This is a genomic window from Pseudomonas sp. RGM2987, from assembly GCF_022952855.1.
Taxonomy (GTDB): Bacteria; Pseudomonadota; Gammaproteobacteria; order Pseudomonadales; family Pseudomonadaceae; genus Aquipseudomonas.
In genome coordinates this window covers 1-44,412 of the sequence record NZ_JALJDX010000180.1, presented here as the reverse complement: position 1 = coordinate 44,412, position 44,412 = coordinate 1, and the positions used below count along the sequence as shown (strand labels likewise).

Below are 44,412 nucleotides of genomic sequence, written 5' to 3'. Positions count from 1 at the left end.
GACGCGGGATGATTGATCGCTCCCATAATGTAACTGTGTGAACAAAAAATTCGCAAACAACCGATAACCTGTGGGAGCGGGCTTGCCCGCGATGGCGGTGTATCAGGCAACCTCGATGTTGAGTGTGACGCCGTCTTCGCGAGCAAGCCCGCTCCCACAATAAGGTTGCGCTCAGTTCTCTGACAGAACTTATCCCTCTTTCCTACAGCCCAAAGCGAACAAGCCCTCTTGCGCGATTGAAGCTGAACCTAACCTGTCACGCAAAAGCCCGAAACACTCTGCCGCTAGCCAGCAACAGTTCAGCTGTGCAACATGGCGCGCGTGCTATCCACAAATGGGAATGCCTTTATATGAAACGTTTTCTTAGCATCGCCATGGCGTTGTGCATCGGCCTGACGATGGCCATCGACGCCAATGCCGCCAAGCGTTTTGGCGGTGGTAAAAGCTCGGGCGCAGCCCCGACTCACCAGACCAGCCAGATGGCGCCGTCCTCTGCCGCCGGTTCCACGGCTGCCACCGCAGGCGCGGCGGGTGCCGCAGGCGCCGCTACCAAGGCCAGCGGTGCTTCGCGCTGGCTCGGCCCCCTGGCCGGCATCGCCGCCGGTGGCCTGCTCGCCTCCATGTTCATGGGCGACGGCTTCCAGGGCATGCAGATCTTCGACATCCTGATCATGGCGGTCATCGCCTTCCTGGTCTTCCGCTTCATCGCCGCTCGCCGCCGCAAGCAGCAGGAGCAGTTCGCTCCGGCCGGCCACGCGCCGATGCAACGTGAAGTGTTCAACCAGCAGCCAGCCAGTGGTTCGATTTTCGGCGGCTCTGCAGCCCCTGTTGCCGCCCGGCCAGTGATCAACGCTCCCGCCTGGTTCAACGAACAGCGCTTCATCGAAGCGGCCCGCAGCCACTTCATGGCCCTGCAGCAACATTGGGACGCGAACGAAATGGACAAGATCACCGAGTTCGTCACCCCACAACTGCTGGAGTTCCTCAAGCGCGAACGGGCCGACCTGGGTGACGGTTTCCAGTCCACCTACATCGACAACCTGCATGTGCAACTGGACGGCGTCGACGATCGTGCCGACAAGACCATCGCCACCCTGACCTTCAGCGGTGTGTCCAAAGACTCTCGCTTCGACAAGGGCGAGGCGTTCAGCGAAAGCTGGAACATGGAGCGCGCCCAAGGCGATGACCAGCCTTGGCTGGTAGCCGGTATCCGTCAGAACGGTTGAACCTTCGCCGGTTTTGCATGTTGAAATAAAAGAACCCCGGCCCAGGCCGGGGTTTTCTATTTCACGGTTGCATCTATAGCGAGCTACTGTATAAACCGCTCCATGTGAAACCGCGCCATCGAGAAAAAAGGATCCCCGGACGTGGAAGAAATCATCGAACAATTACGTGAAGCCAACGAGCCCGTACCGGTTCCGCTGGAATTGCCCGACGAAGACTTGCTGGTAGAGATCGAAGAGCAGCTGTTCATCGACATCCCGTTTGTCTTCAGGGAGTTTTTGCTGACCGTCAGTGATGTGGTCTATGGCAGCCTGGAACCTGTGACCGTCACTGATCCCCAGTCCCACACTTACCTGCCGGAAGTGGCCGCCAACGCCTGGGATGCCGGTGTCGACCGCAGCCTGATTCCAATCTGCCAGGACGGCGACGATTACTATTGCGTCGAAGAAGACGGCACCGTGGTGCTGTGGCAGGCCGAAGAGGAATTGATTGCCGAAGAAACCTGGGAGTCGGTCTGGCACTGGGCACGGGACGTCTGGCTGGAAAGCTGATCCGCCGGCGCCCGCCCCGGTCAATGCCCGGACGACTCCTTGTGGTTGTCCAGGGTTTCGAGCAAGGCCACTTGCATCCGCGTATGCAGGCGCACGAGCCAGCGCCAGAGCAGCGCCGCTACGCCAGCCGCTACCACGGCAATCAACACCAGCAACTTGTTGGTCGGCAAAATGCTGGCCGACAAGGCTGCCAGCAGCAGGAAAATCACCAACAGCGAGAGAATCGGGATCACTTCGGCGATGACCCGACGCACGCGTTCGGTGTGACGGCCCGCCATTTCCGGCGTCACGCCCATTTCCGCCAGTAGCATCGACAGCGCCTTGAGCTTGCGGTACGCGGCGATCAGGAACGGTAGGGACAGCAGCAGCGCCCCGCCCCAGATCAATGCTTTCTGCCAGCTCGGGTCGCTGATCCACCCGCTTAGATAGGCGGATATGCCCTCGGCAAAATAGCCGCCCGAGACAAAAATCGCGATCACCAGCGCCAGGTTGACCCCGACCTGCAACAGGATCCGCCTGATCATCGAGGCCAGCATCGCGCCCTCGCCTTGCGGCTGGATGCTGCGCAGCCATTCGCCATACATCCCCAGTACCCGCGCCAGGCGTTGCGGCATGACCGACGCCAACCGGACGGACAACGGATCGGCGGCCCGGATCAAGTAAGGCGTCAGCAAGGTGGTCAACACCGAGACGGCGACGGCGACGGGATAAAGAAAATCGCTGGTGACCTGCAGCGTCATCCCCAGCGACGCGATGATGAAGGAAAATTCGCCGATCTGTGACAGCCCCATCCCTACCCGGAGTGAGGTCCGTCCGTCATTACCGGCGATGAAGGCACCGAGGCCGCAGGACAACACTTTGCCGAGCACCACTGCGCCGGTGATCACCGCGATCGGCCAGGCGTATTGCAGCAAGATGGCCGGATCGAGCATCAGTCCGATGGCGACGAAGAATATCGCGCTGAACAGGTCACGGACCGGCTCCACCAATCGTTCGATCTTCAACAGTTGCCGGGACTCGGCCATGATCGCACCGATCAGGAACGCCCCGAGCACCATGCTGTATTCCAGCTTCACCACCAGCAGGCAGAAGCCGAAACACAGGCCCAGTACGGTAATCAGCAGCATTTCGTTGCTGTCGAACTTCGCCACGTAGGCCAGCAGCCTGGGCACCAGCAGAATGCCAATGACCAGCGCCACGATCATGAACAGCGACAGCTTGCCAACAGTGGAAAACACCTCGCCCGAGCTCACCGTGCCACTGACCGCGATGCTCGACAGCAAGGCGATGATGCCGATGCCCAGGATGTCCTCGACGATCAGTACGCCGAAAATCAGTTGGGCGAAGCGCTCGTTCTTCATCTTCAGGTCGTTGAGGGCCTTGACGATGATGGTGGTCGAGGAGATCGCCAGGATAGCGCCGAGGAACAGCGAGTCCATGGTGCTCCATCCAAACCAGCGACCAATTTCGTAGCCGATCCAGATCATCAGCACGATCTCCAGGAACGCCGCGATGAACGCCGTGGCCCCTACCCGGAACAGCTTGCGCAGGCTGAACTCCAGGCCCAGGCAGAACATCAGGAAAATCACCCCCAGCTCGGCCAGTGTCTTGATCGTGTCTTCGTCGTGGATGAAACCGAACGGTGGGGTGTGCGGGCCGATGATGAAGCCGGCGACGATATAGCCCAACACCACCGGTTGCTTGAAGCGATGAAACAGAACGGTCACCAGCCCCGCGGCCATCATGATGATTGCCAGGTCTTGAATGAAGCTGATGGCATGCATGTAGGAAGCTCCCTGTTCGATGGCGTAGCGCCGACTTGAAAAGTCCGTTTCCTTCGTAGGAAATGCCCTCAAGATGGGCTTTTGCAGGGTAACACCACGACTTCCGACAAAAAGTCGGTGCAATATATGGAAACAGATCCACCGAGGCGTGACGGCAACCACAAGCGCAGCGTCCCGATATCAGTGGTTTATAAAACCCAGCGCTCGCAGAGGCGCCCTTCCCGAAATTGCTGCCTTGAACCGTGAGAACGTTATGGAACCTGGAAACGCCCAGCTGTCGATGACGGTGTTGATGACCCCTGATATGGCCAACTTCTCTGGCAATGTCCATGGCGGCACCTTGCTCAAATACCTCGACGAAGTCGCCTACGCCTGCGCCAGCCGCTACGCCGGGCGCTACGTGGTGACCTTGTCGGTTGACCAGGTGATTTTCCGTGAGCCGATCCATGTCGGCGAGCTGGTGACCTTCCTGGCGTCGGTTAACTACACCGGCAACACATCGATGGAAGTGGGCATCAAAGTCGTCACCGAAAACATCCGCGAGCGCTCGGTACGCCATACCAACAGTTGCTTCTTCACCATGGTCGCGGTGGATGACCTGCGCAAACCTGCCCCCGTCCCGCCCTTGCAGCCGCAGAACAGCGAAGAGAAGCGCCGCTACAAACAGGCACAGCAGCGCCGGCAGATTCGCCAGGAACTGGAAAAGCGTTATCAGGAAATCAAGGACGATGGGGTTTAGCAGACATTCGAGTCGCGCCCTTCGCGAGCAAGCCCGCTCCCACAGTCGACCGAGTACTTTCTGAAGAAACCCGGTTAGTGGTGGGAGCGGGCTTGCTCGCGAAGGGGCAGCGCACTCACTGCTGATATAGGCTGTTACACCGTTATCGCGGGCAGGCTCGCTCCCACCGGGTGCGCTGCCGATCAGAGACTGATCGGCAGCGCCTCGAACCGGACCCGTGGATGAGCGATCCGGTCCTGGGCACGCACCAGCTCCAGCTCGTAACTGGCGCAAGCCTGGGTCTCGAGCAGCACTTCGTGCACCGCTGCGGCGGTGAATTCAAATGCCGCCACCAGGCTGTCTCCCAACAGTATCCGCGCCAGGAACAGCCCCGACGTCAGGTCACCCACGCCCACCGGCTGACGAGGGAAAGCCAGCAGCGGACGGCGCAGATGCCAGCTGCCATCAGCCGTCACCAGGAGCATTTCGAAACTGTCCTCGGGCTTGCCGGGATAAGCCAGATGCTTGACCAGCACCGCCTTCGGTCCGCGCTGCAACAGGGCCCGGGCCATCGCCAGGCAGTCCAGCAGCGACTGCGCCTTGCGTCCTGAGAAACTGTCCAGCTCCAGTTGGTTCGGGCACATGAGGTCCGCCACCGCTGCGGCTTCGTCCAATAGAAAGTCACTGACCTCAGGCGCCACGATGCAGCCCTTCTCCGGGTGTCCCATGACCGGATCACACAGGTACAGCGCCTTGGGATTGACCGCCTTGATCCGCGCAACGCCCGTCAGGATCGCCCGCCCTTGGGCGGCGCTCCCAAGGTAGCCGGACAACACCGCATCACAGTGACCCAGCTCGCCAATCGCGGCGATGCCCTCAATCAACGCAGGGATCTGCTCTGGGGCAAATACCTCACCGGCCCACTGGCCGTACTGCGTATGGTTGGAAAACTGCACGGTATTAAGCGGCCAGACGTTCACCCCGAGCCGCTGCATCGGAAACACGGCAGCGCTGTTGCCAGCGTGACCGAATACCACATGGGACTGGATGGCAAGCAGATGAGGTGTACGTTTCATGCGGGACATTTCCGTAAAACGATTGAAATTCAAGCCGCGCAGTATGCGACTAAACGCAGCCTGTACGACAGACCGGCGAGACAGTTAAGCTGACAGCAACTTGTTGGAGCACTTCGTTCATGCTGACCCTTGGAAATATTTTTGTGCTGATGCTGCTGGCTACCGGCGGCGCCTGGCTGTGGCACAACCATGGCTTGCGCGAACGGGCATTGGCGCGGGTCATGCAGCATTGCGCCAATCTCAAGATCGAATTGCTCGATGGCAACGTGGCGCTGAAGAAGATCGGCTTCGTAAAGGACGCCCATGGGCGACGACGCCTGGCACGGGTTTACAATTTCGAATTCACCGTCACCGGTGAAACCCGCCATACGGGCACCATCACCCAGTTCGGCGCCCACAGTGCACAAATTGAACTTGCCCCCTACCCCATGCCCTTCGAAGAGACCCCACCAACACCGATTGAACCGGTCCAGACCCGGCCCCGGGCTGAAGTCATCGAGTTGAGCCAGTGGCGTCAGGAACACAATAAGTGGAAACCCTGAGACTCAGGGACAGCGACAATCGACAAGACCGCCGTGCAGGGCAATAACGTCCTGGGGCTCGTCGAAAATCAATTCAATCCGTGAATCTTCCCGCCACTCGCTGAGTATCCATTGCAACGGCGCACTGTCCAGAGCGTTGGCCGAAACCCAACCGTCGGCACTGCAGATCACCAGCTTCGCGCGTTTGCAGTGCTTGCCTCCTAACCAATGAGTCAGCGCCGCGACGTCGAATCGTTGGCTCGAATGCCAGCGCCATCCGATGCTCCAACCTGCGTCCTGATGTCGATGCAGGCAAATCGGAGTGGTCGGGTCGTTCCAGATCGCCGGCAGCTCTCCCACGCCTTGGGGCAGGTTCAAGTTATCCGCAACGCCGTGCCCTTGCGCGGCATGGCCCGGCAATCGGTCGATGGGCAGCACGGCCTGTTGGGTCCAGTACAACGCAAGCTGTGGCAGTTCGGCGGTCAGCCGTTCGCGATCGGTTTGGGTCAGGGTCTCGGACTTGTTCAGCACCAGCAGTCCGGCATGGGGCAAGGCTTGGCGCTGTGCATCGGCCAGGGGCTTACCGTCCACCATCGCGCGGGCATCCAGTACCAGTACGCAAGGCTGGACCGCCAACACACCGAGCCAGGGCGCTTGGTTCAGTTGCCGCATCAACTGCGCCGGGTGACCCAGGCCAGAGGGCTCGATGAACAGCCGGTCCGGGCGGGCCTTGCGCAGCAAACGCCCCAGACCGATCTGAAACGGCGCGCCGTTGACGCAACACAAACACCCCCCGGCCACTTCGCCCAGTGCGATACCATCGGCGGACTGGGTCAATAGCGCAGCGTCCAGGCCAATCTGGCCGAATTCGTTGATCAACACGGCCCAGCGTTCGTTGGCCGGGCGCTGGGCCAACAGATGCCGGATCAGCGTGGTCTTGCCGGCACCCAAGGGCCCGGCGATGACATGGGTAGGAATGTGCTGCAACATAATCGACGGCTTTCGACGGAGGTGAAGATGCGGATGATCGGCTGGTTGTTGCTGGCCCTGACGTCAGACCAGGTGCTGGCCCAGGCGTGTGTGGTGCACAGCCAGGCGGAACGGCTCGACGTGCAAGTCTGCCAGCAGAACCGCAACATTCCACAGAAACTTTTCGCCGACGGCTTCTGCCAGCCAAGCCTTGCCGGCCAGAAGGTCGAGGTGCAATACGTCGACCAGTGCCCTGGCGGCGCGTTCGGTATCTGCAGCAACGCCCAGGTCGCCAATATGCCTTACCGCCAGGATATTCACTATTACGGGGTAGCAACCGACGCCGCCTATCTGCGGCCGTTTTGCGAAGGGCAGAGCCAGGGTAACTGGATCAAACCGTAGTGCAAGCAGCGTGGATTTCACGCCGCCGCTTCGTCATGCCACGGGCCGAACGGATCCGGCAACTGGCGCCAGCCGTCTACGCCGAGGGCCATCTCCGCGTCGGTGAGCAGACAAGCGTCCAACTCGGCGGCGAGCTGACTGAAGTCGATACCCTGGCCGATGAACACCAGCTCCTGGCGGCAATCTCCGGTGCCAGCGAGCCAGTTCTTCATGATGAAGGCGGTGCTTTCCTCATCCTGCGGCCATTGGCTCTTCGGCACGAACCGCCACCAGCGCCCGGCAAACCCATGGCGCATCAGTCCTCCGGCCTGAGACCAGCTGCCCGCTTCCTCGGGCTTGCTGGCGAGCCAGAAAAAACCCTTGGAACGCAGCAGCTTGCCGTTTTCCCATGGGCGATCAATGAAGTTGTAGAACCGCTGTGGATGAAACGGTGCCCGCGCCCGGTAGGCGGTCGAGGCGATGCCATATTCCTCGGTTTCGGGCAGGTGCTCGCCACGCAGCTCCCGCAGCCAACCGGGCGACTGGGCGGCGCGTTCAAAGTTGAACAGCCCCGTGTCGAGGATTCTTCCCAACGGCACCTGCCCCATGACCATGGGTAGGATCTGCGCCTGGGTGTTGAGACGCTTGAGGATCTCAATCAGCTCCTCGCGCTCCTGCCGGCTGATCAAGTCGATCTTGCTGATCAGGATCACGTCGGCAAATTCGATCTGTTCGATCAGCAGGTCGGTGATCGAGCGCTCATCCTCTTCCCCCAGGGTTTCACCGCGTGTCGCCAGGCTTTCGGCGGCTTGGTAGTCCAGCAGGAAATTCGCCCCATCGACCACTGTCACCATGGTGTCCAGTCGGGCGACATCGTCCAGGCTGCGGCCTTCTTCATCCCGGAAGGTGAAGGTTTCCGCCACGGGCAACGGTTCGGAAATGCCAGTGGATTCGATCAACAGATAATCGAAGCGCCCTTCCCGTGCGAGTTGGCTGACTTCCTCCAACAGGTCTTCACGCAACGTGCAGCAGATGCAGCCGTTGCTCATCTCCACCAACTTCTCTTCGGAACGACTCAGGGCGACATCGCGCTGCACTTCGCTGCCATCGATGTTGATCTCGCTCATATCGTTGACGATTACGGCGACTCGCAGATTGTCGCGATTACGCAGGACATGGTTGAGCAAGGTGCTTTTACCGGCACCGAGAAACCCGGAAAGTACGGTTACGGGGAGGCGATTGGGCATCGGGATATTCTCAGTTGGCCGCGCTGGTGTCACGGATAGCAATCAGCGCGTAAGTCAGGTTCGGTTCAGCCAGAGCTTAAATTCATTGTTATAGTATAACAACACAAATATTATGACTCCGGAACCGCCTAGAGGATTTCAATGCGTACTCCATCCAGACTGCTATTGGCGATACCGCTACTGCTGTTGGCCCAGGTTGCCTTGGCCCAAGACCCTCTGATGGCGAACTGCACGCGCAGCGCAAACCTCTTGGCTTGTAGCGATAGCCAGGGCAATTACTACAGTGTCGCCACGGCGGGAAATCTCGTCTATCTGCGAGGATTTGAAGCGACCAGTCGCCGCTTCTGGGCGCAAACCAACAACCGTTACGGCCAACTTACGTTCTTCACGGGCTTGGCTTCCGATGGTGAAAGTTGGGTCGGCTACAGCCGCCGGGTGGGCTGGACCACGATCAATCGCTTTTCAAGTTCAGGGGGAAGCGCAGCCAGGTTTACCTGCGCACGGATCGGTGGGTGCCAGGGCACATCCCGCTGATGTTTCACGTGGAACGATGGGGTCATGAAACTCTTTTCACGAAAAAAGCTCCACCGAATTATAGTTATACTATAACATCCAGACGAACCCACGATGGATGTTAACCATGAACGCAATAAGTCTGCAGGATGTTGCCGCGCAGGTGTCGGGCCAGGCGTTGCCTCTCGCCTGGGTCGGCATGCAGGGCATTGCCGTTCCCGTGCTTATCGACGGCCAGTGCCTGAGTGCCAGGGCGGACGCAGGGGTGAGCCTCGACGACGGAGCGGCTCGTGGCATCCATATGTCTCGCTTGTACCTGGCACTGGAGGCGTTGGAGAGCACACCACTTTCCATCGGCCTGTTGCGCGCAACCCTGGAGCAGTTTCTCTCGACTCATCGCAGGCTGTCCCGTTCTGCTTCCTTGAACCTTCACACTGAACTGCTGATTAAACGCTCAGCCCTCGTCAGCCCTTTATCCGGCTGGAAAGGTTATCCAGTCAGCATCAAGGCTCATCTGGAAAGCGACATGTTCCACGTGGAACTCAAGATTGAGATTCCCTACTCATCCACCTGCCCGTGCTCAGCGGCGCTCGCACGACAATTGATCCAACAGCAATTCGTTGATGACTTCGCCAATAAGACGCTTGAACATTCAGAGGTCCTGGCGTGGCTGGGTTCGTCGAAAGGCATTGTCGCTACGCCCCATAGCCAACGCAGCACCGCCATCCTGAATCTACGGTTAAACACTGGAGCAAGTGAATTGCCGTGGGTAACGCTCATCAACGAAGCCGAAGCAGCCTTGGGCACCGCCGTGCAAACCGCCGTCAAGCGTGCCGATGAGCAAGCATTCGCGCTCGCCAATGGACAGAACCTGATGTTCTGCGAAGACGCCGCCCGGCGTTTGAGCAAGGCCTTGAGGCAGTCTTCCCACGTGAGTGCTTTCGATGTGCGGGTAGTTCACGCCGAAAGCCTGCATGCCCACGACGCCGTCGCACAAAGCCGCTGGAACTGGGAGCGCCCATGATCGACTGCCAAGCGCTGCGCTGGGGGGCGCCCGGCCAACCCCTGACACCACCGTTGAATTTGCAACGACCCGCCGGAAGCCTCACCGCAATAATCGGCGCCAACGGGACGGGCAAGAGCAGTTTGTTGAAAGTGCTCGCGGGATTGCAAAAACCCCTCTCTGGAAAGGTCATGCTTGATGTTCCACGTCGCGGCGGGGTCTCGTTCGTACCGCAGCAACAACATCTGGACCGGCAGTTTCCCATCAACCTTCAAGAACTCGTCGCTGCGGGCTCATGGGGCACCCGGCACACGCCTGCCATGAGGCGTCTGAAGCTGAAAACCGTGCTGGACGACTGGGCGCTGGACGGCCTTGAGCAGCGACCGTTGATGGCGCTGTCGGGCGGCGAATTGCAACGCGCCCTGCTCGCCCGCCTGAGCCTTGCCGAAGCACCGTTGCTGTTGCTTGATGAACCTCATGCCGCGCTCGATGAACAAGGCCAAGCGTTGTTATGGAAGCACATCCACCGTTGGCATGCCGAGGGCCGCACTCTGGTCGTGGTGTGCCATGACCTGGCTGCGGTACGCCAGCATATTGCGCAAACACTGCGGATCGGCCCATCCGGCTGCGTCCTGGGTGCCAGTGCCGAGCTGATTGCCCAGCCCCCTCACACGCAGGTGGCCTGATGCTCGCGGCCACTCATTTCTGGCAGCCGTTCCAGGAATTCGTTTTCATGCGCAGGGCATTGATGGGCGGGCTGGTGTTGGCCTGCAGCACCGCGCCGCTAGGGGTTTTCCTGATTCTTCGACGCATGAGCCTGATCGGTGACGCCGTGGCTCACGGCATTCTGCCCGGTGCGGCCTTGGGTTTCTGGTTCGCCGGATTGAGTCTGCCGGCCCTGACACTGGGTGGCCTGGGCGCAGGTCTGGGTATGGCCGGACTCGCCGCCTGGATTACCCGCCGAACCGGCTTGCGCGAAGACGCCAGCCTCGCGGCGATCTATCCCATCTCCCTGGCGGGCGGCGTACTGATCCTCGGCATGGCCGGCAAACGCCTGGATTTGCTTCACCTGTTATTCGGCTCAGCCCTGGCGGTCGACGGCCCGACACTCACCGGCATGCTCTGGGTGTCGGCCGTCAGTCTGGTCGCCATGGCGCTGATCTATCGCCCGCTATTGCTCGACACCCTCGATCCATTGTTCCTGCAAACCGTGAGTCGCCTTGGCCCTTTGGCCCACGGCGTGTTCCTGACTTTGGTGGTCCTGAACCTGGTGATCGGCTTCCAGGCGATCGGCGCGCTCATGGTGGTCGGCTTGATGATGCTACCGGCAGCCGCATCGCGATTCTGGAGCCGCCGCCTGCCGATCCTGATGCTGGTCGCCGCCCTGCTGGGATCTCTCTCGGTGTGGTTTGGCTTGTTGCTGTCGTTCTTTTTCTCGCTGCCCAGCGGACCCTCCATCGTGTTGGTGGCGGGTGCGTTGTATTTGCTCTCCGTGGTATCCGGTCCGGTGCACGGCTTGCTGCGCCGCCCGCCTCTGCTCACATCCCAATGAGGTTTGCGTCCATGCGTGTTCTGCTCGTGCTGCTCAGTTTGTTGCTTTCCATGTCTTTGTCCGCCGCCGAAAAACTTCAGGTGGTGACCAGTTTCAGCATTCTCGCCGACATGACCCGACAGGTCGGCGGTGACCATATCCAGATCACCAACATGGTCGGCCCGGATGCCGATGCGCACACCTACGAACCCACGCCGGACGACGCCAAAGCGTTGCTCAGCGCAAAACTGATCATCAAGAATGGGCTGGGTTTCGAGCCATGGTTGGATCGCCTGGTCACCAGCACCGAAACGGCAGCACCGGTGATCAGCGCCAGCCGCGGGGTCATTCCACGCTCGCTGGATGAGGATGGCGAGACCGTTCCCGATCCGCACGCCTGGCACAATCTGGCGAATGCCGAGCTTTACGTGCGCAACATCACCAAGGCCCTGGAAGCAGCGGACCCGGCAAACAAGGCTGACTACGAACGCAACAGCCAGGCGTACTTCAAGAAGATCTATGGCCTGCTCGCCGAAGCGAAGGCCAAGCTTGGCGCACTGCCTGCGGGCAACCGCAAGATCGTGACCTCCCACGACGCCTTCGGCTATCTGGGCCAGGCCTATGGCATCGACTTCATGGCGCCGCAAGGCTTATCCACGGAGCGTGAGCCATCGGCGGCCGAGGTTGCGGCACTGATTACCCAGATCCGTCAGGCGAAAGTCAAAGCGGTGTTCATGGAAAACATCAAGGATGCCAGGCTGCTCAAGCAGATCGCCGACGAGAGCGGAGCGCGCATCGGCGGCACGCTGTATTCGGATGCCCTGGCAGCGAGTGGGCCGGCCAGTACGTTCACTGGCCTGTTTGAATACAACCTCGACACGTTGTATGAGGCTTTGAGCCGGCCTTGATTTAGCAACTGTGGGAGCAAGCTTTGCTCCCACAGACTGTCCCTACTCTCACTTCAAATGAAGTTCAGGCCCGCGGCTTGACCGTTCCGCAATCCTGCCCAAGCCACACGGCACGGGTATCGAGGCTGCCGTTCTGCTGGATGCCGGTGGCGTTGAACGTGCCGTTGACCTTGGTGGTGAATTCACGATCGCTCTGGAACATCGCGATCCCACTGCCCTGAGCTTTCGGGCAGCTGAAGCGAAACTTCCACTGGTTACCGGTGCGCTCGGTGATCTGCTGCTTGCACCCCGATTGTGGGTCTTGCAGCGGGATGTCATTGGTCTGCACCTGTGCCGGGGTCAGGCACACGCGGATGCCTTTACCGCCCATGGTGATGCCCTGCTTCTCCAGCATGGCCCGCTGTTCCGGGGTCATCTGGGTTTGCAACTGGCCGAGGATCAGTTGCAGGTCCGGCAGGTTCTGGTTGTCGACTTTCATATTGCTGGTCGTCAATTCCCACAGCCCCGGTTGAAGCATCTGCGCCTGAGCCGCCACAGGAACCGACAAACCCACCGCCAAGGCCAAACCCAGCAGACGAACATTCATTGCAAGAACTCCAGAGGACAAGTGGCCGTTAGACGCCGCCTGCGGGCTTCGGTTCAGGTGAAGCCACAGCGATTTAAATAGCGACATTCGCCGTGGAACATGGTCTGTTAAGCATTGAAACCTCAGGAGCAACGCTGCCCCATGGATTATTTCGGCCCGCATGTTTTCGGATACCTGATCGCGCTGCTGCATACCCTGGGTTCCATCGCCGCCGTGCATGCGGTACTGACGGTGCGCACCGCTCAAGGCTCGATCGCCTGGGCCTTGTCGTTGGTGTTCATCCCCTACCTGACGCTGATTCCTTACCTGGTCTTCGGCCGCAGTACCTTCGATGGCTACATCAAGGCCCGTCGCCAGGCCAACGAGCAGATGCGCCAAGCCATCTCGGAATTGAACTGGCGACCCTGGGTCGAGGAAGCCCTGGCAGCCCGAGCGTCCCAGGCCTACGCCTCACTACGGGCCATGCCGAAACTGGGGCGAGCACCGTGCCTGGCAAATAATCAGGTGCGCTTGCTGGTGGACGGCCAAGCGACCTTCGAGGCGATTTTCCAAGCCATCGACGCCGCGCGGGAGGCGGTGTTGATTCAGTTTTTCATCATCCATGACGACCGGCTCGGTCAGCGCCTGCAGGCGCTGCTCTTGAAGAAAGCTGCAGAAGGCGTGGCGGTGTATCTGCTTTATGACCGGATCGGCAGCCACGCGCTGCCCCACCACTATGTGCAGGCACTGCGTGATGGCGGCGTGCAGGTCAAAGCGTTCGCCACGCGCAGCGGCTGGCTCAACCGGTTCCAGGTCAATTTCCGCAACCACCGCAAGATCGTTGCAGTGGACGGCGTGCTGGGGTTCGTCGGCGGGCACAACGTGGGCGACGAATACCTTGGGGAAATGCCGCCATTGGCGCCATGGCGCGACACCCACGTCCAAGTCCGCGGGCCGGTGGTGGCGAGCATGCAAGAGTCGTTCGCCGAGGATTGGTTCTGGGCGGCCCGTTCGCTACCACCGCTGATCCTGCCGGACACTTATCCGGACGATGGTGTGCTATGCCAGTTGCTCACAAGCGGCCCGGCCGACCCCTATGAAACCTGCTCACTGTTCTTCGTCGAAGCGATTCACGCGGCCACCGAACGGGTCTGGATCACCACGCCGTATTTCATTCCTGACGAGGCGGTGTTCGCGGCGTTACGCCTGGCGGTATTGCGCGGGGTGGATGTGCGCATTCTGCTGCCTTCACGGCCCGACCATAAGGTGGTCTATGCGGCCTCGAGCCTCTACGCATTCGAAGCAGTGCGAGCCGGCGTACGGGTGTTCCGCTACGGGCCGGGTTTCCTGCACCAGAAAGTGGTGCTGATCGACCAGGAAATCAGCGCCATCGGTAGCGCCAACCTCGACAATCGGTCGTTCCGCTTGAATTTCGAAGTGATGCTACTCACCGTGGATATTCCGTTCGCCACCGAGGTCGAGCAGATGCTCGAAAAGGATTTCGCCCAGGCGCTGGAAATCGACAAGCAGGAAAGCCGGGAGACCCACCGCCTACAGAAAATCGGCATGCGGATCGCCCGGCTTATCTCACCGATCCTCTAAGGCGTATAGATGTCGTCACGGGTCCAGGGCAGTTCGTGGCTGCCATCGGCATGCGCCTTCACCGCCAGGATCTGATGCAAGTTGATCCAGCCCTTGGCAAACGCGTAGGCACAACCCGCCAGGTACAACCGCCAGATCCGCAGCGCCTGCTCCGGCACTTCTTTCGCTGCGGCCTCGAGGTTGTCTTCCAGGCGCTCGCTCCAATGATCGAGCGTGCGCGCGTAGTGCAGGCGCAGGCTTTCGACATCGACAATCTCCAGCCCGGCTTCACTGATGTGTGCGGAAATCATCGACAGGTGCGGCAATTCGCCGTTGGGGAACACATACTTTTCGATGAACTCACCCGCACCGCGTCCGACCGGACGGCCATCGGTGTGCTTGGCGGTGATGCCATGGTTCATGACCAGCCCACCCTCGCGCACGGCGCCGAACAATGTCTTGCAGTACTGCGCCAGATTGGCGTGCCCCACATGTTCAAACATGCCGACACTGACCACCTTGTCGAAGCGGCCATCTTGCGGCAGGTCTCGGTAGTCGAGCAATTGCAGTTCGACCTGGCCCTCCAGGCCTTCGGCCTTGACCCGCTCGCGGCCCAACGTCAGTTGCGCCTTGCTCAGGGTGATGCCAAAGACCCTCGCGCCGAACTCCCGCGCTGCATAACGCGCAAGACCACCCCAGCCACAGCCCACGTCCAGCAGATAGTCACCCGGCTGCAACCGCAGTTTGCGGCACAGGTGACGGAATTTCGCCTGTTGCGCCTGTTCGAGCGTTTCGCTGCCCGTCTCGAAATAGGCACAGGAATAGGCCATGTCGCTGTCGAGCCACAGCTGATAAAACGCGTTGGAAAGGTCGTAGTGGTAGGAGATGGCCTTGGCGTCGGTTTCCTTGTCATGGACCGACCGCACCGGGTAACTGTCGGTGTCGTCTTCCAGCAGGGCCTGGCTCCACTCATCGCAGACCCGGATGACCTCGTGGATCGAACCTTCAAGTTCAAGCTTGCCTTCGACAAACGCCGCCCCCAGCGCATCCAGGCTGGGATGGGTCAATTGCGCGACCATCTGTGGGTCCTTGACCACGATCGTAACGCTGGGATCGGCACCCAGGGCGAATTCATGGCCGTCCCAGAGCCGCAGCCGAAGCGGTAAATGCAGATTCTGTAAGGCCGGTGGAAGTTGCGCGAGCATGGGATATCCCCCCTGGTTCCAGACATCTGAAATGAGGGTAGTCCATGTTAGAAAAATAGCAGGCTATCGAATTTATAGCCTTTCTCTATCGCCGTCCGAATCTACTGGATGCCAGTAATTGCCTGATATGGCGAGCCCCCTCTCCGTTGCTGACTGCAAGTCTAGTCCACAGTTCGACCCGATGCCTCCAACGGCCTGTCCTGCTGGATTTTCGGCAACGGCTCGTGGAACCGTAGCAGACGCCCGGCATTGCCCAATACCAGCAACGTACTCAGGTTGTGCAGCAGCGCAGCGATCATCGCCCCCGCCGCTCCCAGCCAGCCAAACGCGGCAAACGCGACGATCGCGAGCGTCCAGCCCAGGCCGATGATCACGTTGACCTGCAGCGTGTGCCGACACTGGCGACTGAGCCGCACGCAGGTGCCGAGACGGCGCAGGTCACTGCCGATCAGCACGATATCTGCCGAGGCCAGCGCGATGTCCGCGCCGCCCGCGCCCATCGCGACGCCCACCACCCCGGCCTTGAGCGCCAGGGAATCGTTGATACCGTCCCCCACCACCATCGGGCGATAGCCATGGTCGATCTCGCCCATGACCCGTTTGAGTTTGTCCTCGGGCAAGGCCTGGGCTTGCACATCGCCAATGCCGACATCCTTTGCCAAGGTGTTGGCTACGCTCTGGCGGTCGCCGGTCAGCAGCAGTTGCCGCCCCAGGCCCAGCTCCCGCAGCTCTGCCATCGCGACCCGGGCCTCCGGTTTGACGCTGTCGGCCAACAGCAGCCAGGCGAGAAATTGCCCGCCCAGGGCCAGGCCGGCAATCGGACCGTCGTGATCCGGCACGGCTGGCGTCTCGATAGCCAGTTGGGCGAACAATTCTGGCCGGCCAAGCGCCGCTTCCCCTTGGGCGGTCATCGCGACCACGCCCAGCCCCTGGCGCTCATGAATCTGCGTCAGCGGCACGCCGCTCTCCTGTTCCACCAACCCGGCCAACGCACGGCTGACCGGGTGGCTGCTGGCCGAACCCAGGCTGGCGGCCAGCGGGAGCAGTAAAGACGTGTGTTCGTCGCGAGCACTTTCCACCGATTGCAGGCGCAAGGCGCCGTAGGTCAGGGTCCCGGTCTTGTCGACCACCAGTGAGGTGAGGTCCGCCAGTTCTTCGAGAAATGCCGAGCTGCGGATCAGGATTCCGTGGCGCGCCGCTACCGCGATACCGGCGATGGCTGTTGCAGGCGCCGACAACACCAACGCGCAGGGGCACGCAGCGACCAGCACGGCGAGCATCGCCTGGGCATCGTTTGTCACGAACCAGGTCACCGCTGCCAGCAGCAACACCAGCACCAGGTAGCTGCCGGCGTAGCGCTCCAATAACCGGGTGATCGGCGGCTTCGAGCGTTCGGCGTTTTGCATCAGGGCGATGACCTTACCGAGTGTCGATTCATCACCGGTACGGGTCACTTCCAGGCGCAACAGGCCATCCAGGTTAATTGCGCCGCCAAAAACCTCAGTGCCCACCACTGCTTCCAGTGGTACCGATTCGCCAGTGATTGGCGCAGTGTCGAGGCTGGCTTGGCCGAACAGCACCCGACCGTCCGCAGGCACCCGATCGCCGGCGCGCACTTCCACCACATCGCCGGGCCGTAGCGTGCCGTTGTCCACATCAATGATTGTGCCGTCGGCTTGCACCTTACGACCTTGGCTGCGCGTCAGCTGGCCAAGGGCGTGGATCGCCTCTTGGGAGCCGATGACGCTGCGCTCTTCCAGTACGTGGCCGAAGATCATGATGATTGGCAGCAGCGCCGCCGTCAGCAGGTCGCCCGTCGCCCAGGCACCCAGCATCGCCAAAGCGATCAATTGATCGGTGATCCCATGAAGGCTGGGGTAGCGCAAGCTGTACCAGGCCGAACGCATCACCGGAACCGCCACCAGCAACGAGGCAAAACCCAACAGCAGCTGGCTGACGCCGCTCTGCTCCGGCGACCAGCCGCGCCACACTAGCCCCAGCGCGAGCAACCCGAGGGCGAGCATCGCCAAGGTCAACTGCCGCGCGGCGACGCGTTGTTCGGCGGAGGACAGCATAGGCATGGCAGGGGTTTGAGTGGTCATTGTTCGGCTCCCTGAATGATCAGGCGGGAATCGTCTTTCGGATCAACCGTGGTCACTGAGCCGGCCTGGCGGAGAATGCCAGGCACGCGTTCCCGATACAGGCGCAGTAGCAGTTGCGGATCGCTGCCTTGGGTTTTCGCCAGACCCAATACTGTGGCGGTGTCGGCCGAAGCCTTGGCGAGCCGCTCGCTGGCCTGGGCATGGGCGACTTGCACGGCGCGGTCAGCATCCTGTCGAGCGGTCTGGGTCAGTTTCTCGGCTTCGGTCCGGGCATTGGCGACGGCCTTGTCCGCCTGTTGGCTGGCCGTCAGTACTGCGTTGAATGCGCCGACAGCCGGCCCCGGCAGACTCGATTGCACATCGACCCGCACCACTTCCAGACCCAACCCCTGCCCTGTCGCGGCCAACTCGGCCAGACGACGGTTGATGCCTTGCACCAGATCGCCGCGCAAGCGTTCACGGCGTTCGGCAGCCTGATTGTCACTGCCCATCAGCTCAGGGCGAGCCACCAGAATGGTGTCCAGGTCCCGTGCGGCGGTCAGTGCCAAGGCGCTGCGTGTGGCTACCCGATCCAGCGCGGGCAGCACATGCGCGCCCTGCAACACGAAAGCAAACGGGTCGATGACTTTGTAGAACAGCCGCACATCCAGTTGCACCACGCCGGCGTCACCGGTCAATAAATAACCAGACCCTGCCAACGCATCGCTCACCGGTGTCGCGAAACTGGCAACGCGATCAGCCTGCAACGCTTCATCCGAACGCAGCAAACTGTCCACGCGTCGTTCAAGCACCCGATCTGCTGCCGGCAGCAGCACCACTTGTTCCACAGGACGTGGCCAAGCCAACAATAGGCCCGCGTTCTGGATTCGATCCAAAGCGCCAAAGCGCAGCACCACGGCCCGGTCTTGCGGGTCGACCTGGCGGACATTGGAAAACGCCCAAGCCAACGCCGCGATGACCGTTACTGCATACAGGGCCAGAAATGCCAGGCGTCCAGCCTGGATCCACGGACTGGATAACTCATTTGTTCCACGTGGAACCAAATTCATGGTTGTGTTCCACCTTTGAGTTCCACGGAAGGTGGACCGTCTACCAGCACGCGGAACGGCGCGGCGTCCGTGCGCAGGATGAGTTTGGTTCCCGGGCTGACGATGGTGCCCAACGTGTCTAGCGAGCGCAGCAGGTTGTAGAGCTTGGGTGAACCGGCGTAAGCCTTGCCATAGATTGCCGCCGCTTCTACCCGTGATTGCGCCTCGATCTCGGCGGCTTTTACCGTGGCATCAGCCTGCACGATCCGCGCATCGCGCTCAGCAGCCGAACGGATCTGCGCCGCCTCGCGCTTGCCAATAGCGGTACGTTCGGTGGCGATGGTTTCACGCTCGGCACGCATGCGATCTACCGTTGCGGTCAGCGTGACCGAAGGCAGGGTCAGGCGCTCGACACCGACCTGCAACACTCGCACGCCATACGTGGTGAGCAACTGCTGGTCGATCTGCTGACGCAATTGCGCTTCGAAATCGGCGATGCGCACTTGGCTGGCATCGGTATTCACCAGATTCGCCAGGTCAAAGCTGGCCGCCGTGGTTTCCAGCGCCGAACCGACAAAGGTGCGGATCTGCCGCGCCGCTTCGTCCGGTTGATTCTGCACCGCGCGCATGAAGCGCCGCACATTATCCGGATCGCCCTGGACCTGCCACGCCACGTAGGCCTGGATGATGATCCGCAGCCCGTCGCGCGTCCCGACATCTTGCAAGCCACTGGAGGTGGTCCGCAGTCGCAGGTCCACCGGAATCGCCGCTTCGAACGGTGCCGGCCAGCGCCAACCCAGGCCCGGTTGCAGCAACACCCGGGCCGGATTGCCGAAACGGGTAATCACGGTGGCCTCCCCTGAGCGCACTTGCACCAGGCTGGCGGCCGCTATGGCAAATGCCACCAACAGCGCCGCCCAGCCCATCCGCCGCCAGGGGAACGGACCGGCCTGCTGCGGATCGCCATGATGGTGGTGATGATGCCCATGGTGATGACCGGCATGCGCGTGATCGTGACCGGCGTGGTCGTGATGATCGTGTGAAGAGGACTGGCTCAATGGGCAGCTCCTGGCTGGACAGGGTTGCGCGGCGACGCGGGGTCGGCCGGCAGCGTGAAAGTACGCAAGTCGATAGTCGGCGCGTTGCCGCTGGCGCCCAGGCGATGATCAAGAATCAACAGCTTGGCATTGCCGAGGCCCCGGCTCAGCTGGCTGAGGTATTGCTCCAGCACGAAGGCGTGACCAGCGCTCGCATAGGCTTTTTGGTCGGCGCGAAAGCGCAGGTCGGTGGCCTGGGCGGTCGCGTTGATTTCCTGGGCGCTGGCTTGGGCCTGGTCATGGGCAACGCTGGCTTGCAACTGCGCCTGGTTGGTCTGCTCCGCCGCCGCGCCGCGCTCTCGGGCAATCAATGCCTGTGCACCGATTTGCGCCGCTTGCACGCCGTGGTAGGCATTGGCCGCGCCTGCCGGTGGGTGAATCGCCTCCACCACGGTTGCGAGGATCTCCACGCCGCTGTCGAGCGATTGCAAATCTGCCTGCACCGCGCGGCCGATTTCATCGGCCAGGCTAAGACGGTCCGCACCGAGCAAACCGTCCAGCGTGCGCGACGCGAACTCGTGCACCAGTACACGGCTGGCGGTACTGCGAATCAGCGTCGGCACGTCGGCGCTGTTGTAGGTCGCGGCCAATGCCGCTGCGTCAGTCAGGCCGATGCGGTAGACGAAGCGCACATCCATGTTGACGATCTGGAAGCTCTGCTGGTCGGCACGACGGCTGGCAATCACCTGGGACTTGTCGTTCACATGGCTGGCGTCCCACAGTCGGTTGGCAATCACGGGCGCCGGCCCGTCCGCCGGTTCCGCTTGCGTGGGCATGGGTTTCTCGCTGGCACTGGTCGCCAGCTCATGGACCACCCCGTACTCAACGTTGAGCACCCTGCCCCACGGCCAAGGCAGTCCGGCATGCAGGCCCGGGCCGAAGACTTCTACCGGCTTGCCGAAACGCTCATAGATGCCACGTTCCTTCAGCGCTACTTCATGCACGCCCGTGAGTAACCAACCCAGCAATGACACCAGCGCCAGGACCGGCAGAAACGCTCGGCGCATGTAACCGAACGCCCAGATCTGGCGCAGGTCGATGCCGAAACGGTTATGCAGCTCATGCTGCAACGCCAGCAGCGGCTGCGGCGGCCAGCGCAACAGATCGGCAACGACACTGCGGCCCAGCAATGCCGGTTCCAAGGTATCCCGGCGCGCAACGAACAGCGAGAGCAGCGCGCGCACAAGCAGCTCCAACGCCACCAACCCAGGCAAAATCCCCATCAACACCGCCAGGCGCACAGGCCACACCGACGTTTGCGAGGCGAACAGCAAGCACAACGCGCCGAGCACCAGCACGACGATCGGCACCCGGACCAATTGCGCCAATTGCTGGGCTTCCGGCCATTCCAAAGGGGATTGTTGCGCTAATTGACGCTCGAACACCAAGAGCCCGAACGCCAACAGCAAGCCCAGCACCGCCCCCACGCTGGCCGACATGCCGAGCGCGGCTGCGGGCAATTTCAAGTCCCAGGTCTGTTCCAGGCTCAACAGCACCAGCGCTGCCCAACCGGCCAGCCATAAGGTGGGCGCACCGATCTGCTTGAGCAGTTGAACCGAGCGGGCACCGATTCGATCAAGCAATCGCTCATACCAACCGAGGTTATCCACAGCCTCGTTTTCTGCGACCGAGCCGTTTTCGGTGACTGGTAATAACGCGTTGCTGCGCCACCAGGTGATCCACCAAGCGGACTGCACGCCAGCCACCAGCACCAGCAACCCGGCACTTTGCCCGACCAGCAGAACCGGCCACAGCGATTGCGGCGAAAAGAGCCCGATGAAAAAAGCCAGGAGCAGGCCCAGGCCGGCGATGCTTGCCAGCGCGAAACCTATTCGTTTCAGGCGCCGCGCTTGAAACATCGCTCGCTGAAAGCGCGGCCATTCGGCCACGTGGGCCCCCTCGATATCCAGATCGACTTGCATACCACCCCAGCGCTTGTGGCGATCAAAATCCGGGCTCGTGGCCAGACGCCACCGCCGTTTCGTTATTGCGTTACCTTATAACGACTGCTGTGAAATTTCCGTTTTGAATTCTTCATGACGAAAGCCATGCCGGCCCCTTGACTTGAGCCTTGACCAAAATCTTCGAAAACGCTCATATTACAGACATAATTTTTTCCAGTCCGAGCGGGAGTACAGCGATGAGCAACTACGACGTGGTCATTCTGGGCGGCGGCCCCGGTGGATATAACGCGGCGATCCGTGCCGGGCAACTGGGGCTCAAGGCAGCCTGCGTCGAAGGCCGGGCGACCCTGGGCGGCACTTGTCTGAACGTCGGCTGCATGCCTTCCAAAGCGCTGCTCCATGCCTCGGAGCTGTACGAGGCGGCCACTGGCAAAGAGTTCGCCAACCTGGGCATCGACGTCACCCCGACGCTCAATCTCGCACGAATGATGAAACAGAAAGATGAAAGCGTGGCGGGCCTGACCAAAGGCATCGAGTTTCTGTTTCGCAAGAACAAGGTCGACTGGATCAAAGGCTGGGGCCATATCGACGGGCCGGGCAAGGTCACCGTCACCCACGCTGACGCCAGCAGGACCGAGCTCAGCGCCAAGGACATCGTCATCGCCACCGGCTCCGAGCCCACGCCACTGCCCGGCGTGACCATCGATAACCAGCGCATCCTCGACTCCACCGGCGCGCTATCCCTGAGCGAAGTGCCGGGCCATCTGGTGGTGATCGGCGCCGGGGTCATTGGCCTGGAATTGGGCTCGGTCTGGCGCCGGTTGGGAGCCCAGGTCACCGTGATCGAATACCTGGATCGCATCTGCCCGGGCGTGGACGGTGAAGCCGGCAAGACCCTGCAACGCGCCCTGGCCAAACAGGGCATTGCCTTCAAGCTGAGCACTAAAGTCACCGGCGCGGTGCCCTCGGCCAGCGGCGTGCAGCTGCAGATTGAACCGGCGGCAGGCGGCGAGGCCCAGGCCCTGGACGCCGATTACGTGCTGGTCGCCATTGGCCGCAGGCCTTATACCCAAGGGCTGGGGCTGGAGAATGTCGGGCTCGCCACTGACAAACGCGGCATGCTTGCCCACCAGCAGCACCGCACCGAAGCACCCGGCGTGTGGGTGATTGGCGACGTAACCTCCGGGCCGATGCTCGCCCACAAGGCCGAAGACGAAGCCATGGCCTGCATCGAGCGGATCGCCGGCAAGGCCGCCGAGGTCAACTATGAACTGATTCCCAGCGTCATCTACACCCGTCCGGAACTGGCGAGCGTCGGCAGGACCGAGGAACAGCTCAAGGCCGAAGGCCGCGCCTACAAGGTCGGGAAGTTTCCGTTCACGGCCAACAGCCGGGCCAAAATCAACCACGAGACTGAAGGCTTCGCCAAGGTGCTGGCCGATGAGCGCACCGACGAGATTCTAGGGGTGCACCTGATAGGCCCGAGCGTCAGTGAAATGATTGGCGAGTACTGCGTGGCGATGGAGTTCAGCGCCTCGGCCGAGGACATCGCCCTGACCTGTCACCCGCACCCTACCCGTTCAGAGGCATTGCGTCAGGCGGCGATGGATGTCGAGGGAATGGCCACGCAGATGTAGCACGTCGCCAAACTCCGGTGAACATTGTGGCGAGGGGATTTATCCCCGCTGGGGCGCGTAGCGGCCCCCCTCAGGTGACGTCGAAAATTGCAGGGGCTGCTTCGCTGCCCAACGGGGATAAATCCCCTCACCACAGGGACTAGCCCCCACTACATTTTCAGCCTGCCGACATCCGGGCTTTACGCCGGCGTCGGCTGATCAGCCCCAGCGCCACCGCGACCACCAGCACCACGCCAGCAAATTGCAGCCAGACCTTGTAGGGCCGCAGCGCTGAGCGAATCGGTTGCAGCGCCTGGGTGACGTAGCGTTTGTCGGCTTTCTGGAAGTCCGGCTCCTGGCATTGGTGACCGAAGTCCCCGGCCCAGGTCACGTAGGGACCTTCGTCGACATAGCGCTGATACAACGCGCTTTGCTCTTCAAGACTGGAGTTGTAGCCCACCGCTTTGCACAACACCGCTGCAAACGCCTGGCTGGTGTGGGGCAGATAGTCGGCCGCCTTGCCCGCCAGCGCGGTGGCGACAAACCGATAGTGGTAGCGCACGTCCGGTTGCGCGGCGCTGGCTTGCTGGCGTTGCACTTCGCCCTCGGCCACCAGCGGCCCGACCTGCAGTTCGACCGGTTCAAAGCTGTAGCTTCCGCCCAGGCTGGCGTAGTCCGGCGCCATCTCGTAGCCAAGCAGTTCCATGCCCCACTTGCGCGCCATCCACGACGCTTGGTAATAGGCCTCGGCCCGCCGGGTCGGCCACCATTTCGACTCGGCGTCCTGACGCAACTGCCCGTAGTACCGCGCCTTATTCTGCAGATCCGGATTATCGAAATAGGCCGGCGCCTCCTCGTAGCGCCCTTCCCTCAACAGCCGCCGTCCCAGCAGATTGCGCAGGCTCGCGGCCACCGGCAGCGGTACATAGTTGTCGCGGTCCTGTTGGCTCAACGCCGGCGGCGCCGGGACCTGGGCATCGACGTACTGTTTGAGTTCATCGACGGTCAGTACGCGCTCGGCGACTGCGGCGGCGTCGTACCAGTAATTGCTCTGGCCGCGATAGAGCTGATCGAAGGCTTGCAGGTAATCGCCGCGCTGCAAGGCAAGGATCGCGCTTTCCCCTTCGACCCGGCACTTGGGTTGCACCGACTCGAAATCCCAATCCGGTGTACGCCGACTGCCCCAGGACTCATCGTCCGGGAAGGCCTGGGCCGCCTTGGCATAGGCCGCTGCGGCGGCAACCTTGTCACCGTCGCGCAACGCCAGCTTGGCCCGCACCCACCAAGCCAATCCGCTGCCTTGGGCTTTATCGACGAAAGCCTTGGCGCTGGCGTAATCACCGTGTTGATAACTCACCGCCGCCAGGCGATCAGCATCGTCCAGGTTGCCTTGGACGCTGGCTTGCAGCAGTTTGAACAGCCTTTGCTCGCCCGAAGGCTCCTCACCGTCCCACCAGCCGACGCGACTGAGCAGGTAGGCGGTCGCCAGGCGCTGCACCGCCTTGGTCTTGAGCAACTCGCTCAGATGCTCGTCAGACTGCACGTTCAGGTCGCCGGCCAATTGCAACAGCGAGCTGTAGCCGACCGGTGAACCCTGCAGCAATTGGCTCGCATACAAACCGATGGCACTGTCCCAATCGTCAGCGGTGTAAGCCACCCGGGCCTCTTCGCCGAGACTGGCGACGCCCAGTTCCAAAGGATCGCTGAAACCGGCGGCGCTGAGCTCGCGGGCCTGGCGAAACGCTTCTCGCGCCTGCTGGTGCAAGGCCGCCGGCTCGCCGCTGCCGGCCTCGGAACTCATGTTGAACAAGGCCCGCCCAAGGGAATACGCGGCCCAGGTGCTGCGCAACGGACGCTGATCGGCCGGTAACGCCAGCAACTGCTGGAACGACGCCACGGCACGTTGATGCTCGCCAGCGCTGAAAGCCGCCGCGCCGATAGCATACAAACGCAGCTCGTCAGGCAGCTTCGCCGCCTCGGCAGCGATCTGCTCCACATCCGCCATCCCTCGCAGACGCTCCACCACCGCTTGCTGCGGTGGAGTCAGGCCGATCCGTTCGGCCTGATTGCGCTGTTCAACGTAGGAAGAGACATCGTCATAGTTGTAATCGGGGTTGCGTGTCGCCTCGGTGACCGGCTTGAGCCCACTGATCGCCTGGCCGAGACGGCTGACTTCGAAGCGAAAACTGCCTTCGGGCAATTCGGCCAGGGACTGGGCACGATTATCCAGCAGGCGCATCGGGAATTCCGGGCCGCACGCCAACGCGGAGCCCAGCGGCAGGCTGAGGCTCAGACACAGCAGGCGACGGGGCCACTTACGGGTAAACATTGAAAGCTCCTTGTTCAATTTTTGTACAGCGCGCCCAACCGATTGCCCGCTGCGCACCCGCAGCCAGGCGACCTTCCTGAATGCGAGTGAAGGTAAGCAGTCCGGGTGTTTGTTGCAACGTGTAACCCGCCAAGGCATCGACGCCGTCACACGCGCCGACCACCAGCGTCATGCGTTGCGGCCAAGGGCTGTCCAGATTGCCCTGGTTAACCAGGCGGATGTCGTAAAGGCCGTCCCGCTCTTGCAGATGCAGGGCCAAACGGCTGTCCAGGTTGTCGCCTCGGGCGACGGCGCCGAGTGTGGTCAGGCTCCAGGCCCTTCGGTCGCCGGCCAGTGGCAGGCGAAACCAGATCAGCCCGGCCAGGTGCTTCGGCGGGTCGGCTCGCAGGCCTGCCACCAAACCGGCGACTTGTTGCGGATCGGCCAGCAACTCCCGGCGTTCGCCGACCCGATCGATCGGCACTTCGCTTTCAACCACCGGCCCGCTGCCGTCCTGAGTCAGCAGCGCGACACCGTAGGCTGGCAGGGCCAGATAGAACGGCCGCGTAGTGACAGCACCCCACCGCTCAGCCCAGCGCCGGGCCTGTTTCGGATCGAACAATCCTTGCCGCGGGTCGCTCACCGCATGGACTTGCAATACGCTGCTGTCCACGGCCGCCAGCAACCCTGGCAGTGCCGGGCTGTCGAGCCAGGCCGGCAGCGCCGTGATGCTCAGCCGCAAACTGTCGGGCAGCACCTGGCGCAGCTGGCCGAGGAATTTTCCATAGGCCGGCAGCCGGGCGTTGCCGGCATCGTGGTCGATCTCGACCCCCACTGGCGCCAGGCCTTGGGCTTGCCAATCGCTCAAGACTTGCTGGATCTGCGCGATCACCTCGTCCTCATCCAGGGCTTTGAGCTGACCGTCCAGGCGAATCACCGCAATCACCGGGCGGCCGTCAGCCTTGAGTAAGGCTGCATCGACATGTGCGCGGCTCCACCCTGCTCCGGGGAACGCCTGCAATGCCAGCACTCGCAAACTGGAAAAATCGCCATGACTCTGACGCAGCGCCGGCTCGTGAGCCGGCGTCCACTGGCGTTGCCAGATATAGAGTTGTTGATCGAGCGCCGCCGGTGTCGACTGCCCGCAGCCGCCCAGCAGCAACGCGGCGAGCACCAGCGAAAGCCGCAAAAGAAAATTCATGAAAGCCTTACCACCCCAAAGAGGCCGGCAGATTACCGCTACATTGGCCGGCAGCAAACCCGTGGCGAGGGAGCTTGCTCCCGCCCAGGTTGCGAAGCGACCTCTTCAATGGGCGCTGCGCACCCAAGCGGGAGCAAGCTCCCTCGCCACAAGAAGTCGCTCGGTCAAGCAGGCTTACGCGCAATAATCACCTGACTCTTGGCCACCACCGCATCCAGAGCCTGCTTGATCTGCGCCCCGCGTGGCGAATTGAGCACCGCCTGCCAGGTATCGGCCCAATGGTTGAGCAACGGGTGGTCGGCGTTGCTGAAATCGACCTTGGCCTCCCAGAACAGCAGCATCCACATCGACCAATAGAAACCGTACTGGCTGTGACTCAACACCTCCAACCCGGCCTCGCTGACCATCGCCTTGAACTGCTCTTCGCTGATGATGCGAATGTGATTCGGCTTCTGGAAATACTCCGGTGCGGCGATATCTTTTTGCAGGTCTTCGGAGCTGGGGTGCGGCACGCTCAATAAATACAACGCACCGGGCTGGCCGACCCGCACCAGTTCGGCGAGAAACTGCGCCGGGTCATCGACGTGTTCGATGACCTCGGTAGAGACCACCCGAGTGGCCGTGGCATCGGCGATGGGCAGCGGGTTGCAGTCGGTCACGTGGCATTCGACGCCCCGCGCCGGCGTGTCGCTCAAGCGTTGGCGGGTGGCCTCGACCTTGGCCGCGTCGATGTCGGCGATGATGATCTTCGCCCCGCGCATCGCACAAAAATGCACATTGCCGCCATCGCCGCAGCCTACGTCCAGCAGCGTGTCGTCAGCCGTCACCGGAAAACCGCTGAACAGCTCTCCGGTCTGCTGGTTGAACCAGCCACTGAGCATCGCATCGTGCAGCCCGAGCATATACGGGTCGACCTTCTCAGCCGTAGGCGTAGCGGGCGCGGGCGTGCCCGTGGTGAGTTTCTTCAAAAGGCTCAGCATGAAGGGGCTCCGGTGACGGGAAGGGTTCGGGTGGCGGACAGGCGTCCGACCAGTTGGGCGCCGCGATTGCGCAGGGGCATTTCCACCAGCCGGAAATTGAGCTCGCTCAACAGGCCGATCAACAACAACGCGCACGACAGGGCCAGCCAGGGATGGCTCGCCGGGTCCTGCGAGCCCACCGGCGCGAAACGAAACCACAGCTCGCGCAACAGGAAAAACACCGGGACGTGGATCAGGTAGATCCCGTAGGACCGGCTGCCCATCCAGGTCAGCGCGGTTTTCAACCGGCTCCGAGGCAACAAGTAGTCCCGGTCATAGGAAGCCACCCAGACCAGCACGGCACTGAGCAGCGCGATGACGCCGAGGCGGTAGAAAGACAGGTTGAAGTGCTCGGTCGCGATCCAGGCCATCACGCCCCCCGCCGCCACGATCAACAACACCCCAAGCCCGGGCCAACGCAGCCATTTGGGCTCGAAGCGCCAATAATTCGGACGCAGGCTCCAGATCGAGAGCAACACGCCCAGTGCCAGGGCATCGGTGCGGATGACCGACAGCCACAGTGCCCGCCAGGTAAAGAACTGCACCACAACGACCGCCAGCAGCACCCAAACCAGATAGCGGCGCGAGACAAACACCAGCAGCGGCAAGATCAGGTAGAACTGCTCCTCCAGCGACAGCGTCCAGTAGACGAAACTCGCGCCGTATTCATAGCGCATGAAGGCGTCGGCGAAGCGCAGGTTGGCAAATTGCAGGAAACCGGCCAGGGTCGCTTGCAGATTGGCCTGCACGCTGCCGAACGCGCCGGAGCGATTGAAGAAGAACACCGCTAACAGCACCAGCAACAACCAGAGCCAGGCCGACGGCAACAGGCGAAACGCCCGGCGAATCCAGAACTCGCGGGTCACGGCCCAGAACTGCCGAGGGCCCTCGCAACGACGCAATTGGGGAATCAGGCTGCGTCCGATGACAAACCCCGAGATGGCAAAGAACAGATCCACCCCCCACCACAGCTGGAAAGTATCGGCCAGCGCCGTCAAGCGCGGCCAGCCGCCCGGGAACATGCCCTGTATGTGATGGAACAGCACCCCGGCCACCGCAACGGCGCGCAGCAACTCGATGTCCATGATCCGCTTGCTGCTCATGCGCCACTCCTGGTCGAAGGATCGGGTTTGCGCGCGATGATGACCTGGCTCTTGGGCATGAACCGGTCCAGCACCTGCTTGATCGCCAGGCCATCGGGTTGCGTCAGCAAGTCCTGCCAGACACTGGCCCAGCGCTCCATCAAAGGCGGGTACGGTGCCTGGATGCGGTCGCGCACGGCACCTTCGAGGCTGCGCCCGGCTGCCTGTTGGCTGGCCCAGAAAAAAATCATGCCCATGACCCAGAAGAAGCCGCTGGCCTGGCGATGTTCGATCACCAGCCCGGCGTCCTCCACCAACGCGGCAAAGCGTTCAGCGCTGAAAATCTGCACGTGGTTGGGCGACTGGAAATAGGCGGCCGGCGCGATGCCCTGCTGCAGGTGCTCGCCCACCGGTGCCGGTACGCTGAGCAGGTACTGCGCCCCTGGCCGGCCCATGCGCACCAGCTCGGCCATGAACGGTTCCGGCTGGTCGATATGCTCAAGCACTTCCATGCAGACGATTTTATTTGCACAGCCATCGGCCAGGGGCAGCGGCAAGCTGTTGCTCACCAGTCCCAGGAACGGCGCGCGCGTCTGCTCTTCGACCTGGCGCGCCAGGTCGCGCACCTTATCGTGCTCGCTGTCGGTGAAGATCACCGACGCGCCCTGGCGCACGCCGAACAAGGTCGCCACGCCCTCCCCGCAGCCCACGTCGAGCAAGGTGTCGCCTGCGCCAAGGGCGAAGCCTTTGAGCAATTCGCCTGTTTCATTGCTGAACCAGCCGTCGAGCATCGCATCGTAGAGCCCCGCATCACGGGGCGAAACGCGGCCGGCGGGTGGCGGCGCAGGTTCAACCGGCGGCCTGAGCCGTGCTAGCCATCGCTGGATCATGGCTGCGGCGCGCTCCGACGCCGCTCGGACACCTGCTGGAAAAACCCTTGCAACCGCTGCTCGGCGTTGGCCTGGCTGCAAAATGTCTCCAGGCTGCGCACGGCATGGGCGGACATCCGGCGATAGCGCTCGGGGTCGTTCTTGGCCACCTCATAGCTGGCGTGAAAGGCCGAGCACAGCGAGTCCCAATCGGTGACATAGCGCAGGGTGCGATAGGCCGCGCGCGGATCATGGGGCCAGGCGGTCAACTCCTCTGTGGAGTCCACCACGAAGGCGTTGTCGTGGTCGATGTAATCGGCCATCGCCGTGTTCAGCGGTGCAATGGCCGGACGGCCACAGGACATGAACTCCATCAGCGGCAGGCACTGCCCTTCGCCATAGGAACTGTTGACCACGTAACGGGTGGCTTCTACCAGGCGCTCATAGTCCGCATCCGCCAGGTAACCATGAATCAGCACGATACGGCACCGGTAAGACTGATTCTTGTAGACATGGTGCAGCATGTCGGTCAGCGCAGCGCTGACGTCATGGTGGGTCAGCTTGAGCACCAGCGTGGCGTCATCAACGTCGCGAAACGTGGTGCAAAAGGCGCTGATCATGTCCTTCCAGTTCTTGCGCCCGTCGTACGGGTTGAACACCGACGTATAGACCACACCGTCGAGCAGCAACTCGCAATCCTGGGCCGGGCCATCAAGCACCTGCGGTATACCGGCCTGATGAGCAGGCGGGCCATAGGGCCGCAGGTCGATGGTGCGGCTGTCGATCAACAAACCACGCAGTTGCAGGCGCAGGTGATCGACCGTTGGCCGCTGCGCCAGCAACGCGCCCCGGGCGGCGAAGCGGTCCCACACGGGCGCCGCAATGGCGACGATGGGAAAGTCCGCGCCCATCACTTCGCGCACGGCGTTGACGGTGAAGCTGGAATGGGTGATCGCCATGCCCGTTGCGCCCAATACCACACGCCAGTCATGCCGGGGTTCGCCTTGCCAGCTCTCGGTAGGGATGGTGCTGAACTCCCAGGCAAATACCGGGACCGTCGGGCAAGCATAGTGAGCGGCGGTGCGATGAGGTGGAGAGAAGGACAGGAATACGCAATCTTCGCCACGACTCCGGCAATCGGCGTACAGCCGATCGACTTCCTCATCCGGGCGGGTCACTTCGACGACCTGCCCCAGCCGCTCCAATACCGGGCGGAACTCCTTGAGCACAAAGTAATAGCTGTACTCAGGCTTGCCGAGGTTTTCCAGGATGTTGGTCTGGTTGGTTTCCGAATAAATGATGATCAGCATGAGGCGGCACCTGCGCTGGCCACCAGCGACAGCTGTTCGGCGCCCGCCTGGGCCGCCAGGAAACCGGTCAGGCGCTGCTGCACCGGCTCGAAACCACAATAGCGGCGCATACGCTGATTCGCCGCCTCGGCCATGGCCTGGTAGGCCTGCGGCTGGTGCCGGGCCATGGCATAGCTTTGCTCATAGGCGAGCTTCAACGAGCCCCAATCGGGCCGGTGGCGCAAGGTGCGATACAGGATGCGCGAGTCTTCCGGCCAGATGGTCGGCTCACGGCTGGACTTGACGATAAAGGCCACCTCGGGGTCGATGTAATCGCGCATCGCCGTGTGGTCCGGGGCGATGGCCGGTCGTGCACAGGACATGAACTCCATCAGCGGCAGGCACAAGCCTTCGCAGCGCGAAGCATTGACGTAGAAACTCGCTGCGCCATACAACCGGGCAAATTGTTCGTCCTCCAGGAAGCCGTGCATCACCACCACTCGACAACTGAATGGCGACAGTTGCGACAACAACGTGAGCAATTCGACGTAGTAGGTCGACAGGTCGTTCTGGGTCATTTTCAGCACCAGCGTGGCGTCCTCGACGTCCCGCAGGGCCCAGCAGAATGCGGTGATCAGGTGATGCCAGTTCTTGCGCCCGTCATCGGGGTTGAACACGCTGACATACACCACCCCGCTGACCTGGGTTTCCATGATCTGGCTGGTGTCCGGCAGGACCGCCTGGGGATGTTCCGGCGGCGGGGGCTCAGGCGGCGGCTCGATAAACACCGGCACCGGCAGTGCCGCTGGTCCTCTCAAAACCCGGCTGGTCATCACCCGGAGCGGCACCGACACCAGGTCGCGCACTGCTTCACGATACCAGCACAACAGGTTGTGCTTGATCTGCCACAAGCGGCCCTGCTCGGCCCTGCGCGTAAAGACCCGAATGACTTCGCGCAGGTAATGGCGAGAGACGAACGCACGTCGTCGCCAGGTCAGGTGAGCAGGCTCGATGTCCGGTTGCGGCTCGGGTACCGGCTCGGGTACCGGCTCAGGCACAGGCTCCTCTTCGACGAGCGGCGCGATCAGGCCATCGGCTGAAAGCCCAAGGGAGCGCGTATCGATGATGCAGCCCCGGATTTGCAGGACGGTGCCTGGGTTCACCGGCCGGCTCGGGTATCGCTCGCGAACGCCGGCAAAGCGTTCCCACAGCGGCGTCGGCAGGACCAATACCGGGAAACCCTCGCCCAAGGTACGCCGGATCGCCTCGGCCGTATGACTGGACAGCGTAATCACCCGGCCATGGCGGGCCAGCGTGCGGCTCCAGTCATGGCGCAGGTCGCCGTCCCAGTGCTCGGCCGGTATCGAATCGAATTCCCAGGCCACCACGCAGACCATCGGGCATTGCAGGTCCAACGGCGTCTTGTGCGGGGGTGAAAATGAAAGGAACAGGCAGTCCTGCCCGGATTGCTGCAATGTCAGATACAGCGGATCGACCTCGGCGACCGACGACACCACATGCACCTGGCCCAGGCTCTCCAGGACCGGGCGATAGGCCTTGAGCACGAAGTAATAGCTGTACTCCGGGCGGCCGAGGCTCTGGCTGATGGAGTGATCGTTCACGTCCGAGTAAAGAATGAAATTCATGGCACCCCATCATCGGGCCGCCATCCTGGCAGCCTTCTTCACGACGGTCGAATCACGCATCGAACCGGCCGGGGCCGCACTCGCCGATCATCTGGTTACCCGTCTCGTTCTTGTTTTTGTAGCCCTTTCCTACAGCATGATCCGAAGATCGAAATTCCGGAGGCGGGCAGTGTGACGAGGGGCATTCTAAACACATCCGCCAAGGGTTCGTGAACCGCCCGGTGTGAATAAACCGACTATAAATATGAGAACTGACCGGTCACGGTCTGCGCTGTTGAAATTGCCGTGAAATTGGCACAGATTGGCAGGCAAACAACTACAACAACGCTTCTCTACGCTCCTCGTTGAACGACTTTTCCCAGATCTTAAGGAAATTTCCCACACGCGCCGCGATAGACGAAGACCTTACGAAGGGGGCCGGTGCTTGAAAAAACGTCTGTTCATTACGGGCCTCAGCGGTTTCGTGGGACGTCAGATCAAATCCCATCTGGCCCATCACGACTCGACGTGGCAGGTAATGCCGGTTCCAGCCCGCTTTGACCTGACAGACGCCAAGACCCTGGAAGGTCTCTGGCCCGAATTACCTGACGCCGTGATCCACCTGGCTGGCCAGACGTTCGTTCCCGAATCCTTCCGTGACCCGGCGCGTACCCTGCAAATCAATCTGCTCGGCACCTTGAACCTGCTCCAGGCTCTCAAGACCCGAGGCTTTACCGGTACATTCCTGTATGTCAGCTCCGGTGATGTCTATGGCCAGGTCAGCGAAGACCAGCTGCCGATCACCGAATTGCACGCCCCTGCGCCGCGCAATCCCTACGCTGTGAGCAAGCTGTCGGCCGAACTGCTGAGCCTGCAATGGGGCATGAGCGAAGGCTGGCCGGTACTGGTTGCGCGCCCGTTCAATCACATCGGCCCCGGTCAGAAAGACAGCTTTGTCATCGCCAGTGCGGCCCGGCAGATCAGCCGTATCAAGCAGGGTCTGCAGCCGGCCCGGCTGCAAGTCGGCGACATCGACGTGACCCGCGATTTCCTGGATGTCAGCGACGTGATCGCAGCCTACCTGGCCCTGCTGGACAAGGGCGCACCGGGGCAGGTCTACAACATCTGCTCGGGCCACGAGCAGAGCATCCGCTACCTGATCGAACAACTGGCAGACATTGCCCAGGTCGATGTGCAACTGATCCAGGACCCTACACGGCTTCGCCGCGCAGAACAGCGTCGCGTCTGTGGTAGCCACGCCAAGCTACGACAGGCCACCGGATGGACGCCTGAAACAACAACACAACAATCCTTGCGGGCGATCCTGTCCGACTGGGAGATACGGGTAAAAGAAGAATGAAAAGTGCATTGATCACTGGGATCACCGGCCAGGACGGCGCGTATCTGGCCAAGTTACTGCTCGACAAGGGGTACAGGGTCCATGGCCTGGTGGCACGGCGCAGCAGCGATTCGCGCTGGCGATTGCGAGAGATGGGCATCGAACAGGACATCGTTTACCTGGACGGTGACATGGCTGATGCCTGCTCCGTGCAGCGGGCCGTGATCAAGTCGGCGGCGGATGAGGTGTATAACCTGGCCGCTCAAAGCTTCGTCGCCGCCTCCTGGGACCAACCGGTAACCACCGGCATCGTCGACGGTCTGGGGGTCACCCATCTGCTCGAAGCCATTCGCCAGTTCAGTCCCCAGACCCGTTTCTACCAAGCCTCCACCAGTGAAATGTTCGGGCTGATCCAGGCCGAGCGACAGGATGAACACACACCGTTCTACCCCCGCAGTCCCTACGGCGTGGCGAAGCTGTACGGCCACTGGATCACCGTCAACTACCGTGAAAGCTTTGGCCTGCACGCCAGCAGCGGCATCCTGTTCAACCACGAATCACCGCTGCGCGGCATCGAGTTCGTGACCCGCAAGGTCACCGACGCCGCGGCGCGCATCAAGCAGGGCAAGCAGACCGAACTGCGCCTGGGCAATATCGACGCCAAGCGCGACTGGGGTTTTGCCGGCGACTACGTCGAGGCCATGTGGCTGATGCTGCAGCAGGACAAGCCCGACGATTTCGTCGTGGCCACCGGGATCACCACCACCGTTCGCGAGATGTGCAGGATTGCCTTCGAGCACGTGGACCTGGATTACCGCGACTTCGTGAAGATCGACCCGGCGTTCTTGCGCCCGGCCGAAGTCGAAGTGCTGCTCGGCAACCCGGCCAAGGCCCAGAGGGTCCTGGGTTGGAAGCCCAGGACCGACCTCGACACCCTGATCCGCATGATGATGGATGCGGACATGAAACGCGTCGCCAAGGAGTAGGCCATGCTCATTCCCGTGATTCTCTCCGGCGGCGCCGGGACGAGGTTGTGGCCGGTGTCCCGCGAGGGCCATCCGAAACCCTTCATGATCCTGCCCGACGGCCAGTCGCTGCTGGGCAAAACCTATCACCGTGCCGCAAGGCTGTTCGATGGTCGCGGCGATATCGTCACCGTGACCAATCGCGAGTACTACTTCCAGAGCCGCGACCATTATCAAAGCGCCCAGCTGGAGCGTCATCGCGGGCATTTTCTGCTGGAACCGACCGGCCGCAACACCGCGCCGGCCATTGCCGCTGCCACCCTGGCGGTGCAAGCGCTGCACGGTGACGATGCAATCCTGGTCGTCATGCCCGCCGACCACCTGATCAAGGACGAGGCCGCGTTCAGATCCTCCGTGGAGCATGCAGTGGAACTGGCAAAGAGCGGTCACCTGGTGACCTTCGGCGTGCTGCCCACGGCCGCCGAAACCGGCTTCGGCTATATCGAACGGGGCGAGCCGCTGGACACCAAGGGCGCCGCCAAGGTGGTGCGTTTCGTCGAAAAACCGGATTTGCAGACCGCCACCCACTACCTGGAAAGCGGTCGGTTCCTGTGGAATTCCGGGATGTTCTGCTTTTGCGTCAAGACCCTGTTGGCGGAGCTGCAAACCCACGCACCCGAGCTTTTGGAGCAGGCGCGGGCCTGCGTCACGGCCAGCACAGCCGTGGAGACCTCAGGCTGCGTGCAACAGGAATTGTCCGCGAGCCATTTCAGCGAGATGCCGGACATCTCCATCGACTATGCCTTGATGGAGCGCTCCACCAACGTCGTGGTGATTCCAGCCTCATTCGACTGGAGCGACATCGGTTCCTGGAACGCTGTGGCTGGCCTGGTGCCCGCTGATGCCATGAACAACCGCGCCACAGGCGAAGCCTTGTTCATCGATAGCCAGAACAATTTTGTCCAGGGCGAGGGCCGGCTCGTGGCCGCTCTGGGCGTGGAAAACCTGATCATCATCGACACCGCGGACGCCGTGCTGGTGGCCCACGCCGACCGCGCCCAGGACGTGCGCCGTGTGGCACGGCAACTCAAGGACAAGGACCACGAAGCCTATCGCCTGCACCGTACGGTCAGCCGCCCCTGGGGCAGTTACACCGTGCTCGAGGAAGGCCGGCGCTTCAAGATCAAGCGCATCGTGGTCAAGCCCGGCGCGTCGCTGTCGCTGCAAATGCACCATCACCGCAACGAGCATTGGGTGGTGGTCGAAGGCATGGCCAAGGTCACCAACAACGGCTCGGGCTCGCACCTGGTGGCCAAGAACGAATCAACGTTTATCCCCGCCGGCCACAAGCATCGCCTGGAAAACCCCGGTGTCATCGACCTGGTGATCATTGAAGTCCAGAGCGGTGAATACCTGGGCGAAGACGACATCGTGCGCTTCGAGGATCACTACGGCAGGGTCGTATGATGTTGCTGACCTTGCAGCGCACATTGTGGAGCTATCGCGGCTTCGTCCTCGGCAGCGTCAAGCGCGAGTTCCAGTCGCGGTATCGCAACTCGTTGTTCGGCGCGTTGTGGACGGTGCTCAATCCGCTGTCGATGATTCTGGTCTACACGGTGATTTTTTCCCACATCATGCGCGCCCGCCTGCCGGGAGTTGAGGACGGCATGGCCTACAGCGTCTACCTGTGCGCCGGGCTGCTGACCTGGGGCCTGTTCGCGGAAATCACCACCCGCAGCCAGGGCATGTTCCTGGAAAACGCCAACCTGCTGAAGAAAATCAGCTTTCCCAGGATCTGCCTGCCGGTGATTGTCCTGCTCAATGCCGGGATCAACTTCGCGATCATCCTCGGGCTGTTTCTCGGCTTCCTGCTGATCACCGGTCGCCTGCCGGGTTTGAGCCTGCTGGCGCTGGCGCCGTTGCTGGCTTTGCAGGTGATGTTCGCCGCCGGGCTGGGCATGCTGCTGGGGATTCTCAATGTGTTTTTCCGCGACGTCGGCCAGTTGTTCGGGATTTTCCTGCAGTTCTGGTTCTGGCTGACGCCGATCGTTTACCCGATGTCGATCCTTCCGCCATCGATCCAGCAGTTGCTCGCCTTCAATCCCATGACCGCCCTGATGCAGAGCTACCAGAACCTGTTTCTGTATAACCAGTGGCCGGTCTGGAGTTCGCTGACGCCGCTGCTGGTGGTCGGCCTGTTGCTATGCGCCTTGGGGCTGCGAATGTTCCGTCAGCGTGGCGGTGAAATGGTGGACGAACTCTGATGGGACATTTGCTAGTCACGGGCCTGGGCAAGGCCTACAAACAGTATCCGAACCGCTGGAGCCGGCTGTTCGAATGGGCGATCCCGTTTTCCCGTCCACGTCATCAACTGCACTGGATCCTGCAAGGAGTGGACTTCGAGATCCAGCCCGGGGAAGCCGTCGGCATCGTCGGGGTCAATGGCGCCGGCAAAAGCACCTTGCTCAAGATGATCACCGGCACTACCCAACCCACCTGCGGCCACATCCAGCTGCGAGGCCGCGTCGCTGCGCTGCTGGAACTGGGCATGGGTTTTCACCCGGACTTCACGGGCCGCCAGAACGCGTACATGGCCGGTCAGTTGTTGGGCATGCAGGTGGAAGAAATCCAGGCACTGATGCCGGAGATCGAAGGGTTCGCCGAAATCGGCGAGGCCATCGACCAACCGGTGCGCACCTACTCCAGCGGCATGCAGATGCGTCTGGCCTTCAGCGTCGCCACCGCCCGGCGGCCGGATATCCTGATCGTCGACGAGGCGCTGTCGGTGGGCGACGCCTACTTCCAGCACAAGAGCTTCGAGCGCATCCGCAGCTTCCGCAAGGCCGGCACGACGTTGCTGATCGTGTCCCACGACCGTTCGGCGATCCAGTCGATCTGCGACACCGCCATCCTCCTCGAAAACGGGCGCATGGCCATGCATGGCAAGCCCGAAGAAGTGATGGACTACTACAACGCGATGCTGGCCCAGCGCGAGGGCCAGATCGTTCGCCAGGAAATGCTCGCCAATGGTCAGGTGCGGACCATCTCCGGCACCGGCGAGGCCGGCATTCTCGACGTGCAACTGCTCAACAGCCAGGGCCAGCCGGTGGAAGTGGCCGAGATCGGCCAGCCGATGGTATTGCAGGTGCGGGTCGAAATTCGTAAGGATATCGAGCGACTGGTGCTGGGTTTCCTGATCAAGGACCGCCTCGGCCAGCCCATGTACGGCATCAATACTCACCGCCAGGACCAGGCTGTCACTGACCTGGTGGCCGGCGAGCGCGTTACCTTCCGCTTCAGCTTCGACATGCGCCTGGGCAAGGGCAACTACTCCGTCGCCCTGAGTCTGTCGCGACTGGACTCGCACCTGGACCGTAATTTCGAGTGGCGCGACTACGGGCTGGTGTTTCACGTGATCAACAATCGCCAGGAAGATTTCGTTGGCTGTTCGTGGCTTGAGGCCCGCACCAGCATCCAGCGCTCAAGCCTGCCCGCCGTCGAAGCGCTTGCGCAAAAGGAGTTGCCATGACTCGCCTGTTGGTTGAGTGCACTTATGTCTATGAAAATCCGAAGGCAAACTCAGGGATTCAGAGGGTCGTGCGCAACGTCATACGCGAGCTACCGGCCAAGGATCGGGAGCGAGAATATATTCCGGTTGTGATGCTGCATGGCAAGCTCTACGAGGTTAAAAGCCTGGCACCGCCACCGACGAAAAAGTGGGATCTGGCCAGTTTGCGCGAGCGATTGCAACAAGCGGCCAACCTGTTCTGGCTCAGATACCGGACGCTGGAGTCGCGCCGCCCTTTCGGCCAGTCGGTTTGGGCCCGTCGCCTGTTGTATGTCGGTTTTCGATTGTTCGTCTTCGGCTGCCTGAGCATCCCGATTCGTCTGCTCAACCTGGCGCTCAGGGGCCGTCAGGTCCCGCCGCGCATCGTACCGCTGGCGCACCGGGCCGGTGATCAGCTGGTGTTACTGGATTCGTCCTGGCATGCCGACTTCTTTCCCCTGGCCGAACAACTCAAGCGCGATGGCGTCGGTATCATCTCGGTGGTCTATGACCTGATTCCCCTGACTCACCCGCAGTTTTGCGACGCGGGGCTGGTCAAGGTCTTCAACCGTTGGTTCGACTGGATTGCCCGCACCGCCGATGGCTACATCACCATTTCCACCACTATCCAGGAACAACTGCGCCAGGAGATGGTACGCCGCGTTGGTGAACAGCAAGTGCTCGGGCGCTGGTTCGATTATTTCTACCTGGGCAGCGACCTGGATCTGATTGATCAAACCCGTGCCGTCGACCTGGACTTGCAGCGCCTGTTCAAGCAACCCGAGCCGGTATTTCTCATGGTAAGCACCATCGAACCGCGCAAGAACCATGCGTATCTGCTCGATGCGTTCGAACAGGCCTGGGCTGTCGGCTCACGGGCGCGCCTGTGCATCGTCGGCAAGATCGGCTGGAAATGCGAAGCCCTGATTGAGCGGATCCGGCGCCATCCGCAACTGGGTCGCAATCTGTTCATGTTCAACAATCTCTACGACCAGAGCCTGGAATACGCCTACCAGCACGCCACCGCACTGGTGTTCCCATCCTACGTGGAAGGCTTCGGCCTGCCCCTGGTCGAAGCCATGCAGCGTGGTTTGCCGGCAATGGCCAGCGATATCGACGTGTTTCGGGAAATCGGCGGCGATTTCATGGCCTATTTCGACCTGGAGGATCCCCAGAGCCTGGCGAACCTGGTCACCGATATGGAGCGCACAGGAGCATTCCCGGCCAAGCGCACCCTCGATCAGTGGCAGTGGCTGAGCTGGCGCCAGGCCAGTGAGCAACTGGTGGAGCGCATCGAGCATCACGTGACGACTACTGCCTCCGACAGGGAAGCGGTATGCGGATAGCCTTCAACGCCCGGATTCTCCAGGCCCCGCGTACCGGAATCGGCCACTATGTGGCGGAACTGGCGACGGCCCTGACCCGGGAGCCGGATGTGCATCTGTCCTTGTTCCACGGCTGGGGCTGGAGCTCGCAGCTGCCGCAAGCCGCCATGCCGGGCTATTCACGCCTCGGCCCGCTGCTGCGCCAGGTTCCGGGCGCGTATCGAGCACGACGCTGGCTGGAACAGAAACGTTTCGATCAGCGCCGTTCCCCGACCATCGACCTGTACCACGAACCCAGCCTGTGGCCGTTGGCCTTCGACGGCCCGACCGTGATGACCCTGCATGACCTGACCCACGTGCGTTATCCCCAGACGCAACCGCCGGCCCGGCTCAGAGAAATTGACCGAAGGCTGGGGCGCGCCGTGGAACAGGCACGGATTATCCTGACGGATTCGCAGTTCATTGCCGATGAAGTCCAGCAGCACTTTGGCCTGCCAGCCGAACGCCTGCGAGTCGCCCCGTTGGGTGTCTCGACACGTTTTCATCCACGCGCCCCCGAAGCCATCGATGGAGTACTCAAGGCCCATGGCCTGGAGGCGTGTCGCTATTTCCTGTGCGTCGGCACCCTGGAACCGCGCAAGAACCTGTCGCTGGCCCTTCGGGCCCACGCAGGCTTGCCCGAGTCGGTGCGTCAGGCCTTTCCTTTGTTTATCGTGGGAATGAGCGGATGGCAGCAGGCGCAGCTCAATGATGAACTCAGAAGCGCCCTGGCCGGCGGTCATGTGTGCCTGGCCGGTTACTTGCCGGATGAACAGGTTGCCCAGTTGCTCGCGGGCGCCCGGGCACTGATCTTTGCGTCGCGCTACGAAGGCTTCGGCCTGCCGGTGCTTGAAGCCATGGCCAGCGGCACGCCGGTGATTACCACCCGCTGTTCGGCAATGCCCGAGGTGGCAGGAGCGGCCGGCAATTATTGCGCACCGGACGATCCCCAGGACATGCGTGAGGCTATGCTCCGGTTGATCGAAGATCGGCCGCACTGGCAAGCGTGTCGGGAGGCAGGGTTGCAACAAGCGGCACTTTTTTCTTGGGAACGTTGCGCGAAGTTGACCGCTGCAGCGTATCGCCAGGCCTTGGGAGGTTGAATGCGAGTCCTGCACTTTTACAAAACCTACCTGCCTGACTCAATGGGCGGCATCGAACAGGTGATTTTCCAGCTGTGCGACAGCACCGACCGGTTGGCTATCGATAACACCGTGTTGACCCTGAGCGAACGGTCAGGCCCCGAGCCGATCAAGATCCGGCAACATGTCGTGCATCAGGCTCGCATGGATTTCCAACTCGCCTCCACCGGTTTTTCCTACAGTGTTTTCAAGAAATTCCGTGAGCTGGCCGCCGAAGCCGACGTGATCAATTACCACTTTCCCTGGCCGTTCATGGACGTGGTGCACTTTTGCAGCGCCGTGAAAAAACCCTACGTGGTTACCTACCATTCGGACATCGTTCGTCAGCGTCACTTGTTGACGCTGTACCGGCCCTTGATGCGACGTTTCCTGGACGGCGCTGATCGCATCGTCGCCGCGTCGCCAAACTATGTGCATACCAGCGATGTGCTCAAGGATTACCCCGACAAAACCCGGGTCATCACCTACGGCCTCAATAAAGCAAGTTATCCACAGCCTGACAGCGAGCGCATGGCGAGGTGGAAAGCCGAACTGGGCGAGCGCTTCTTCCTGTTCGTCGGCGTGATGCGCTACTACAAAGGCCTGCACATACTGCTCGACGCACTTAAAGGCGTGGACTATCCAGTGGTCATTGTCGGCGCAGGCCCGCTGGAGAAGGAGCTGCATGCCCAGGCCAAGGCCTTGGGCCTGCGCAACCTGCATTTCCTGGGTCGCCTGGGGGACGAAGACAAGGTAGCGCTACTGGAACTGAGCTATGCCATCGTATTCCCGTCACACCTGCGCTCCGAAGCTTTTGGTATCTCGCTGCTCGAAGGCGCAATGTTCGGCAAACCGATGATTTCCAGCGAAATCGGCACCGGCACCAGCTATATCAACATCCACGGCGAAACCGGCCTGGTGGTGCCTCCAAGTAGTCCCGAGGCGTTCCGCGAGGCGATGCGTACCCTGTGGGAAAACCCTGCCCAGGCCCATGCCATGGGCCAGAAAGCCGAAGCCCGCTACCGCCAGCTGTTCACCTCCGAGGAGATGGGGCGCAAGTGGGTGCGCCTGTATGAAGAAATGCTGGAAGAACGGGCGCTTTCATACGCCTAGAAACAAAAAGCACCACCAATCCCCGTGGCGAGGGAGCTTGCTCCCGCTGGGCTGCGCAGCAGCCCCCGGACTTCATGCCACACCATGGACCCCTGCACCGAGTAGTCTTTATCGGGGCTGCTTCGCAGCCCAGCGGGAGCAAGCTCCCTCGCCACAGGAAATTTGCCTGTTGTTTCAGACGTGCCGTTGCAACCCCGCAACCGTACGCGGCATGCCTACAAAATTCGGCAGGGCTTCGATCCGCGCCAGCCATGCCTTTACATTTGCATAATCATCCAACGACACGTTGCCTTCCGGTGCATGGGCGATATAGGTGTAGGCCGAAATGTCGGCAATGGTAGGCGTATCACCGGCCAGATAGGGGCTGGCGCTCAGTTCCTGATCGACGAGCCTCAACACGCTGTGGGAACGAGCGATTACATCCTCGGCGTTGTAAGCCGCGCCAAACACCGTGATCAGCCGCGCCGTTGCCGGCCCCGCGTGGATAGGGCCAGCCGCTGCCGATAGCCAGCGCTGTACCCGGGCGGCGCCGATCGGGTCAGTCGGCAGCCAGCGGCCCTTGCCGTATTTATTGGCCAGGTACACCAGAATGGCGTTGGAATCGGCCAGCACCACGCCGTCATCATCGATGACCGGCACCTGGCCAAATGCATTGATGGCAAGAAACTCAGGCGCTTTGTGAGCGCCCTTGGCCAGGTCGACGAAAACCACCTCGACCGGTAGCTCAAGCAGCGAAAGCATCAGTTGGACACGGTGCGAATGGCCGGAAAGTGGGAAGTGGTAGTGCTTGACAGGTTTCATGGTCGACTCCGCTGAGAGTGACGCCATCAGCACAACGGCGTCGATGGGGTCATCTTCCTCTGCGGTTAAAAACCAGAGAATCACCCGCAAACGCAATCCATTGTTTCAGCCCGTGAAACAATTGCCCCAGCCGCTCAAGACCGTGTGTTCGCGCAAGGCATTGACGATGAAATCGACGAAACTGCGCACCCGTGCCGGCGCATTACGCCCGCCCTGATAGACAACGTGGATCGGCAGCGGCGGCAGTTCGAACTCAGCCAGGACGATTTCCAGCTCACCGGCAACCACATTGCCCGCCACCTGGTACGACAGGACGCGGGTCATGCCCAGTCCTCGGCAGGCGGCCGCGATCGCCGCCTGGTTAGCCGTCACCACCAGGCGTGGCACCGGACGAACAGCCAATGCCTGGCCTGCGTCGAGGAAGGCCCAGCTCTTGATCTGACCAATGGCCGAAGACGCTACCACCGGCATGCGCTCCAGGTCCTGGGGGTGCTCGGGTCGCCCGTGGCGCGCAAAAAAATCCGGAGAACCGCACACCACTCGCCGCACCTCACCCACACGGATGGCGTGCAGGTTGCTGTCCGGGAGCTCACCGATGCGCACCGCCACATCGATGCCCTCCTCGACCATGCTGACCGTGCGATCGAGCAGCAGGGCGTTGATGCTGACTTCCGGGAACCGTTGCAGGTAATCGACCAGCGCCGGCGTGACAAACGACTGGCCGAACAGTACCGGCGCGGTGATCGTCAGTTGCCCACGAGGCTGCACGTGGCTGCCGGCCGCCGAATCCTCGGCTTCCTGCAAGTCCGCCAGGATCCGCCGAGTGTCCTCGAGAAAGCGCTGGCCCGCTTCGCTCAGGTAAACATTACGTGTGGTACGCACCAACAGCGGCGTACCGATGCGTTGTTCAAGCCCCGCTACCGCCCGCGTCACGCTGGCCGCCGACAGCCCCAGGCGGCGCGCCGCGGCCGAAAACCCCGCGTCCTGAGCCACGGCGACAAACACCTGCATTTCCTGGAACCTGTCCATCCATCCCCCCGATGAGAAATCCTGATACAAGTTTTCTAAACGTCTCAAGGCAGCGCCACGCGCCCAGTGTAGAGGCCCGGGCCAGTGAACCACAGCGTAGCGCAGCCGGACACCGGGAGATTGGCCCGGCCTTGGGCGGCGGTGCTTGGTACCATCCTGTTTATCGTCATGACATTTTGATGACTGAATAACGACCTGGACCATGTGGGAGCGGGG

General features: G+C 61.7%; 40 protein-coding genes. 21 read left to right on the top strand and 19 right to left on the bottom strand.

Annotated elements, in window-relative coordinates:
- Positions 1-350 precede the first annotated feature (350 nt).
- Together RGM2987_RS10910 and RGM2987_RS10905 are read left to right on the top strand one after the other, a co-directional pair.
- Complete coding sequence (locus RGM2987_RS10910; RefSeq protein WP_245140729.1) at positions 351-1,226, top strand: Tim44 domain-containing protein; 876 nt, start codon at positions 351-353, stop codon at positions 1,224-1,226.
- Between the two features lie 141 nt (positions 1,227-1,367).
- On the top strand, positions 1,368-1,775 hold the full coding sequence (locus RGM2987_RS10905) for an SMI1/KNR4 family protein (protein WP_042731763.1): 408 nt from the start codon (positions 1,368-1,370) through the stop codon (positions 1,773-1,775).
- A 20-nt stretch (positions 1,776-1,795) separates the two neighbouring features.
- Here RGM2987_RS10905 and RGM2987_RS10900 read toward each other — a convergent pair whose 3' ends face one another.
- Positions 1,796-3,559, bottom strand: a complete 1,764-nt coding sequence (locus RGM2987_RS10900; RefSeq protein WP_245140726.1) for a cation:proton antiporter — start codon at positions 3,557-3,559, stop codon at positions 1,796-1,798.
- A 253-nt stretch (positions 3,560-3,812) separates the two neighbouring features.
- Here RGM2987_RS10900 and RGM2987_RS10895 point away from each other — a divergent pair, with 253 nt between their 5' ends.
- The gene (locus RGM2987_RS10895; RefSeq protein WP_245140724.1) at positions 3,813-4,298 is read left to right on the top strand and encodes an acyl-CoA thioesterase; all 486 of its coding nucleotides are present in this window, start codon (positions 3,813-3,815) and stop codon (positions 4,296-4,298) included.
- Between the two features lie 182 nt (positions 4,299-4,480).
- On the opposite strand, the gene pdxY is transcribed toward RGM2987_RS10895, so the two are convergent.
- Positions 4,481-5,353 (bottom strand): pyridoxal kinase PdxY, encoded by an 873-nt coding sequence (gene pdxY / locus RGM2987_RS10890; protein WP_245140722.1) that lies wholly within the window; start codon positions 5,351-5,353, stop codon positions 4,481-4,483.
- Positions 5,354-5,472: 119 nt separating this feature from the next.
- Between pdxY and RGM2987_RS10885 the strand changes: the two genes are divergently transcribed.
- Entirely contained in the window at positions 5,473-5,895 is a 423-nt protein-coding gene (locus RGM2987_RS10885; protein WP_245140719.1) for a DUF3301 domain-containing protein, read from the top strand.
- 3 nt (positions 5,896-5,898) lie between these two features.
- On the opposite strand, the gene RGM2987_RS10880 is transcribed toward RGM2987_RS10885, so the two are convergent.
- Positions 5,899-6,864, bottom strand: a complete 966-nt coding sequence (locus RGM2987_RS10880) for a CobW-like GTP-binding protein (protein ID WP_245140716.1) — start codon at positions 6,862-6,864, stop codon at positions 5,899-5,901.
- A 27-nt stretch (positions 6,865-6,891) separates the two neighbouring features.
- Here RGM2987_RS10880 and RGM2987_RS10875 point away from each other — a divergent pair, with 27 nt between their 5' ends.
- Positions 6,892-7,245, top strand: a complete 354-nt coding sequence (locus tag RGM2987_RS10875; protein ID WP_245140713.1) for an NADH:ubiquinone oxidoreductase — start codon at positions 6,892-6,894, stop codon at positions 7,243-7,245.
- Between the two features lie 17 nt (positions 7,246-7,262).
- Here the strand turns inward: RGM2987_RS10875 and zigA are convergent, their stop codons facing one another.
- On the bottom strand, positions 7,263-8,471 hold the full coding sequence (gene zigA / locus RGM2987_RS10870; RefSeq protein ID WP_245140711.1) for a zinc metallochaperone GTPase ZigA: 1,209 nt from the start codon (positions 8,469-8,471) through the stop codon (positions 7,263-7,265).
- 141 nt (positions 8,472-8,612) lie between these two features.
- Between zigA and RGM2987_RS10865 the strand changes: the two genes are divergently transcribed.
- The 5 genes from RGM2987_RS10865 to RGM2987_RS10845 all read left to right on the top strand — a co-directional run bounded on the left by RGM2987_RS10865 (position 8,613) and on the right by RGM2987_RS10845 (position 12,426).
- Positions 8,613-9,005, top strand: a complete 393-nt coding sequence (locus RGM2987_RS10865; protein ID WP_245140709.1) for a glutamine synthetase — start codon at positions 8,613-8,615, stop codon at positions 9,003-9,005.
- 106 nt (positions 9,006-9,111) lie between these two features.
- The gene (gene folE2, locus RGM2987_RS10860; protein WP_245140707.1) at positions 9,112-10,008 is read left to right on the top strand and encodes a GTP cyclohydrolase FolE2; all 897 of its coding nucleotides are present in this window, start codon (positions 9,112-9,114) and stop codon (positions 10,006-10,008) included.
- The gene (locus RGM2987_RS10855) at positions 10,005-10,673 is read left to right on the top strand and encodes an ATP-binding cassette domain-containing protein (RefSeq protein ID WP_245140705.1); all 669 of its coding nucleotides are present in this window, start codon (positions 10,005-10,007) and stop codon (positions 10,671-10,673) included. Before folE2 ends, RGM2987_RS10855 begins: the two co-directional genes overlap by 4 nt.
- Positions 10,673-11,539: a metal ABC transporter permease gene (locus RGM2987_RS10850; RefSeq protein WP_245140702.1), complete on the top strand. Its 867-nt coding sequence runs from the start codon at positions 10,673-10,675 to the stop codon at positions 11,537-11,539. The genes RGM2987_RS10855 and RGM2987_RS10850 overlap by 1 nt, the downstream gene beginning before the upstream one ends.
- A gap of 11 nt (positions 11,540-11,550) precedes the next feature.
- Positions 11,551-12,426: a metal ABC transporter substrate-binding protein gene (locus RGM2987_RS10845; RefSeq protein ID WP_245140699.1), complete on the top strand. Its 876-nt coding sequence runs from the start codon at positions 11,551-11,553 to the stop codon at positions 12,424-12,426.
- A gap of 64 nt (positions 12,427-12,490) precedes the next feature.
- On the opposite strand, the gene RGM2987_RS10840 is transcribed toward RGM2987_RS10845, so the two are convergent.
- Complete coding sequence (locus RGM2987_RS10840) at positions 12,491-13,012, bottom strand: DUF3617 domain-containing protein (protein ID WP_245140697.1); 522 nt, start codon at positions 13,010-13,012, stop codon at positions 12,491-12,493.
- A gap of 141 nt (positions 13,013-13,153) precedes the next feature.
- Between RGM2987_RS10840 and cls the strand changes: the two genes are divergently transcribed.
- The gene (gene cls, locus RGM2987_RS10835) at positions 13,154-14,593 is read left to right on the top strand and encodes a cardiolipin synthase (RefSeq protein ID WP_245140694.1); all 1,440 of its coding nucleotides are present in this window, start codon (positions 13,154-13,156) and stop codon (positions 14,591-14,593) included.
- Here the strand turns inward: cls and cfaB are convergent.
- The 5 genes from cfaB to RGM2987_RS10810 form a co-directional block, all read right to left on the bottom strand.
- The gene (gene cfaB / locus RGM2987_RS10830) at positions 14,590-15,777 is read right to left on the bottom strand and encodes a C17 cyclopropane fatty acid synthase CfaB (RefSeq protein WP_245140692.1); all 1,188 of its coding nucleotides are present in this window, start codon (positions 15,775-15,777) and stop codon (positions 14,590-14,592) included. The two genes, cls and cfaB, sit on opposite strands and share 4 nt — an antisense overlap.
- A gap of 161 nt (positions 15,778-15,938) precedes the next feature.
- Positions 15,939-17,879, bottom strand: coding sequence for a heavy metal translocating P-type ATPase (locus tag RGM2987_RS10825; protein ID WP_245140689.1), 1,941 nt, complete (start codon positions 17,877-17,879; stop codon positions 15,939-15,941).
- Complete coding sequence (locus RGM2987_RS10820; protein ID WP_245140686.1) at positions 17,876-18,928, bottom strand: protease modulator HflK; 1,053 nt, start codon at positions 18,926-18,928, stop codon at positions 17,876-17,878. The genes RGM2987_RS10825 and RGM2987_RS10820 overlap by 4 nt, the downstream gene beginning before the upstream one ends.
- Complete coding sequence (locus RGM2987_RS10815; RefSeq protein ID WP_245140684.1) at positions 18,925-19,965, bottom strand: protease modulator HflC; 1,041 nt, start codon at positions 19,963-19,965, stop codon at positions 18,925-18,927. The genes RGM2987_RS10820 and RGM2987_RS10815 overlap by 4 nt, the downstream gene beginning before the upstream one ends.
- Complete coding sequence (locus tag RGM2987_RS10810; RefSeq protein ID WP_245140682.1) at positions 19,962-21,926, bottom strand: protease modulator HflK; 1,965 nt, start codon at positions 21,924-21,926, stop codon at positions 19,962-19,964. The genes RGM2987_RS10815 and RGM2987_RS10810 overlap by 4 nt, the downstream gene beginning before the upstream one ends.
- Positions 21,927-22,144: 218 nt before the next feature.
- Between RGM2987_RS10810 and lpdA the strand changes: the two genes are divergently transcribed.
- Complete coding sequence (gene lpdA / locus RGM2987_RS10805) at positions 22,145-23,545, top strand: dihydrolipoyl dehydrogenase (protein WP_245140680.1); 1,401 nt, start codon at positions 22,145-22,147, stop codon at positions 23,543-23,545.
- 157 nt (positions 23,546-23,702) lie between these two features.
- Here the strand turns inward: lpdA and RGM2987_RS10800 are convergent, their stop codons facing one another.
- From RGM2987_RS10800 to RGM2987_RS10770, 7 genes are all read right to left on the bottom strand, one after another.
- Positions 23,703-25,853: a hypothetical protein gene (locus RGM2987_RS10800; RefSeq protein WP_245140678.1), complete on the bottom strand. Its 2,151-nt coding sequence runs from the start codon at positions 25,851-25,853 to the stop codon at positions 23,703-23,705.
- Entirely contained in the window at positions 25,840-27,033 is a 1,194-nt protein-coding gene (locus RGM2987_RS10795) for a DUF3142 domain-containing protein (RefSeq protein ID WP_245140676.1), read from the bottom strand. The genes RGM2987_RS10800 and RGM2987_RS10795 overlap by 14 nt, the downstream gene beginning before the upstream one ends.
- Before the next feature lie 164 nt (positions 27,034-27,197).
- On the bottom strand, positions 27,198-28,013 hold the full coding sequence (locus RGM2987_RS10790) for a class I SAM-dependent methyltransferase (RefSeq protein ID WP_245140674.1): 816 nt from the start codon (positions 28,011-28,013) through the stop codon (positions 27,198-27,200).
- The gene (locus RGM2987_RS10785; RefSeq protein WP_245140672.1) at positions 28,007-29,155 is read right to left on the bottom strand and encodes an acyltransferase; all 1,149 of its coding nucleotides are present in this window, start codon (positions 29,153-29,155) and stop codon (positions 28,007-28,009) included. The genes RGM2987_RS10790 and RGM2987_RS10785 overlap by 7 nt, the downstream gene beginning before the upstream one ends.
- Positions 29,152-30,024, bottom strand: coding sequence for a class I SAM-dependent methyltransferase (locus tag RGM2987_RS10780; protein WP_245140670.1), 873 nt, complete (start codon positions 30,022-30,024; stop codon positions 29,152-29,154). The genes RGM2987_RS10785 and RGM2987_RS10780 overlap by 4 nt, the downstream gene beginning before the upstream one ends.
- A complete protein-coding gene (locus RGM2987_RS10775; protein ID WP_245140667.1) occupies positions 30,021-31,313 on the bottom strand; it encodes a glycosyltransferase in 1,293 nt (430 codons plus the stop codon). Before RGM2987_RS10775 ends, RGM2987_RS10780 begins: the two co-directional genes overlap by 4 nt.
- Entirely contained in the window at positions 31,307-32,938 is a 1,632-nt protein-coding gene (locus RGM2987_RS10770) for a glycosyltransferase (RefSeq protein ID WP_245140665.1), read from the bottom strand. The genes RGM2987_RS10775 and RGM2987_RS10770 overlap by 7 nt, the downstream gene beginning before the upstream one ends.
- On the opposite strand from RGM2987_RS10770, the gene RGM2987_RS10765 reads away from it, so the two are divergent.
- The 9 genes from RGM2987_RS10765 (at position 32,928) to RGM2987_RS10725 (ending at position 42,366) form a co-directional block, all read left to right on the top strand.
- Positions 32,928-33,113, top strand: a complete 186-nt coding sequence (locus RGM2987_RS10765) for a hypothetical protein (protein ID WP_245140663.1) — start codon at positions 32,928-32,930, stop codon at positions 33,111-33,113. The genes RGM2987_RS10770 and RGM2987_RS10765 overlap by 11 nt on opposite strands.
- Positions 33,114-33,362: 249 nt before the next feature.
- The gene (locus RGM2987_RS10760; RefSeq protein ID WP_245140660.1) at positions 33,363-34,277 is read left to right on the top strand and encodes a GDP-mannose 4,6-dehydratase; all 915 of its coding nucleotides are present in this window, start codon (positions 33,363-33,365) and stop codon (positions 34,275-34,277) included.
- Positions 34,274-35,242, top strand: coding sequence for a GDP-mannose 4,6-dehydratase (locus tag RGM2987_RS10755; RefSeq protein WP_245140657.1), 969 nt, complete (start codon positions 34,274-34,276; stop codon positions 35,240-35,242). The genes RGM2987_RS10760 and RGM2987_RS10755 overlap by 4 nt, the downstream gene beginning before the upstream one ends.
- Before the next feature lie 3 nt (positions 35,243-35,245).
- The gene (locus RGM2987_RS10750) at positions 35,246-36,688 is read left to right on the top strand and encodes a mannose-1-phosphate guanylyltransferase/mannose-6-phosphate isomerase (RefSeq protein ID WP_245140655.1); all 1,443 of its coding nucleotides are present in this window, start codon (positions 35,246-35,248) and stop codon (positions 36,686-36,688) included.
- Positions 36,688-37,485 (top strand): ABC transporter permease, encoded by a 798-nt coding sequence (locus RGM2987_RS10745; RefSeq protein ID WP_245140731.1) that lies wholly within the window; start codon positions 36,688-36,690, stop codon positions 37,483-37,485. The genes RGM2987_RS10750 and RGM2987_RS10745 overlap by 1 nt, the downstream gene beginning before the upstream one ends.
- Positions 37,485-38,750, top strand: coding sequence for an ABC transporter ATP-binding protein (locus RGM2987_RS10740; protein WP_245140653.1), 1,266 nt, complete (start codon positions 37,485-37,487; stop codon positions 38,748-38,750). The genes RGM2987_RS10745 and RGM2987_RS10740 overlap by 1 nt, the downstream gene beginning before the upstream one ends.
- The gene (locus RGM2987_RS10735; protein WP_245140651.1) at positions 38,747-40,114 is read left to right on the top strand and encodes a glycosyltransferase family 1 protein; all 1,368 of its coding nucleotides are present in this window, start codon (positions 38,747-38,749) and stop codon (positions 40,112-40,114) included. The genes RGM2987_RS10740 and RGM2987_RS10735 overlap by 4 nt, the downstream gene beginning before the upstream one ends.
- Positions 40,105-41,235, top strand: coding sequence for a glycosyltransferase family 1 protein (locus RGM2987_RS10730; protein ID WP_245140648.1), 1,131 nt, complete (start codon positions 40,105-40,107; stop codon positions 41,233-41,235). Before RGM2987_RS10735 ends, RGM2987_RS10730 begins: the two co-directional genes overlap by 10 nt.
- Positions 41,236-42,366 (top strand): glycosyltransferase family 4 protein, encoded by a 1,131-nt coding sequence (locus RGM2987_RS10725; protein WP_245140645.1) that lies wholly within the window; start codon positions 41,236-41,238, stop codon positions 42,364-42,366.
- A gap of 174 nt (positions 42,367-42,540) precedes the next feature.
- Here RGM2987_RS10725 and RGM2987_RS10720 read toward each other — a convergent pair whose 3' ends face one another.
- Positions 42,541-43,167 (bottom strand): glutathione S-transferase, encoded by a 627-nt coding sequence (locus RGM2987_RS10720; protein WP_245140642.1) that lies wholly within the window; start codon positions 43,165-43,167, stop codon positions 42,541-42,543.
- Between the two features lie 105 nt (positions 43,168-43,272).
- On the bottom strand, positions 43,273-44,196 hold the full coding sequence (locus RGM2987_RS10715) for a LysR family transcriptional regulator (RefSeq protein ID WP_245140640.1): 924 nt from the start codon (positions 44,194-44,196) through the stop codon (positions 43,273-43,275).
- Positions 44,197-44,412: the final 216 nt, after the last annotated feature.

Excerpts from the sequence above, each read along its gene's own strand:
- RGM2987_RS10715 (WP_245140640.1), bottom strand. The coding sequence starts at position 44,196 with ATGGACAGGTTCCAGGAAATGCAGGTGTTTGTCGCCGTGGCTCAGGAC.
- RGM2987_RS10775 (WP_245140667.1), bottom strand. The coding sequence starts at position 31,313 with ATGCTGATCATCATTTATTCGGAAACCAACCAGACCAACATCCTGGAA.
- folE2 (WP_245140707.1), top strand. The coding sequence starts at position 9,112 with ATGAACGCAATAAGTCTGCAGGATGTTGCCGCGCAGGTGTCGGGCCAG.
- RGM2987_RS10800 (WP_245140678.1), bottom strand. The coding sequence starts at position 25,853 with ATGTTTACCCGTAAGTGGCCCCGTCGCCTGCTGTGTCTGAGCCTCAGC.
- pdxY (WP_245140722.1), bottom strand. The coding sequence starts at position 5,353 with ATGAAACGTACACCTCATCTGCTTGCCATCCAGTCCCATGTGGTATTC.
- RGM2987_RS10725 (WP_245140645.1), top strand. The coding sequence starts at position 41,236 with ATGCGAGTCCTGCACTTTTACAAAACCTACCTGCCTGACTCAATGGGC.
- RGM2987_RS10850 (WP_245140702.1), top strand. The coding sequence starts at position 10,673 with ATGCTCGCGGCCACTCATTTCTGGCAGCCGTTCCAGGAATTCGTTTTC.
- RGM2987_RS10895 (WP_245140724.1), top strand. The coding sequence starts at position 3,813 with ATGGAACCTGGAAACGCCCAGCTGTCGATGACGGTGTTGATGACCCCT.
- cfaB (WP_245140692.1), bottom strand. The coding sequence starts at position 15,777 with ATGCTCGCGCAACTTCCACCGGCCTTACAGAATCTGCATTTACCGCTT.
- RGM2987_RS10795 (WP_245140676.1), bottom strand. The coding sequence starts at position 27,033 with ATGAATTTTCTTTTGCGGCTTTCGCTGGTGCTCGCCGCGTTGCTGCTG.
- RGM2987_RS10875 (WP_245140713.1), top strand. The coding sequence starts at position 6,892 with ATGCGGATGATCGGCTGGTTGTTGCTGGCCCTGACGTCAGACCAGGTG.
- RGM2987_RS10910 (WP_245140729.1), top strand. The coding sequence starts at position 351 with ATGAAACGTTTTCTTAGCATCGCCATGGCGTTGTGCATCGGCCTGACG.
- RGM2987_RS10885 (WP_245140719.1), top strand. The coding sequence starts at position 5,473 with ATGCTGACCCTTGGAAATATTTTTGTGCTGATGCTGCTGGCTACCGGC.
- RGM2987_RS10845 (WP_245140699.1), top strand. The coding sequence starts at position 11,551 with ATGCGTGTTCTGCTCGTGCTGCTCAGTTTGTTGCTTTCCATGTCTTTG.
- RGM2987_RS10790 (WP_245140674.1), bottom strand. The coding sequence starts at position 28,013 with ATGCTGAGCCTTTTGAAGAAACTCACCACGGGCACGCCCGCGCCCGCT.
- RGM2987_RS10740 (WP_245140653.1), top strand. The coding sequence starts at position 37,485 with ATGGGACATTTGCTAGTCACGGGCCTGGGCAAGGCCTACAAACAGTAT.
- RGM2987_RS10825 (WP_245140689.1), bottom strand. The coding sequence starts at position 17,879 with ATGACCACTCAAACCCCTGCCATGCCTATGCTGTCCTCCGCCGAACAA.
- RGM2987_RS10810 (WP_245140682.1), bottom strand. The coding sequence starts at position 21,926 with ATGCAAGTCGATCTGGATATCGAGGGGGCCCACGTGGCCGAATGGCCG.
- RGM2987_RS10880 (WP_245140716.1), bottom strand. The coding sequence starts at position 6,864 with ATGTTGCAGCACATTCCTACCCATGTCATCGCCGGGCCCTTGGGTGCC.
- RGM2987_RS10720 (WP_245140642.1), bottom strand. The coding sequence starts at position 43,167 with ATGAAACCTGTCAAGCACTACCACTTCCCACTTTCCGGCCATTCGCAC.
- lpdA (WP_245140680.1), top strand. The coding sequence starts at position 22,145 with ATGAGCAACTACGACGTGGTCATTCTGGGCGGCGGCCCCGGTGGATAT.
- RGM2987_RS10770 (WP_245140665.1), bottom strand. The coding sequence starts at position 32,938 with ATGAATTTCATTCTTTACTCGGACGTGAACGATCACTCCATCAGCCAG.
- cls (WP_245140694.1), top strand. The coding sequence starts at position 13,154 with ATGGATTATTTCGGCCCGCATGTTTTCGGATACCTGATCGCGCTGCTG.
- RGM2987_RS10730 (WP_245140648.1), top strand. The coding sequence starts at position 40,105 with ATGCGGATAGCCTTCAACGCCCGGATTCTCCAGGCCCCGCGTACCGGA.
- RGM2987_RS10780 (WP_245140670.1), bottom strand. The coding sequence starts at position 30,024 with ATGATCCAGCGATGGCTAGCACGGCTCAGGCCGCCGGTTGAACCTGCG.
- RGM2987_RS10855 (WP_245140705.1), top strand. The coding sequence starts at position 10,005 with ATGATCGACTGCCAAGCGCTGCGCTGGGGGGCGCCCGGCCAACCCCTG.
- RGM2987_RS10765 (WP_245140663.1), top strand. The coding sequence starts at position 32,928 with ATGAAATTCATGGCACCCCATCATCGGGCCGCCATCCTGGCAGCCTTC.
- RGM2987_RS10900 (WP_245140726.1), bottom strand. The coding sequence starts at position 3,559 with ATGCATGCCATCAGCTTCATTCAAGACCTGGCAATCATCATGATGGCC.
- RGM2987_RS10745 (WP_245140731.1), top strand. The coding sequence starts at position 36,688 with ATGTTGCTGACCTTGCAGCGCACATTGTGGAGCTATCGCGGCTTCGTC.
- RGM2987_RS10785 (WP_245140672.1), bottom strand. The coding sequence starts at position 29,155 with ATGAGCAGCAAGCGGATCATGGACATCGAGTTGCTGCGCGCCGTTGCG.
- RGM2987_RS10735 (WP_245140651.1), top strand. The coding sequence starts at position 38,747 with ATGACTCGCCTGTTGGTTGAGTGCACTTATGTCTATGAAAATCCGAAG.
- zigA (WP_245140711.1), bottom strand. The coding sequence starts at position 8,471 with ATGCCCAATCGCCTCCCCGTAACCGTACTTTCCGGGTTTCTCGGTGCC.
- RGM2987_RS10755 (WP_245140657.1), top strand. The coding sequence starts at position 34,274 with ATGAAAAGTGCATTGATCACTGGGATCACCGGCCAGGACGGCGCGTAT.
- RGM2987_RS10840 (WP_245140697.1), bottom strand. The coding sequence starts at position 13,012 with ATGAATGTTCGTCTGCTGGGTTTGGCCTTGGCGGTGGGTTTGTCGGTT.
- RGM2987_RS10820 (WP_245140686.1), bottom strand. The coding sequence starts at position 18,928 with ATGAATTTGGTTCCACGTGGAACAAATGAGTTATCCAGTCCGTGGATC.
- RGM2987_RS10750 (WP_245140655.1), top strand. The coding sequence starts at position 35,246 with ATGCTCATTCCCGTGATTCTCTCCGGCGGCGCCGGGACGAGGTTGTGG.
- RGM2987_RS10865 (WP_245140709.1), top strand. The coding sequence starts at position 8,613 with ATGCGTACTCCATCCAGACTGCTATTGGCGATACCGCTACTGCTGTTG.